The 54487-nt window shown below is 44.9% G+C and carries 71 protein-coding genes, 2 rRNA genes and 2 other annotated features (2 of these 75 running past the window's edge); of the genes, 72 read left to right on the top strand and 1 reads right to left on the bottom strand.

The genetic code is table 11. From position 1 onward, the window contains the following. From MKX80_RS00570 to rpsI, 70 genes are all read left to right on the top strand, one after another. A 23S ribosomal RNA gene (locus tag MKX80_RS00570) occupies window positions 1-260 on the top strand (it extends 2670 nt beyond the left edge of the window). A gap of 133 nt (window positions 261-393) precedes the next feature. Continuing rightward, window positions 394-509, top strand: a 5S ribosomal RNA gene (gene rrf / locus MKX80_RS00575). A 175-nt stretch (window positions 510-684) separates the two neighbouring features. Further along, a complete protein-coding gene (locus tag MKX80_RS00580) occupies window positions 685-1149 on the top strand; it encodes a CtsR family transcriptional regulator (RefSeq protein WP_003178269.1) in 465 nt (154 codons plus the stop codon). Between the two features lie 14 nt (window positions 1150-1163). After that, window positions 1164-1718 (top strand): UvrB/UvrC motif-containing protein, encoded by a 555-nt coding sequence (locus MKX80_RS00585; RefSeq protein ID WP_003178271.1) that lies wholly within the window; start codon window positions 1164-1166, stop codon window positions 1716-1718. Beyond that, the gene (locus MKX80_RS00590) at window positions 1718-2809 is read left to right on the top strand and encodes a protein arginine kinase (protein WP_003178273.1); all 1092 of its coding nucleotides are present in this window, start codon (window positions 1718-1720) and stop codon (window positions 2807-2809) included. Before MKX80_RS00585 ends, MKX80_RS00590 begins: the two co-directional genes overlap by 1 nt. Next, window positions 2806-5238: an ATP-dependent protease ATP-binding subunit ClpC gene (gene clpC, locus MKX80_RS00595; protein ID WP_075752568.1), complete on the top strand. Its 2433-nt coding sequence runs from the start codon at window positions 2806-2808 to the stop codon at window positions 5236-5238. The genes MKX80_RS00590 and clpC overlap by 4 nt, the downstream gene beginning before the upstream one ends. Window positions 5239-5317: 79 nt before the next feature. Then, window positions 5318-6697, top strand: a complete 1380-nt coding sequence (gene radA, locus MKX80_RS00600; RefSeq protein ID WP_268342871.1) for a DNA repair protein RadA — start codon at window positions 5318-5320, stop codon at window positions 6695-6697. Between the two features lie 3 nt (window positions 6698-6700). Then, entirely contained in the window at window positions 6701-7777 is a 1077-nt protein-coding gene (gene disA / locus MKX80_RS00605; protein WP_182069556.1) for a DNA integrity scanning diadenylate cyclase DisA, read from the top strand. A gap of 130 nt (window positions 7778-7907) precedes the next feature. Continuing rightward, window positions 7908-8996, top strand: a complete 1089-nt coding sequence (locus MKX80_RS00610) for a PIN/TRAM domain-containing protein (protein ID WP_154999859.1) — start codon at window positions 7908-7910, stop codon at window positions 8994-8996. A 16-nt stretch (window positions 8997-9012) separates the two neighbouring features. Then, window positions 9013-9708, top strand: coding sequence for a 2-C-methyl-D-erythritol 4-phosphate cytidylyltransferase (gene ispD / locus MKX80_RS00615; RefSeq protein ID WP_182069554.1), 696 nt, complete (start codon window positions 9013-9015; stop codon window positions 9706-9708). Next, window positions 9701-10177, top strand: coding sequence for a 2-C-methyl-D-erythritol 2,4-cyclodiphosphate synthase (ispF, locus tag MKX80_RS00620; protein ID WP_152849939.1), 477 nt, complete (start codon window positions 9701-9703; stop codon window positions 10175-10177). The genes ispD and ispF overlap by 8 nt, the downstream gene beginning before the upstream one ends. An 81-nt stretch (window positions 10178-10258) precedes the next feature. Next, on the top strand, window positions 10259-11716 hold the full coding sequence (gltX, locus tag MKX80_RS00625) for a glutamate--tRNA ligase (RefSeq protein WP_154999856.1): 1458 nt from the start codon (window positions 10259-10261) through the stop codon (window positions 11714-11716). Next, window positions 11717-11947 (top strand) — a binding site (T-box leader). It begins immediately after the preceding gene. Between the two features lie 70 nt (window positions 11948-12017). Next, window positions 12018-12668: a serine O-acetyltransferase gene (gene cysE / locus MKX80_RS00630; protein WP_020449844.1), complete on the top strand. Its 651-nt coding sequence runs from the start codon at window positions 12018-12020 to the stop codon at window positions 12666-12668. Further along, complete coding sequence (gene cysS, locus MKX80_RS00635) at window positions 12665-14068, top strand: cysteine--tRNA ligase (protein WP_268310896.1); 1404 nt, start codon at window positions 12665-12667, stop codon at window positions 14066-14068. The genes cysE and cysS overlap by 4 nt, the downstream gene beginning before the upstream one ends. Window positions 14069-14070: 2 nt before the next feature. Further along, on the top strand, window positions 14071-14487 hold the full coding sequence (locus MKX80_RS00640; protein WP_003178284.1) for a Mini-ribonuclease 3: 417 nt from the start codon (window positions 14071-14073) through the stop codon (window positions 14485-14487). Next, window positions 14484-15233 carry a 23S rRNA (guanosine(2251)-2'-O)-methyltransferase RlmB gene (rlmB, locus tag MKX80_RS00645; protein ID WP_268310898.1) on the top strand — a complete coding sequence of 250 codons (750 nt, stop codon included), beginning with the start codon at window positions 14484-14486 and terminating at the stop codon, window positions 15231-15233. The genes MKX80_RS00640 and rlmB overlap by 4 nt, the downstream gene beginning before the upstream one ends. Window positions 15234-15238: 5 nt before the next feature. After that, complete coding sequence (rae1, locus tag MKX80_RS00650; RefSeq protein ID WP_020449848.1) at window positions 15239-15751, top strand: ribosome-dependent mRNA decay endonuclease Rae1/YacP; 513 nt, start codon at window positions 15239-15241, stop codon at window positions 15749-15751. A 63-nt stretch (window positions 15752-15814) separates the two neighbouring features. Next, complete coding sequence (gene sigH / locus MKX80_RS00655) at window positions 15815-16486, top strand: RNA polymerase sporulation sigma factor SigH (RefSeq protein WP_003178288.1); 672 nt, start codon at window positions 15815-15817, stop codon at window positions 16484-16486. An 82-nt stretch (window positions 16487-16568) separates the two neighbouring features. Continuing rightward, a complete protein-coding gene (gene rpmG / locus MKX80_RS00660; RefSeq protein WP_003178289.1) occupies window positions 16569-16718 on the top strand; it encodes a 50S ribosomal protein L33 in 150 nt (49 codons plus the stop codon). 35 nt (window positions 16719-16753) lie between these two features. Continuing rightward, complete coding sequence (gene secE, locus MKX80_RS00665; protein WP_003178291.1) at window positions 16754-16933, top strand: preprotein translocase subunit SecE; 180 nt, start codon at window positions 16754-16756, stop codon at window positions 16931-16933. Between the two features lie 177 nt (window positions 16934-17110). Then, entirely contained in the window at window positions 17111-17644 is a 534-nt protein-coding gene (gene nusG / locus MKX80_RS00670; protein WP_003178298.1) for a transcription termination/antitermination protein NusG, read from the top strand. 169 nt (window positions 17645-17813) lie between these two features. Next, window positions 17814-18239, top strand: a complete 426-nt coding sequence (rplK, locus tag MKX80_RS00675) for a 50S ribosomal protein L11 (RefSeq protein ID WP_003178300.1) — start codon at window positions 17814-17816, stop codon at window positions 18237-18239. A 100-nt stretch (window positions 18240-18339) separates the two neighbouring features. Beyond that, the gene (rplA, locus tag MKX80_RS00680) at window positions 18340-19038 is read left to right on the top strand and encodes a 50S ribosomal protein L1 (RefSeq protein ID WP_043925496.1); all 699 of its coding nucleotides are present in this window, start codon (window positions 18340-18342) and stop codon (window positions 19036-19038) included. Between the two features lie 50 nt (window positions 19039-19088). Further along, window positions 19089-19230, top strand: a sequence feature (ribosomal protein L10 leader region). 69 nt (window positions 19231-19299) lie between these two features. Next, window positions 19300-19800 (top strand): 50S ribosomal protein L10, encoded by a 501-nt coding sequence (gene rplJ / locus MKX80_RS00685; RefSeq protein WP_003178304.1) that lies wholly within the window; start codon window positions 19300-19302, stop codon window positions 19798-19800. Window positions 19801-19844: 44 nt separating this feature from the next. Further along, on the top strand, window positions 19845-20216 hold the full coding sequence (gene rplL, locus MKX80_RS00690) for a 50S ribosomal protein L7/L12 (protein ID WP_003178305.1): 372 nt from the start codon (window positions 19845-19847) through the stop codon (window positions 20214-20216). A gap of 139 nt (window positions 20217-20355) precedes the next feature. Next, entirely contained in the window at window positions 20356-20961 is a 606-nt protein-coding gene (locus MKX80_RS00695; protein ID WP_154999853.1) for a class I SAM-dependent methyltransferase, read from the top strand. 250 nt (window positions 20962-21211) lie between these two features. Then, complete coding sequence (gene rpoB, locus MKX80_RS00700; RefSeq protein ID WP_216931277.1) at window positions 21212-24793, top strand: DNA-directed RNA polymerase subunit beta; 3582 nt, start codon at window positions 21212-21214, stop codon at window positions 24791-24793. Window positions 24794-24852: 59 nt separating this feature from the next. After that, window positions 24853-28452 carry a DNA-directed RNA polymerase subunit beta' gene (gene rpoC / locus MKX80_RS00705; protein ID WP_182069548.1) on the top strand — a complete coding sequence of 1200 codons (3600 nt, stop codon included), beginning with the start codon at window positions 24853-24855 and terminating at the stop codon, window positions 28450-28452. 120 nt (window positions 28453-28572) lie between these two features. Beyond that, window positions 28573-28821 (top strand): 50S ribosomal protein L7ae-like protein, encoded by a 249-nt coding sequence (locus MKX80_RS00710; protein ID WP_011197481.1) that lies wholly within the window; start codon window positions 28573-28575, stop codon window positions 28819-28821. A 104-nt stretch (window positions 28822-28925) separates the two neighbouring features. Further along, a complete protein-coding gene (gene rpsL, locus MKX80_RS00715; protein WP_003178315.1) occupies window positions 28926-29342 on the top strand; it encodes a 30S ribosomal protein S12 in 417 nt (138 codons plus the stop codon). A gap of 165 nt (window positions 29343-29507) precedes the next feature. Further along, a complete protein-coding gene (rpsG, locus tag MKX80_RS00720) occupies window positions 29508-29978 on the top strand; it encodes a 30S ribosomal protein S7 (protein ID WP_003178317.1) in 471 nt (156 codons plus the stop codon). A gap of 49 nt (window positions 29979-30027) precedes the next feature. Beyond that, complete coding sequence (gene fusA / locus MKX80_RS00725) at window positions 30028-32106, top strand: elongation factor G (protein WP_154995473.1); 2079 nt, start codon at window positions 30028-30030, stop codon at window positions 32104-32106. 119 nt (window positions 32107-32225) lie between these two features. Beyond that, complete coding sequence (tuf, locus tag MKX80_RS00730; RefSeq protein WP_003178321.1) at window positions 32226-33416, top strand: elongation factor Tu; 1191 nt, start codon at window positions 32226-32228, stop codon at window positions 33414-33416. A 321-nt stretch (window positions 33417-33737) separates the two neighbouring features. Next, window positions 33738-34046: a 30S ribosomal protein S10 gene (gene rpsJ, locus MKX80_RS00735; protein WP_003156464.1), complete on the top strand. Its 309-nt coding sequence runs from the start codon at window positions 33738-33740 to the stop codon at window positions 34044-34046. A gap of 38 nt (window positions 34047-34084) precedes the next feature. Further along, a complete protein-coding gene (gene rplC / locus MKX80_RS00740) occupies window positions 34085-34714 on the top strand; it encodes a 50S ribosomal protein L3 (RefSeq protein ID WP_075752548.1) in 630 nt (209 codons plus the stop codon). A 27-nt stretch (window positions 34715-34741) separates the two neighbouring features. Next, window positions 34742-35365 carry a 50S ribosomal protein L4 gene (gene rplD, locus MKX80_RS00745; protein ID WP_003178327.1) on the top strand — a complete coding sequence of 208 codons (624 nt, stop codon included), beginning with the start codon at window positions 34742-34744 and terminating at the stop codon, window positions 35363-35365. After that, a complete protein-coding gene (rplW, locus tag MKX80_RS00750; RefSeq protein WP_003178328.1) occupies window positions 35365-35652 on the top strand; it encodes a 50S ribosomal protein L23 in 288 nt (95 codons plus the stop codon). Before rplD ends, rplW begins: the two co-directional genes overlap by 1 nt. A gap of 31 nt (window positions 35653-35683) precedes the next feature. After that, complete coding sequence (gene rplB, locus MKX80_RS00755; RefSeq protein WP_154999533.1) at window positions 35684-36517, top strand: 50S ribosomal protein L2; 834 nt, start codon at window positions 35684-35686, stop codon at window positions 36515-36517. A gap of 57 nt (window positions 36518-36574) precedes the next feature. Then, the gene (gene rpsS, locus MKX80_RS00760) at window positions 36575-36853 is read left to right on the top strand and encodes a 30S ribosomal protein S19 (protein ID WP_003178334.1); all 279 of its coding nucleotides are present in this window, start codon (window positions 36575-36577) and stop codon (window positions 36851-36853) included. Window positions 36854-36870: 17 nt separating this feature from the next. Beyond that, on the top strand, window positions 36871-37215 hold the full coding sequence (gene rplV, locus MKX80_RS00765; RefSeq protein ID WP_020449862.1) for a 50S ribosomal protein L22: 345 nt from the start codon (window positions 36871-36873) through the stop codon (window positions 37213-37215). Between the two features lie 3 nt (window positions 37216-37218). Next, window positions 37219-37875 (top strand): 30S ribosomal protein S3, encoded by a 657-nt coding sequence (gene rpsC / locus MKX80_RS00770; RefSeq protein ID WP_003178339.1) that lies wholly within the window; start codon window positions 37219-37221, stop codon window positions 37873-37875. A 1-nt stretch (window position 37876) separates the two neighbouring features. After that, window positions 37877-38311: a 50S ribosomal protein L16 gene (gene rplP / locus MKX80_RS00775; RefSeq protein ID WP_003178341.1), complete on the top strand. Its 435-nt coding sequence runs from the start codon at window positions 37877-37879 to the stop codon at window positions 38309-38311. Continuing rightward, window positions 38301-38501, top strand: a complete 201-nt coding sequence (gene rpmC / locus MKX80_RS00780; protein ID WP_003178343.1) for a 50S ribosomal protein L29 — start codon at window positions 38301-38303, stop codon at window positions 38499-38501. Before rplP ends, rpmC begins: the two co-directional genes overlap by 11 nt. 24 nt (window positions 38502-38525) lie before the next feature. Next, a complete protein-coding gene (gene rpsQ / locus MKX80_RS00785) occupies window positions 38526-38789 on the top strand; it encodes a 30S ribosomal protein S17 (protein WP_003178345.1) in 264 nt (87 codons plus the stop codon). A 40-nt stretch (window positions 38790-38829) separates the two neighbouring features. Beyond that, window positions 38830-39198 (top strand): 50S ribosomal protein L14, encoded by a 369-nt coding sequence (rplN, locus tag MKX80_RS00790; RefSeq protein WP_075752546.1) that lies wholly within the window; start codon window positions 38830-38832, stop codon window positions 39196-39198. Window positions 39199-39233: 35 nt separating this feature from the next. Further along, window positions 39234-39545 carry a 50S ribosomal protein L24 gene (gene rplX / locus MKX80_RS00795; RefSeq protein WP_154999532.1) on the top strand — a complete coding sequence of 104 codons (312 nt, stop codon included), beginning with the start codon at window positions 39234-39236 and terminating at the stop codon, window positions 39543-39545. A 25-nt stretch (window positions 39546-39570) separates the two neighbouring features. After that, window positions 39571-40110, top strand: a complete 540-nt coding sequence (gene rplE / locus MKX80_RS00800) for a 50S ribosomal protein L5 (protein WP_003178352.1) — start codon at window positions 39571-39573, stop codon at window positions 40108-40110. Between the two features lie 22 nt (window positions 40111-40132). After that, on the top strand, window positions 40133-40318 hold the full coding sequence (gene rpsN / locus MKX80_RS00805) for a 30S ribosomal protein S14 (protein ID WP_003178353.1): 186 nt from the start codon (window positions 40133-40135) through the stop codon (window positions 40316-40318). Between the two features lie 31 nt (window positions 40319-40349). Next, the gene (gene rpsH / locus MKX80_RS00810) at window positions 40350-40748 is read left to right on the top strand and encodes a 30S ribosomal protein S8 (RefSeq protein ID WP_003178355.1); all 399 of its coding nucleotides are present in this window, start codon (window positions 40350-40352) and stop codon (window positions 40746-40748) included. A gap of 29 nt (window positions 40749-40777) precedes the next feature. Next, a complete protein-coding gene (rplF, locus tag MKX80_RS00815; protein WP_003178356.1) occupies window positions 40778-41314 on the top strand; it encodes a 50S ribosomal protein L6 in 537 nt (178 codons plus the stop codon). A gap of 31 nt (window positions 41315-41345) precedes the next feature. Then, window positions 41346-41708 carry a 50S ribosomal protein L18 gene (gene rplR / locus MKX80_RS00820; RefSeq protein WP_154999531.1) on the top strand — a complete coding sequence of 121 codons (363 nt, stop codon included), beginning with the start codon at window positions 41346-41348 and terminating at the stop codon, window positions 41706-41708. Window positions 41709-41732: 24 nt separating this feature from the next. Continuing rightward, window positions 41733-42233 (top strand): 30S ribosomal protein S5, encoded by a 501-nt coding sequence (rpsE, locus tag MKX80_RS00825; RefSeq protein ID WP_025805814.1) that lies wholly within the window; start codon window positions 41733-41735, stop codon window positions 42231-42233. A gap of 13 nt (window positions 42234-42246) precedes the next feature. After that, window positions 42247-42426, top strand: coding sequence for a 50S ribosomal protein L30 (gene rpmD, locus MKX80_RS00830; protein ID WP_003178363.1), 180 nt, complete (start codon window positions 42247-42249; stop codon window positions 42424-42426). A gap of 30 nt (window positions 42427-42456) precedes the next feature. After that, window positions 42457-42897, top strand: coding sequence for a 50S ribosomal protein L15 (gene rplO, locus MKX80_RS00835; protein ID WP_003178364.1), 441 nt, complete (start codon window positions 42457-42459; stop codon window positions 42895-42897). Between the two features lies 1 nt (window position 42898). Next, window positions 42899-44194, top strand: coding sequence for a preprotein translocase subunit SecY (secY, locus tag MKX80_RS00840; RefSeq protein ID WP_154999530.1), 1296 nt, complete (start codon window positions 42899-42901; stop codon window positions 44192-44194). A gap of 53 nt (window positions 44195-44247) precedes the next feature. Continuing rightward, entirely contained in the window at window positions 44248-44901 is a 654-nt protein-coding gene (locus MKX80_RS00845) for an adenylate kinase (RefSeq protein ID WP_043925514.1), read from the top strand. Next, window positions 44898-45644 carry a type I methionyl aminopeptidase gene (gene map, locus MKX80_RS00850; RefSeq protein ID WP_003178373.1) on the top strand — a complete coding sequence of 249 codons (747 nt, stop codon included), beginning with the start codon at window positions 44898-44900 and terminating at the stop codon, window positions 45642-45644. The genes MKX80_RS00845 and map overlap by 4 nt, the downstream gene beginning before the upstream one ends. A 10-nt stretch (window positions 45645-45654) precedes the next feature. Continuing rightward, window positions 45655-45984 (top strand): KOW domain-containing RNA-binding protein, encoded by a 330-nt coding sequence (locus tag MKX80_RS00855; RefSeq protein WP_003178375.1) that lies wholly within the window; start codon window positions 45655-45657, stop codon window positions 45982-45984. Next, on the top strand, window positions 45962-46180 hold the full coding sequence (gene infA / locus MKX80_RS00860) for a translation initiation factor IF-1 (RefSeq protein ID WP_003178377.1): 219 nt from the start codon (window positions 45962-45964) through the stop codon (window positions 46178-46180). Before MKX80_RS00855 ends, infA begins: the two co-directional genes overlap by 23 nt. Before the next feature lie 33 nt (window positions 46181-46213). Beyond that, window positions 46214-46327 carry a 50S ribosomal protein L36 gene (gene rpmJ, locus MKX80_RS00865; RefSeq protein WP_003156543.1) on the top strand — a complete coding sequence of 38 codons (114 nt, stop codon included), beginning with the start codon at window positions 46214-46216 and terminating at the stop codon, window positions 46325-46327. 22 nt (window positions 46328-46349) lie between these two features. After that, window positions 46350-46715: a 30S ribosomal protein S13 gene (gene rpsM, locus MKX80_RS00870; RefSeq protein WP_003178378.1), complete on the top strand. Its 366-nt coding sequence runs from the start codon at window positions 46350-46352 to the stop codon at window positions 46713-46715. 20 nt (window positions 46716-46735) lie between these two features. After that, window positions 46736-47131 (top strand): 30S ribosomal protein S11, encoded by a 396-nt coding sequence (gene rpsK / locus MKX80_RS00875; RefSeq protein ID WP_020449874.1) that lies wholly within the window; start codon window positions 46736-46738, stop codon window positions 47129-47131. 174 nt (window positions 47132-47305) lie between these two features. Beyond that, entirely contained in the window at window positions 47306-48250 is a 945-nt protein-coding gene (locus MKX80_RS00880; protein WP_043925518.1) for a DNA-directed RNA polymerase subunit alpha, read from the top strand. 77 nt (window positions 48251-48327) lie between these two features. Next, on the top strand, window positions 48328-48690 hold the full coding sequence (gene rplQ / locus MKX80_RS00885) for a 50S ribosomal protein L17 (RefSeq protein WP_003178384.1): 363 nt from the start codon (window positions 48328-48330) through the stop codon (window positions 48688-48690). Between the two features lie 139 nt (window positions 48691-48829). Further along, on the top strand, window positions 48830-49675 hold the full coding sequence (locus tag MKX80_RS00890) for an energy-coupling factor ABC transporter ATP-binding protein (protein ID WP_182069544.1): 846 nt from the start codon (window positions 48830-48832) through the stop codon (window positions 49673-49675). Next, complete coding sequence (locus tag MKX80_RS00895; RefSeq protein WP_154999528.1) at window positions 49651-50520, top strand: energy-coupling factor ABC transporter ATP-binding protein; 870 nt, start codon at window positions 49651-49653, stop codon at window positions 50518-50520. Before MKX80_RS00890 ends, MKX80_RS00895 begins: the two co-directional genes overlap by 25 nt. Beyond that, window positions 50517-51314 (top strand): energy-coupling factor transporter transmembrane protein EcfT, encoded by a 798-nt coding sequence (locus MKX80_RS00900; protein WP_268343062.1) that lies wholly within the window; start codon window positions 50517-50519, stop codon window positions 51312-51314. Before MKX80_RS00895 ends, MKX80_RS00900 begins: the two co-directional genes overlap by 4 nt. A gap of 10 nt (window positions 51315-51324) precedes the next feature. Further along, entirely contained in the window at window positions 51325-52068 is a 744-nt protein-coding gene (gene truA, locus MKX80_RS00905; protein WP_154999527.1) for a tRNA pseudouridine(38-40) synthase TruA, read from the top strand. A gap of 160 nt (window positions 52069-52228) precedes the next feature. After that, window positions 52229-52666 (top strand): 50S ribosomal protein L13, encoded by a 438-nt coding sequence (gene rplM, locus MKX80_RS00910; protein ID WP_020449881.1) that lies wholly within the window; start codon window positions 52229-52231, stop codon window positions 52664-52666. 20 nt (window positions 52667-52686) lie between these two features. Continuing rightward, a complete protein-coding gene (rpsI, locus tag MKX80_RS00915; protein ID WP_154999526.1) occupies window positions 52687-53079 on the top strand; it encodes a 30S ribosomal protein S9 in 393 nt (130 codons plus the stop codon). A gap of 51 nt (window positions 53080-53130) precedes the next feature. On the opposite strand, the gene MKX80_RS00920 is transcribed toward rpsI, so the two are convergent. Next, the gene (locus MKX80_RS00920) at window positions 53131-53589 is read right to left on the bottom strand and encodes a DinB family protein (protein ID WP_154999525.1); all 459 of its coding nucleotides are present in this window, start codon (window positions 53587-53589) and stop codon (window positions 53131-53133) included. Between the two features lie 110 nt (window positions 53590-53699). Between MKX80_RS00920 and MKX80_RS00925 the strand changes: the two genes are divergently transcribed. After that, window positions 53700-54143, top strand: coding sequence for a YbaK family protein (locus tag MKX80_RS00925; RefSeq protein ID WP_182069540.1), 444 nt, complete (start codon window positions 53700-53702; stop codon window positions 54141-54143). 92 nt (window positions 54144-54235) lie between these two features. Beyond that, window positions 54236-54487: the 5' portion of an N-acetylmuramoyl-L-alanine amidase CwlD gene (gene cwlD / locus MKX80_RS00930; protein WP_154999523.1), read on the top strand. The gene runs 462 nt beyond the window's last position; only the first 252 of its 714 coding nucleotides appear in the window; the start codon lies at window positions 54236-54238; the stop codon falls past the right edge of the window.

A 54487-nucleotide genomic window follows, 5' to 3' on the forward strand; every position in this document is an offset into this window, starting at 1 on the left:
GAGGAGCTGTCCTTAGTACGAGAGGACCGGGATGGACGCACCGCTGGTGTACCAGTTGTTCTGCCAAGGGCATCGCTGGGTAGCTATGTGCGGACGGGATAAGTGCTGAAAGCATCTAAGCATGAAGCCCCCCTCAAGATGAGATTTCCCATTCCGCAAGGAAGTAAGATCCCTGAAAGATGATCAGGTTGATAGGTCTGAGGTGGAAGTGTGGCGACACATGGAGCTGACAGATACTAATCGATCGAGGACTTAACCTAAATATTTGTGAATTGTCTGACCGTTATCTAGTTTTGAGAGAACACCTCTCAGAAAGCCAAAGGCAAGGAAACTCGGCTAAAGGCCCTCACATCCTGTGAGGAACGCCCAGTACCTTCGTCCTGAAGGCATTAGTTTGGTGGCGATAGCGAAGAGGTCACACCCGTTCCCATGCCGAACACGGAAGTTAAGCTCTTCAGCGCCGATGGTAGTTGGGGGCTTCCCCCTGTGAGAGTAGGACGCCGCCAAGCGCTTAGAAAGACCAGCTTATATAAGCTGGTCTTTTTTCTTTTTGCATAAGGTTTTATGACAGCCAAAAGTGGAAATAATAAAGGACGAAGAGCAATTAGTTGAAAAAAAAACGAAAACCACTTATAGTAAAGTTAAAGTCAAATATAGTCAAAGTCAAGTGAAGGAGGGGGCTGAGTGGGGAAAAATATTTCTGACATAATCGAACAGTATTTGAAACAAATATTAGAACAGAACGGGAAAGAAATATTAGAGATTAAACGGAGCGAAATAGCCGACAAATTTCAGTGTGTTCCTTCTCAGATCAATTATGTGATCAATACGCGTTTTACGAGCGAACGCGGATACATCGTCGAAAGCAAAAGAGGCGGCGGCGGGTATATCCGAATTATTAAAATTAAAATGAACGATAAAATTGATTTGATTAACAACATTATGAATCAAATCTATACAAGACTCTCTCAAGCTGCTTCGGACGATATCATTTTAAGGCTGTTGGAAAATGGCGTCATTACAGAAAGCGAAGCAAAATTGATGGTGAGTGTCATGGATCGTTCTGTTTTATATATTGATTTGCCTGAACGAGACGAATTAAGAGCAAGAATGATGAAAGCCATGCTTACGTCACTTAAATTTAAGTAAAGCGGGTGAGAAGCGTGATATGTCAAGAGTGTAAAGAAAGACCGGCAACTTTTCACTTTACGAAAGTCATTAATGGTGAAAAAAAAGAAATGCACATCTGTGAACAATGTGCGAAAGAGAACAGTGAGTCATATTCTATGAATGAAAGTGGCGGATTTTCCATCCATAATTTATTATCCGGACTGCTGAATTTTGACTCGTCCTTTACAAACAGCAGTGAGGCCCAGCTTTTTCAACAGCCGGACCAAGTTCTGCGATGCAAAAAATGCAACATGACGTTCCCGGAATTTCGAAAAACAGGCCGGTTTGGATGTTCGGAATGTTATAAAACCTTCCATTCCTATATCACTCCGGTTTTAAGAAAAGTTCACAGCGGGAACACGGTCCACGCCGGTAAAATACCAAAGCGGATCGGCGGTAACCTGCATGTAAGAAGACAAATTGAAGCATTGAAAAAAGAGCTGAAAGAATTAATTCAGCAGGAGGAATTTGAAAAAGCAGCCAACATCAGAGACCAGATCAGGTCGCTTGAACAAAACCTGAATGCAAACAAGGAGGAGGAGGACTGATGTCACTGCAGCATTTTATTCAGAATGCTTTAAGCAATTGGATGCGGCAGGAAGGCCCTGAAAGTGACATCGTGCTGAGCAGCCGGATCCGTCTTGCGCGTAATTTGGATAAAGTTCGTTTTCCAACGCTTTTTTCAAACGAAGAGGCTTCAGCGATTATAGCATTGTTTGAAGAACAATTCACAGGCTATGAAGTGCCCGGTATCGGGAAATTTGAGCTTGTGAAAATGGATCAGGTGCAGCCTTTGGAAAAAAGGGTTCTTGTAGAAAAACATTTGATCAGTCCGCATTTGACGGAAGCTTCCTTTGGCGCATGCCTTCTTTCTGAAAATGAAGAAGTGAGTATTATGCTGAATGAGGAAGATCATATTCGCATTCAATGTCTGTTCCCGGGATTTCAGCTGTCAGAAGCATTGAAAGCAGCAAATCAGGTGGACGATTGGATTGAAGACCGGATCGACTATGCTTTTTCAGAACAAAGAGGCTACTTGACCAGCTGCCCTACAAATGTCGGAACCGGGCTTAGAGCTTCTGTCATGATGCATCTTCCTGCTTTAGTGTTAACTAGGCAAATAAACAGAATTATTCCGGCAATTAACCAATTGGGGCTTGTTGTTAGAGGAATTTACGGTGAAGGCAGCGAAGCATTAGGGAATATCTTTCAAATTTCCAACCAAATTACCCTTGGTAAATCGGAACACGACATTGTCGAAGATCTGAACAGCGTCGTAGCTCAGCTGATTGAACAAGAACGTTCAGCAAGAAAGGCGCTTTATCAGACTTCACAAATCGAGCTTGAAGACCGCGTCTACAGATCTTACGGCGTACTGTCCAATTGCCGGATGATCGAGTCGAAAGAAACAGCAAGATGTCTTTCAGACGTTCGTCTTGGAATTGACCTGGGGATAATAAAAGGTCTTTCCAGCAATATACTTAATGAGCTGATGATCCTGACACAGCCTGGATTTCTCCAGCAATATTCAGGAGGAGCCCTAAGGCCAAACGAGAGGGACATCAGGCGGGCTGCTCTTATCAGGGAGCGCCTGAAACTAGAAAACAACGGCAATAGACAGGAGGATGAAACAATATGATGTTTGGAAGATTCACAGAAAGAGCACAAAAAGTATTGGCGCTTGCTCAAGAAGAAGCTCTGCGTCTGGGCCATAATAACATTGGAACAGAACATATTCTCCTCGGCCTTGTCCGCGAGGGAGAAGGAATTGCTGCAAAAGCGCTGCAGGCATTAGGACTCAGCCCTGACAAGATTCAAAAAGAAGTAGAAAGCCTCATCGGCCGCGGGCAAGAGATGTCACAATCAATCCATTACACACCGAGAGCCAAAAAAGTGACCGAACTGGCGATGGATGAAGCAAGAAAACTTGGCCACTCCTACGTTGGAACAGAACACATCCTCCTCGGCTTAATCCGTGAAGGGGAAGGTGTTGCGGCAAGGGTGCTGAATAATTTAGGCGTCAGCTTAAACAAAGCGAGACAGCAAGTATTGCAGCTGTTGGGGAGCAATGAGAGCGGTGGCGCTGCTTCAGGCGCCAACAGCAATGCCAATACACCAACCTTAGACAGTCTTGCCCGGGATCTCACGGCGATTGCAAAAGAAGACAGCCTTGATCCCGTGATCGGCAGAAGCAAAGAAATTCAGCGCGTAATTGAAGTGCTGAGCCGCAGAACGAAAAACAACCCTGTATTAATTGGAGAGCCCGGTGTCGGTAAAACGGCGATTGCCGAAGGTCTGGCCCAGCAGATCATCAATAATGAAGTACCGGAGATTTTACGCGACAAGCGCGTGATGACGCTTGATATGGGAACGGTTGTTGCCGGTACGAAATACCGCGGTGAATTTGAAGACCGCCTGAAAAAAGTGATGGACGAAATTCGTCAAGCGGGAAATATCATCCTCTTCATTGATGAGCTGCATACTCTCATCGGAGCCGGAGGAGCGGAAGGGGCCATCGATGCCTCCAATATCCTTAAACCGTCGCTGGCGCGCGGAGAGCTGCAATGCATCGGAGCAACAACCCTTGATGAATACCGCAAATACATTGAAAAAGATGCTGCACTCGAACGGCGTTTTCAGCCGATTCAGGTTGACCAGCCGTCTCCTGAAGAAAGCATTCAAATATTGAGAGGGCTCAGAGACCGCTATGAAGCCCACCACCGCGTATCGATTACAGATGAAGCGATCGAAGCGGCAGTGAAGCTGTCAGACCGCTACATTTCGGATCGTTTTCTACCTGACAAGGCGATCGACTTAATCGATGAAGCCGGTTCAAAAGTTCGCCTGCGTTCATTCACAACGCCTCCTAACTTAAAAGAGCTTGAACAAAAGCTTGATGAAGTAAGGAAAGAAAAAGATGCCGCTGTCCAAAGCCAGGAATTCGAAAAAGCAGCATCTTTACGAGATACGGAGCAGCGCCTGCGTGAACAGGTCGAAGAAACCAAGAAAACATGGAAAGAAAAGCAGGGTCAAGAAAATTCCGAAGTGACCGTCGACGATATTGCAATGGTTGTATCAAGCTGGACCGGAGTGCCGGTTTCTAAAATTGCGCAGACTGAAACAGACAAATTGCTGAACATGGAGAGCATTCTTCATTCCCGTGTTATCGGCCAGGATGAAGCCGTCGTTGCGGTGGCAAAAGCAGTCAGACGCGCGCGTGCCGGCTTAAAAGATCCAAAACGTCCTATCGGTTCGTTTATTTTCCTCGGCCCTACCGGCGTAGGAAAAACAGAGCTTGCCCGTGCACTTGCCGAGTCCATTTTCGGCGATGAAGAAGCAATGATTCGCATCGATATGTCCGAGTACATGGAAAAACATTCAACATCAAGACTCGTCGGTTCCCCTCCGGGATATGTCGGTTATGATGAAGGCGGACAGCTCACTGAAAAAGTGAGAAGAAAACCGTATTCCGTCGTCTTGCTTGACGAAATCGAGAAAGCTCACCCTGATGTCTTCAATATTTTGCTGCAAGTGCTTGAAGACGGCCGCCTGACTGATTCAAAAGGGCGCACGGTCGACTTTAGAAATACGATTTTGATCATGACATCAAACGTCGGTGCGAGCGAACTGAGAAGAAATAAATACGTCGGGTTTAATGTGCAGGATGAAACCCAGAATTATAAAGATATGAAAGACAAAGTCATGGGTGAATTAAAACGCGCCTTCAGACCTGAATTTATCAACCGGATTGATGAAATTATCGTCTTCCACTCTTTGGAGAAAAAACATTTGAAAGATATTGTATCCCTCATGTCAGAACAATTGACCAAGCGTCTGAAAGAACAGGATCTTTCAATTGAGTTGACTGAAGCGGCTAAAGAAAAAATTGCCGATGAAGGCGTGGATCTCGAATACGGGGCGCGTCCTCTCAGAAGAGCAATCCAAAAACACGTGGAAGACCGGCTGTCTGAAGAGCTCCTGAAAGGCCATATTGAAAAAGGCCAGCATATTGTTTTGGATGTAGAAGACGGAGAATTTGTCGTAAAAACCGAAGCTAAAACGAACTAATATAGAGACAAAAGAAAGAGGCATACGATGTTCATCAGTATGCCTCACTTTCTTATAAAGGGAGCGTTTTGAAAAATCAATGGCTAAAACAAAGACTAAATTCATTTGTCACTCATGCGGCTACGAATCTGCCAAGTGGATGGGGAAGTGCCCCGGATGCGGCACATGGAATACCATGGTGGAAGAAACGATAAAAAAACCCGCCGCCAACAGAAGAACCGCTTTTTCACATTCCGTTCAAACCGTGCAAAAGCCTTCACCTCTCACTTCAATCGAAACAACAGAAGAGCCGCGAATTAAAACGAAACTGGGCGAATTCAACCGCGTCTTGGGAAACGGTATTGTCAAAGGTTCACTCGTTTTAATCGGAGGCGATCCCGGCATCGGAAAATCAACTTTGCTGCTTCAAGTATCTGCTCAGCTCGCTGATTCAAAAGAAAATGTCCTGTACATCTCAGGTGAAGAATCGGTCAAGCAGACAAAGCTGAGAGCAGACCGTCTAGGCATCAACAGTCCCACTCTCCACGTTTTATCTGAAACCGATATGGAGTATATTACGTCTTCTATAGAAGAGATGAATCCATCATTCGTGGTGGTTGATTCGATTCAAACTGTTTACCAAAGTGATATCACATCCGCTCCGGGCAGCGTGTCCCAGGTCAGGGAATCCACCGCTGAGCTGATGAGAATTGCAAAAACGAAAGGGATTCCGATATTTATCGTCGGGCATGTCACAAAAGAAGGTTCGATTGCCGGACCGAGACTTCTGGAACATATGGTCGACACCGTTCTTTACTTTGAAGGTGAGCGCCATCATACATTTCGGATTTTAAGAGCAGTCAAAAACAGGTTTGGATCAACGAATGAAATGGGAATCTTTGAAATGAGGGAAGAGGGCCTGACAGAGGTGTTGAATCCGTCGGAAATCTTTCTCGAAGAGCGCTCGGCGGGAGCAGCCGGATCGAGTGTCGTGGCCTCAATGGAAGGCACGAGGCCGGTCTTAGTAGAGATTCAGGCGCTGATTTCCCCCACGAGTTTTGGAAATCCGCGCAGGATGGCAACCGGAATTGACCATAACCGCGTCTCATTGCTGATGGCGGTTTTAGAAAAAAGGGTTGGGTTGCTCCTGCAAAATCAAGACGCCTATTTGAAAGTCGCCGGCGGCGTCAAGCTGGACGAGCCGGCGATTGATCTCGCCGTTGCGGTGAGCATCGCCTCAAGCTTCAGAGACACCCCGCCTCAACCGACGGATTGTTTTATCGGAGAAGTCGGCTTGACAGGGGAGGTCCGCAGAGTATCAAGGATAGAACAGAGAGTGCAGGAAGCGGCGAAGCTTGGTTTTAAAAGAATGATTATTCCTTCTGCAAATGTGGAAGGATGGACAAAGCCGAAAGGAATTGAAGTCGTCGGCGTTGAAAATGTAGCTGAGGCCCTTCGAGCTTCATTAGGAGGATCGTAATATATGGAAAAAGACAAAAAAGGAGCGAAACAGGATCTTTCAGAAATATTGCAGTTTGTCGCCCCTGGCACGCCTCTTCGCGAAGGAATCGAAAACGTCCTTCGGGCCAAAACAGGAGGATTAATCGTGGTCGGCTTCAACGATAAAGTGAAAGAAGTGGTTGACGGAGGATTCCACATCAATTCTTCTTTCTCTCCGGCTCACCTGTACGAGCTGGCTAAAATGGACGGGGCGATTATTCTCAGCGATTCAGGGCAAAAAATTCTTTATGCCAATACGCAGCTCATGCCTGAGGCGACCATTCCCTCCTCTGAGACGGGTATGAGGCACAGAACAGCCGAGCGTGTGGCAAAGCAGACCGGCTGTCTGATCATTGCGATTTCTGAAAGGCGGAATGTGATTACGCTCTATCAGGAAAATATGAAATATATACTCAAAGATATCGGCTTTATCTTAACAAAAGCCAATCAGGCGATTCAGACGCTCGAAAAATACAAACTTATTTTGGACCATGCGATTTCTAATTTGAATGCGCTGGAGTTTGAAGAGCTTGTTACATTTGGGGATGTCATCTCCGTTCTGCATCGATATGAAATGGTGCTCAGAATCAAAAATGAAATTAATATGTATATTACAGAGCTTGGAACAGAAGGCCATCTCATCAGGCTCCAGGTTAGCGAACTGATCACCGATATGGAGCAGGAAGCGGCGCTCTTCGTTAAAGATTATGTGAGAGAAAAAATCAAAGACCCGTTTGTTCTGCTGAAACAGCTTCAGGATATGTCGAGTTTCGAATTGCTGGATGACGCGATTCTCCTTAAGCTTTTAGGTTATTCAGCAACTACGAACATGGAAGAATACGTTTTTCCGAGAGGTTACAGGCTTCTTCACAAAATCCCCCGTCTCCCGATGCCGATTGTCGAAAATGTTGTCGAAGCATTCGGCCATTTAAAGCTCATTATCGAAGCGGATGTAAAAGATTTGGATGAAGTGGAAGGAATTGGGGCTGTTCGTGCCCAAAAGATAAAGAAAGGGTTAAAGAGACTTCAGGAGAAACATTATACTGACAGGCAGCTGTGAGAAAATTTTCTAGAAGTGATTAAAATTTGCAATTTATGGGTATATTATTCTTGCTTTTTGTTTTCCCTTTTTCAGGTTGAAACAGCTGCATTCATAAAAATTAAAACGATTATTTAAAGGAGGTGAAGGTATGTTAAAACGAATAGTTCAAGCGTTCTTTGCGATTTTGGGAGGCGTTATCGGTATATTTCTCATACCGGAATTGTTTGTACTGTTAAATGCACAGGACATACCTTTAGTAACAAACCCGTATGCGTCCGCTTGTTTAGGAGCTATCATCTTTTTTCTTCTGGGCATCTGGTGTGCGGATCATGTCATCAACTGGGTGAAACAGATTGAGGATTCCTTGATCAAAGCACCTGTCTCAGATTTATTGTTCGGCTCTTTGGGATTAATCTTCGGACTTATGCTCGCTTATCTTATCGTCAACGTCATTCCGTTAAAAGACATCCCTTATCAGTTGATCAGCACGGTTATTCCGATTGTGTTGGCCGCATTTCTCGGTTATCTCGGATTCCGTGTAGGTTTCAAGAAAAAGGATGAAATGCTGACACTTTTCACATCAAGAAAGAAAAAAGGTTCTGCTGAGGAAGAGCGTCCGGAAGAAGACAAAAAGCTGAAAATTTTAGACACAAGTGTTATTATAGATGGGAGAATTGCTGATATTTGTCAGACCGGATTTCTTGAAGGCGTCATTGTGATTCCTCAGTTTGTGCTTGAGGAGCTGCAGCATATCGCTGACTCTTCAGACGTCCTTAAACGAAACAGAGGGCGGAGAGGACTGGATATTTTAAACCGGATCCAGAAAGAGCTCGATATCAAAGTTGAAATTTATGAAGGCGATTTTGAAGAAATTCAAGAGGTCGACAGCAAGCTTGTCAAACTGGCGAAATTGACCTCAGGCGTTGTCGTCACAAACGATTTCAATTTGAACAAAGTATGCGAGCTCCAAAAGGTTGCCGTATTGAATATCAACGACCTTGCCAACGCCGTCAAACCTGTCGTGCTTCCGGGAGAAGAAATGAAGGTGCAGGTCATCAAAGACGGAAAAGAACATAATCAAGGCGTGGCTTATCTGGACGACGGCACGATGATTGTCGTGGAAGAAGGGCGAAATTATATCGGCAAACATATCGACGTGCTCGTGACCAGCGTGCTGCAGACAGCGGCAGGCAGAATGATATTCGCCAAGCCGAAACTGCTGGAAAAGGCGCTTTAAAAAAGGGAGAAATAAAATGAATTATGAAGTCGTCATTCCTGCCGCCGGACAAGGTAAACGAATGAATGCCGGGAAAAACAAACTGTTTATCGAGGCGAAAGGAATACCTGTGATTATTCATACATTAAAGGTGTTTGAAAACCATGATGCCTGCAAAAGGATCATTCTTGTCATCAATGAACAGGAATTCGGTGAATTCAGCACCCTTTTGAAAACCTATCATTTTACGACTCCGATCGAGATGGTGCCGGGCGGAAGAGAACGCCAGCAAAGCGTATTTGCGGGTATTAAAGCGGCCGGCAAAGAGGAAACGGTCCTCGTTCACGATGGAGCAAGACCCTTTATTAAACGGGAATATATCGAACAGCTTGTCGAGAAAGCGAAGAAAACAGGGGCAGCCATCGTTGCCGTTCCTGTTAAAGATACGATCAAACGCGTTCAAGACGGTGAGGTAGCCGGAACGATTGAACGTTCAAGCTTGTGGGCCGCTCAAACCCCACAAGCTTTTCGTCTTTCTATTCTGATGAATGCTCACCTTGAGGCTGAAGCAAAAGGTTTCCTCGGTACGGACGACGCCAGTCTGGTCGAGGAAGCCGGAGGGACAGTTGCAATCATTCAAGGGGATTATCAAAACATCAAACTGACGACCCCGGATGACTTGCTTGTCGCAGAAGCGATATTAGAAGCGGAAAAGAGGAATGAACATGTTTAGAATAGGCCAAGGATTTGACGTCCATCAACTAGTGGAAGGCAGGCCGCTCATTATCGGGGGAATTACGATTCCTTACGAAAAAGGCCTTCTCGGACATTCAGATGCCGATGTGCTTTTGCACACGATTGCGGATGCATGTCTCGGTGCCGTCGGCGAGGGCGATATCGGAAAACACTTTCCGGATACCGACCCTGAATTCAAAGATGCCGACTCCTTCAAACTCCTTCGTCACGTCTGGATGATTGTGAAGGAAAAAGGCTATACGCTCGGGAACCTGGATTGTACAATCATCGCTCAAAAACCTAAAATGGCGCCGTATATCGAAGACATGAGAGCCAGAATTGCCGAAGGGCTTGAGGCGGAAATTTCCCAAATTAACGTTAAAGCAACTACAACCGAAAAGCTCGGATTTACGGGAAGAGCCGAAGGAATCGCCGCCCAGGCTTCCGTTCTGCTCCAAAAGGCATAATTCATTTTGAAGACAGGTTCATTTGATGATAGAATAGGAAATAAATTTGAACTCTGCTAGAGACGAAAGGAAGTTAGACAGATGGGAAACGAAGTTCGGGTTCGTTATGCGCCAAGCCCAACAGGCCATTTACATATCGGAAATGCCAGAACCGCTCTTTTTAATTATTTGTTTGCCCGGAGCCAAGGCGGAAAATTCATCATCCGCATTGAAGATACGGACCGAAAGCGCAACATTGAAGGCGGAGAGCAAAGCCAGCTTAACTATTTAAAATGGCTGGGCATCGACTGGGATGAAAGCGTGGATGTCGGCGGAGAATACGGACCATACCGCCAATCCGAAAGAAACGACATTTACAAAACATATTACGAGGAGCTTCTTGAAAAAGGGCTTGCCTACAAATGTTACTGCACGGAAGAAGAGCTTGAGAAAGAGCGTGAGGAACAGGCTGCCCGCGGAGAAATGCCGCGCTACTCCGGCAAGTGCCGCAATTTAACAAAAGAAGAGCAGGAAAAGCTCGAAGCTGAAGGAAGACAGCCGAGCATCCGCTTTAAAGTGCCTCAAGGAGAAGTCATCAGCTTCAATGACATTGTCAAAGGAGAAATTTCTTTTGAAACAGACGGCATCGGCGACTTCGTTATCGTAAAGAAAGACGGAACGCCTACTTACAACTTTGCGGTGGCGGTCGATGATTATTTAATGAAAATGACGCATGTCCTGCGCGGCGAAGACCACATTTCCAATACGCCGAAGCAGATCATGATTTACAACGCCCTTGGCTGGGATATCCCGGCATTTGGACATATGACATTAATCGTCAATGAAAACCGCAAAAAACTGAGCAAACGTGATGAGTCCATCATTCAGTTTATCGAACAGTACGAAGAGCTCGGCTATTTGCCGGAAGCATTGTTTAACTTCATCACTCTTCTCGGCTGGTCTCCGGTCGGAGAAGAAGAGCTGTTTACAAAAGAACAGTTTATTGAGATATTTGATGTAAACCGTTTGTCAAAATCACCAGCGGTGTTTGATACGCATAAACTGAAATGGGTCAACAACCAGTATGTGAAAAAACTTGATCTTGATCAGGTGATCGAATTGACCGTGCCGCATTTGCAAAAAGCGGGCAAGGTTTCGGAAGAGCTTTCAGGCAGTGAACAGGAATGGGTTCGCAAGCTGATTTCCCTATATCAGGAACAGTTGAGCTATGGTGCTGAAATCGTCGAGTTAACAGAGTTGTTCTTTAAAGACGATATCCAGTATAATCGTGAAGCAAGAACAGTTTTAGAAGAAGAGCAGGTTCCGGAAGTGCTTCGCGTATTTGCCGAAAAACTTGAGCAGCTTGACTCGTTTACGGCAGATGAGATCAAGGCATCCATCAAAGCCGTTCAAAAAGAAACAGGACATAAAGGGAAAAAGCTGTTTATGCCGATCCGCGTAGCGACGACAGGCCAGACCCACGGTCCTGAACTGCCTCAGTCCATTGAATTATTGGGGAAAGACACCGTTTTAAAACGGCTGAATAACATTATTCAATAAGATAAATCGTTGACAGGGATAAGTATAAAGCCAGGGCCTTTAAAGAGAGAGTCTTCATCGGCTGGAAAAGACTTAAGCGCCGGGCTTTAGAAATGCACCTCTTGAGACCTTTGAAGAACGTTTTTAAACAAGTATTCAAAGGCGGTATCCGCCGTTATGGATGAGAGTTGAGAAAACAGCTGTGCTGTTTTCTAAACAGAGTGGAACCGCGCGTCAAAAAGCGTCTCTGTCATTAGACAGAGGCGTTTTTTTATATGGTCTGACAATAGAGACAAAGGAAGCGGGGAACGGGGGGAATCATGTGTTCTTTAAAATGCTGAAAGAAGATGTAGACGTCGTATTTGACCAAGATCCAGCTGCGAGAAGCTACATTGAAGTCATCTTAACTTATTCAGGTTTACATGCTATATGGGCGCATCGAATTGCACATGCTTTATATAAAAGAAAAAGGTTTTTCATCGCCAGAACGATCTCTCAAATCGCCCGCTTCTTTACGGGAATCGAAATTCACCCGGGTGCCAAGATCGGCAGGAGATTTTTCATTGATCACGGCATGGGGGTTGTGATCGGCGAAACCTGTGAGATCGGAAACAATGTTACGGTTTTTCAGGGCGTGACGCTTGGGGGAACAGGAAAAGAAAAAGGCAAAAGGCATCCGACAATCGAGGACCATGCCCTGATCTCAACAGGGGCAAAAGTGCTAGGATCCATTACAATCGGAAGAGGGGCGAAAATCGGCGCCGGCTCCGTCGTCCTGCACGATGTGCCTGAATGCTCCACCGTTGTCGGCATCCCGGGCCGCGTCGTCGTACAAAACGGAAAGAAAATCAGACGCGACTTGAACCACCAGGATTTGCCGGATCCGGTTGCTGACCGCTTCAGAGAATTAGAAAACGAAATCAGGCAGCTGAAACAAGAGCTCCGGAGAAAAGAAAGGGAAGATGAGCTGTGACACTAACACTGTATAATACTCTCACACGAAAAAAAGAGCCGTTTGTGCCTCTTGAAGAAGGCAAGGTCAAAATGTATGTGTGCGGTCCGACCGTATATAACTATATCCACATTGGAAACGCAAGGCCGGCAATCGTGTTTGACACGGTTAGAAAGTATTTAGAGTATAAAGGCTATGACGTCCAATATGTCTCCAATTTTACAGATGTTGATGATAAATTAATTAAAGCGGCAAATGAGCTTGGAGAGGAAGTGCCGGTCATCGCCGACCGCTTTATTAAGGCATACTTCGAAGATGTCGGTTCACTGGGCTGCACAAAAGCTGACTGCCATCCGCGAGTCACTGAAAACATGGATGAGATCATCGATTTTATTCAGACACTGGTCGATAAGGGCTATGCCTATGAGGCGGACGGAGATGTTTATTATAAAACAAGATCGTTTGAAGGCTATGGAAAGCTGTCGCACCAATCGGTCGATGAACTGAGATCAGGCGCCCGGATTCAAGTGGGCGAAAAGAAAGAAGATGCGCTCGATTTCACATTATGGAAAGCGGCTAAAGATAACGAAATCTCATGGGATAGCCCTTGGGGAAAAGGCCGTCCCGGCTGGCATATCGAGTGCTCTGCGATGGCGAAAAAATATTTGGGCGATTCGATCGACATTCACGCCGGCGGTCAGGATTTGGCCTTCCCGCATCATGAAAACGAAATTGCCCAATCGGAAGCATTGACAGGGAAGCCTTTCGCGAAATATTGGCTTCATAACGGCTACATTAATATCGATAATGAGAAAATGTCAAAATCGCTCGGCAACTTTGTGCTCGTGCATGACATTATTAAAGAGCATGATCCCCAAGTGCTGCGGTTTTTCATGCTGTCTGTTCATTACAGACATCCGATCAACTATTCGGTCGAACTTCTAGAGAACACAAAAAACGCTTTTGGGCGTCTAAAAACAGCTTATAGCAATTTGCAGCATCGCCTGAAAAGCAGTACAAATTTAACAGAGGGCGATTCAGAATGGCTTGAAAAAATCGAAGAGCAGCGAAAAGCCTTCGAAACGGCAATGGATGATGATTTCAATACAGCGAATGCAATTTCCGTCCTGTTTGATCTGGCCAAACACGCCAACTACTATCTGCAGGAAAAGAATACTGCAGAACACGTCATTCAGGCGATTCTACAGCTGTTTGACGAAATCTGTTCAGTGCTCGGCTTCTCCCTGAGGGAACAGGAACTTTTGGATAAGGACATCGAAGAACTGATCGAGAAGCGGAATGAAGCCCGCAGAAACCGTGACTTTGCAACATCTGACCAGATTCGCGACCAGCTGAAAAGCATGAATATTATCCTGGAGGACACTCCACAGGGTACGCGCTGGAAAAGAGGAGAATCATAAACATGAATTTGGAAACCATTAAAGACGCCAAACAGCTGAATGGTTTGGCGCTTGCTTACATGGGTGATGCCGTGTTGGAGGTATACGTCAGGCATCACCTCTTAAAGCAAGGCATGACAAGGCCCAACGATCTGCACAGGCAGTCGAGGCGCTATGTCTCCGCCAAGTCGCAGGCAAGCATGCTGTTTGCGCTGGAGGAGCAGGAATTTTTCACCGAAGAAGAACAGGCTGTGCTGAGAAGAGGACGGAATGCCAAATCCGGAACGGTACCGAAAAATACGGATGTCCAAACATATCGTTACAGTACGGCTTTTGAGGCGGTCATCGGGTATCTTTTTCTTGAGAACAGGGAAGATAGGCTTAATGAACTCATCAAAGCAGCGCTGGAAAAACGGGATGGCAGGGAGGAAGTCAAATGAGTCAGCAGCATGATTACGTCATAGGAAAAAACGCGGTCATCGAAACATTAAAGTCCGGCCGGGAATTGTATAAGCTGTGGATGGCGGAAAACACAGTGAAGGGACAGGCTCAGCAAGTCGTCGAGCTCGCCGCCAAAAAAGGCATCACGATTCATTATGTCCCAAGAAAAAAACTCGATCAAATGGTTTCCGGACAGCATCAAGGCGTCGTCGCCCAGGTCGCGGCTTACGAGTATGCCGAGCTGGGTGATCTTTTTCAAAAGGCCGAAGACAGAAATGAACAGCCGTTTATCCTCGTATTAGACGAAATTGAGGATCCGCACAATCTGGGCTCTATTATGCGCACGGCAGACGCGGTCGGGGCGCATGGCATCATCATTCCGAAAAGGCGCGCGGTCGGCCTTACGACGACTGTCGCCAAAGCCTCGACAGGAGCCATCGAACATATTCCGGTCGTCAAAGTGACCAACCTGTCGCGGACCCTGGAAGAAATGAAGGAACGGGGCATTTGGGTAGTCGGTACCGATGCGTCTGGACAACAGGACTACAGGTCGCTGGACGGAAATATGCCGCTTGCGCTTGTCATCGGCAGCGAAGGAAAAGGCATGGGAAGGCTTGTTAAAGAGAAATGTGATTTTCTCATTCGCCTGCCGATGGCGGGAAAAGTCACGTCCCTGAATGCTTCAGTTGCAGCCGGCCTGCTGATGTATGAAGTGTACCGGAAACGAAGCCCTCTGGGAGAATAGACGGAATGGACATCCTGTTGGTCGACGGTTATAACATGATTGGGGCATGGCCTCAGCTGAAAGATTTAAAAGAAAACAGTTTTGAAGAAGCAAGGGACCTGTTGATTCAGAAGATGGCGGAATATCAATCGTATACTGGATTTCGGGTAATCGTTGTCTTTGATGCGCATCTCGTTAAAGGAATCGAGAAAAAGAAGGTCAATCATCGCGTAGAAGTGATATTTACAAGGGAAAATGAAACGGCTGATGAACGGATCGAGAAACTGGTGTCAGACTTGAATAATATTCAGACGCAACTCCATGTTGCCACATCCGATTACACAGAGCAGTGGGCGATTTTTGGCCAAGGGGCCTTGCGCAAATCGGCCAGGGAGCTGCTCAGGGAAGTCGAAGCGATCGAAAGGCAAATCGAAAAAAGGGTGAAACAAATCACCTCAGAACGTCCTGCAGGGAAAATTCCATTGTCAGAAGATGTCTTGAAAATCTTCGAAAAATGGCGGCGTGGCGACTTGGATTAGGTTGACGCTTTTTTGTCCATTACTGTATAATATTTCTATCTACGTGCGGTCGGGGGGATCGGAGTGAACTTACAAAACAACCAGGGAAAATTCAGCAAAGAACAGTTCAGCAAAGAACGTTTTTGCCAGTTGGAAGACGAGCAGGTCATTGAAATGGTTCATGTCGGAGACAGTGATGCGTTAGATTACTTGATTACAAAGTATCGTAATTTTGTAAGGGCAAAAGCAAGATCCTACTTCTTAATCGGGGCTGATCGGGAAGATATCGTTCAGGAAGGCATGATTGGACTCTACAAATCTATCCGTGATTTTAGAGAGGACAAGCTGACTTCATTCAAAGCTTTTGCAGAATTATGCATTACCCGCCAAATTATTACCGCTATCAAAACAGCTACTCGCCAGAAACATATTCCGCTCAATTCTTATGTGTCGCTGGACAAGCCCATTTATGACGAGGAATCAGACCGGACGCTTCTCGACGTGATTTCAGGAGCCAAGGTTATGAATCCTGAAGAGCTGATCATCAATCAGGAAGAATTCGATGATATCGAGCTGAAAATGGGAGAATTGCTTAGTGATTTAGAAAGAAAAGTTCTTGCGCTCTATCTCGACGGAAGATCCTATCAGGAAATATCCGAAGAACTAAACCGCCATGTAAAATCGATCGATAATGCGCTCCAGCGTGTCAAAAGGAAGCTTGAAAAGTACCTGGAGCTCCGCGAAATCAGCTTGTAGCCGATGCTTATGGCATATTGACAGTCATTTTATGACTGTGATATGTTACTTAGGAAATGAACGTCCAGAAAAAGGTGTAAACATGAAGAAAAAAGTAACGTTAGCCTGCAAAAATTGCGGAAATCGTAATTATACGACAATGAAAAGCTCCGCAGCTTTGGCTGAACGGCTCGAAGTAAAGAAATACTGCAATAACTGCAATTCACATACAGTACATCTGGAAACAAAATAGGTGTTTTTGTTTTTAGGTTGTGGAGGTTTCTTACCATGGGTATTATCAAATTTTTAAAGAATGTCGGAAAAGAAATGAAAAAGGTCACCTGGCCTAAAGGAAAAGAACTAACGCGCTATACGATCACTGTTATCACCACCGTTATCTTTTTCGCCATCTTTTTTGCACTCATCGATTCGGGTATTACGCAATTAATTCGTTTAATAGTTGAATAATGATCAGCATAACGTGTTATAATAGATCTAAATATGACTTGCCAAAAAACCCGTTTAACGGGTTTTTTCATTGTTTCAAAATATGAGGCTCGTATAAAAGAAAGCGTCAGTTTCCCGGTACGGCCAATAAACTTTTAAGGTGTGGGGAGGGAAGGACTGAAAGGGTCCTGAATGAGAATGGAAAAGAAATGGTATGTGGTTCATACGTACTCCGGCTATGAAAATAAAGTAAAAGCGAATTTGGAAAAGAGGGTAGAATCGATGGGGATGCAAGATAAGATATTCCGCGTCGTTGTACCTGAAGAGGAAGAGACCGATATTAAAAATGGCAAGAAAAAAGTCGTTAAAAAGAAAGTGTTTCCTGGGTATGTACTTGTCGAACTTGTCATGACGGATGATTCCTGGTATGTTGTTCGAAATACGCCTGGTGTGACCGGGTTTGTCGGTTCTGCCGGATCAGGTTCAAAGCCGACTGCGCTGCTTCCGGGCGAAGCGGAAAAAATCCTGAAGCGGATGGGGCTTGAAGAAAGAAAAACAGAAATCGACTTTGAATTAAAAGAAACCGTCAAGGTTATCGACGGCCCGTTTGCTGATTTCACAGGGACGATCGAAGAGATCGACCATGACAAAAATAAAGTCAAAGTATTTGTTAATATGTTCGGAAGAGAGACCCCGGTTGAGCTCGAATTTACTCAAGTTGACAAATTGTAATGGAAAAGCGCTTGAAATCACTATATAAAAGTGATAATATACAAAGGTGCGTCTTGGCAAAAAGGCCAAGGCAGCTAGCTTGATATTTTCATCATTCATATAAAGAATGAGACCTTGAGTGGGAGGGTTCACCCTATTACCACATCACGGACTTAAGGAGGTGTGTCTCGTGGCTAAAAAAGTAGTTAAAGTTGTAAAATTGCAAATTCCTGCTGGAAAAGCGAATCCAGCTCCGCCAGTTGGTCCTGCGTTAGGTCAAGCCGGTGTTAACATCATGGGATTCTGTAAGGAGTTTAACGCTCGTACATCTGACCAAGCTGGTCTGATCATTCCTGTAGAAATTTCGGTTTACGAAGACCGTTCATTTACATTTATCACAAAAACTCCGCCTGCTGCTGTATTGCTTAAAAAAGCGGCTGGCATTGAGTCAGGTTCTGGTGAGCCTAACCGTAATAAAGTCGCAACTGTTAAACGCGATAAAGTACGTGAAATCGCCGAAACAAAAATGCCTGACTTAAATGCGGCAGATGTTGAAGCGGCTATGCGTATGGTTGAAGGAACTGCCCGCAGTATGGGTATTGTGATCGAAGACTAATTTTTGTCTCTTTGCTGGGTTGCGAGTTTGGATAGACAAGTTCGCAACCCTTATTCGTGGGAGGTTATTCCGCTAAAACCACTAAGGAGGAAATTTTAAAATGGCTAAAAAAGGTAAAAAATACGTCGAAGCTGCCAAGCTTGTAGAGCGTACAAAAGCTTACGACGTAAACGAAGCGATTGAGCTTGTGAAAAAAACAAACACAGCTAAATTTGATGCTACTGTTGAAGCAGCATTCCGTTTAGGTGTTGACCCTCGTAAAAACGACCAGCAAATCCGTGGTGCAGTTGTACTTCCAAACGGAACAGGCAAAACTCAGCGCGTTCTTGTTTTCGCTAAAGGTGAAAAAGCGAAAGAAGCAGAAGCTGCTGGTGCAGACTACGTAGGCGATGCAGATTACATCAACAAAATTCAGCAAGGCTGGTTTGATTTTGATGTGATCGTTGCGACTCCTGACATGATGGGTGAAGTCGGTAAAATCGGACGCGTGCTTGGACCAAAAGGTCTTATGCCAAACCCTAAAACAGGAACGGTTACATTTGAAGTTGAAAAAGCAGTCAACGAAATCAAAGCGGGTAAAGTTGAATACCGCGTTGATAAAGCAGGAAACATTCACGTTCCAATCGGAAAAGTGTCATTCGAAGAAGGCAAGCTTGTAGAAAACTTCGCGACAATGTACGACACAATTTTGAAAGCGAAACCTGCTGCTGCTAAAGGTGTATACGTGAAAAACGTTTCTGTTACATCTACAATGGGACCTGGAATCAAAGTGGACCCTTCAACTTTCAACGTAAAATAATATTGACTTTTGATAAGACGTTCTGATATAATTCAAAACGTTGTAAAAATAAAATATGTCCATTTATACCGTAGACAGTAGGTGCCGGTAAGGCTTAATTTCCTACCGAGGTGTATATATATCACAGCTCTAGCGTTACGTATGCTTGTATATACAGCCTCCATGTCGAATGGAGGCTTTTTATATGGAACATGTCGTTAAAGAACGTGATCACCGAACGGTATAAGTGTTACACAGATGAATCTTACAGGAGGTGTAACCATGAGCAGCGCAATTGAAACAAAAAAAGTTGTTGTTGAAGAAATTACTTCTAAACTGAAAGAAAGTAAATCAACGATCATCGTTGACTATCGCGGCCTTAACGTAGCTGAAGTAACAGAACTTCGTAAACAGCTTCGCGAAGCTAACGTTGAGTTCAAAGTGTACAAAAACACGATGACTCGCCGTGCGGTTGAACAAGCTGAACTTGATGGTTTGAACGATTTCTTAACAGGACCGAATGCGATTGCATTCAGCACTGAAGATGTTGTCGCTCCAGCTAAAGTTCTTAACGAGTTTGCTAAAAAGCACGAAGCTCTTGAAATCAAAGCTGGCGTAATCGAAGGCAAAGTGTCTACAGTAGAAGAAGTGAAAGCTCTTGCTGAACTTCCATCTCGCGAAGGCTTGCTTTCTATGTTGCTTAGCGTACTTCAAGCTCCAGTTCGCAACCTTGCTCTTGCAACTAAAGCTGTTGCAGAACAAAAGGAAGAACAAGGCGCTTAATATTGTCAGTATCTAAAAAATAAAACAAAATGGAGGAATTACAAATGGCTTTAAATATCGAAGAAATCATTGCTTCCGTTAAAGAAGCAACTGTACTTGAATTGAACGACTTAGTAAAAGCAATCGAAGAAGAATTTGGCGTAACTGCTGCTGCTCCTGTAGCTGTAGCTGGCGGAGCTGCTGCTGGCGGTGCTGCTGAAGAAAAAACTGAATTTGATCTTGTTCTTGCTGGTGCAGGAGATCAAAAAATCAAAGTTATCAAAGTGGTTCGTGAAATCACTGGTCTTGGCTTGAAAGAAGCTAAAGAACTTGTTGACAACACTCCAAAACCTCTTAAAGAAGGTATTGCGAAAGAAGAAGCTGAAGAGCTTAAAGCTAAACTTGAAGAAGTTGGCGCTTCTGTAGAAGTTAAGTAATCTTCACCTAATCTTTAGGGGAAAGCTCGCTTTTAAAAGCGAGCTTTTTCTTTGCTAATTAATTGTAGTCCCTTCCGCATAAGATAAGCCATCTTGTTTCAAGATATCTGGAGAGTTCACCAACTGAGGAGGTTCTGTGATGACTGACCATTATTATTCGGAAAAACCTTCAGCAAAAAGCAGCAGATCAACGTGGGCATTTCACTTGAGAAACCGGACGTTTACTTTTATCAGCGACAGCGGAGTTTTTTCAAAAAGAGAAGTGGACTTTGGCTCAAGGCTGCTGATTGAAGCTTTCCGGGAACCGGATGCAGAAGGTGATTTTTTGGATGTAGGCTGCGGCTATGGCCCGATTGGTCTTTCGCTTGCTGCGGATTTCGAAGATCGAATGGTTCACATGATCGATGTTAATGAAAGAGCTGTCGAACTTTCGAAGGAAAACGCGTTAAATAATCAGATCGACAACATAAAGATCTATCAGAGTGATCTGTTTGCCAACGTCGAACCTGCAAAAAAATTCGCTTCTATTATTACTAATCCCCCCATACGCGCCGGGAAAAAAACTGTGCACGCCATCTTTGAAAAAAGCGCTGAACATTTGCGGCCTTCAGGAGAGCTGTGGGTCGTCATTCAGAAAAAACAAGGCGGGCCTTCTGCCATTGAAAAATTAAAAGAACTTTTTGCGGACGTTGAAGTCGTTCAAAAAAAGAAAGGGTACTATATCATCAAAGCAAAAAAAGTTTGACTCGGATTTTCAGCTATGTTAATATTATAAAATGCCAATGTATATATTTTGCTGCTGTTTTTAAGAAACGCCTAGGTTTGTATAAAATATACATTATTGGGAACACTAATAAAATCGGTATTTTGTTTTTGGATGTGGTTTTCTAAATTAGAAACCCTTTTTTCTTTTGTCTTGTAAAAGTATTTCTTACATATTTGCGGAAGAAATGCTTGTTACACATATATTACGCATGATTTGAGGGGTGAATCAGTTGACAGGTCAACTAGTTCAGTATGGACGACACCGCCAGCGCAGAAGCTATGCACGCATTAGCGAAGTGTTAGAATTACCAAATCTCATTGAAATTCAAACCTCTTCTTATCAGTGGTTTCTTGATGAGGGTCTTAGAGAGATGTTTCAAGACATATCGCCAATTGAGGATTTCACTGGTAACCTCTCTCTGGAATTTATCGACTACAGCTTGGGCGAGCCTAAGTATCCGGTAGAAGAATCAAAAGAGCGCGATGTGACCTACTCAGCTCCGCTGCGGGTTAAAGTTCGCTTAATCAACAAAGAGACCGGCGAAGTAAAGGATCAGGATGTCTTCATGGGTGATTTCCCTATTATGACAGACACTGGAACCTTTATTATCAACGGTGCGGAACGGGTCATTGTATCTCAGCTCGTTCGTTCTCCAAGTGTATATTTTAGTGGTAAAGTAGACAAAAACGGTAAGAAAGGTTTTACCGCGACTGTCATTCCAAACCGTGGCGCATGGTTAGAATACGAGACTGATGCGAAAGATGTTGTTTATGTACGCATCGATCGCACACGTAAGTTGCCGGTTACGGTTCTTTTGCGTGCTCTTGGCTTCGGATCTGACCAAGAGATCATTGATCTCATCGGTGAAAACGAGTATTTGCGCAATACGCTTGATAAAGATAATACGGAAAACACCGATAAAGCGCTTCTTGAAATCTACGAGCGTCTTCGTCCAGGAGAGCCGCCTACAGTAGAAAACGCAAAAAGCCTGCTTGATTCAAGGTTCTTTGATCCGAAAAGATATGACCTTGCAAGTGTAGGACGTTATAAAATTAATAAAAAGCTTCACATCAAAAACCGACTGTTTAATCAGCGGCTTGCTGAAACGCTGGTCGATCCTGAAACAGGCGAAATCCTTGCCGAAAAAGGCGCGATTTTAGACAGAAGAACGCTTGACAAAGTTCTGCCGTACCTTGAAAACGGAATCGGTTTTAAAAAGCTGTATCCGAACGGCGGAGTTGTCGAAGATGAAGTGACACTTCAGTCTATCAAAATCTATGCCCCGACAGATCAAGAAGGGGAGCAGACAATCAATGTGATTGGAAATGCTTATATTGAAGAAGGCGTTAAAAATATTACACCTTCTGATATTATCTCTTCCATCAGCTATTTCTTTAACCTCCTTCACGGAGTGGGCGATACCGATGATATCGACCATTTAGGAAACCGCCGTCTCCGTTCAGTGGGAGAGCTTCTGCAAAACCAATTCCGTATCGGTTTAAGCAGAATGGAGCGTGTTGTTCGTGAAAGAATGTCTATTCAAGATACAAACACGATCACGCCGCAGCAGCTGATCAATATTCGCCCTGTCATCGCATCAATCAAAGAGTTTTTCGGAAGCTCTCAGCTTTCTCAGTTTATGGATCAGACGAATCCGCTTGCTGAGCTGACGCATAAGCGCCGTCTGTCAGCGCTCGGACCGGGCGGTTTGACCCGTGAGCGCGCAGGAATGGAAGTCCGTGACGTTCACTATTCCCACTACGGCCGGATGTGTCCGATTGAAACCCCTGAGGGTCCAAACATCGGCTTGATCAACTCGCTTTCTTCATTCGCGAAAGTGAACCGTTTCGGCTTCATCGAAACGCCGTATCGCCGCGTTGATCCTGAGACTGGAAAAGTAACGCCGAGAATCGATTACTTGACAGCTGATGAAGAAGACAACTATGTCGTTGCCCAGGCAAACGCACGCCTGAATGATGACGGATCTTTTGTGGACGACAGCATCGTCGCCCGTTTCAGAGGGGAGAACACCGTTGTTCCGAAAGACCGCGTCGACTATATGGACGTTTCGCCTAAACAGGTTGTCTCTGCCGCGACTGCATGTATTCCTTTCTTGGAAAACGATGACTCAAACCGCGCCCTTATGGGAGCGAACATGCAACGTCAGGCTGTACCACTTATGCAGCCTGAATCGCCGATCGTCGGAACCGGAATGGAATATGTGTCTGCGAAAGACTCCGGTGCCGCTGTTATTTGCCGCCACCCTGGTATCGTTGAACGGGTGGAAGCGAAAAACATCTGGGTGCGCCGCTATGAAGAAGTCGACGGCCAGAAAGTCAAAGGGAACCTTGATAAATACAGCCTGCTGAAGTTTGTTCGTTCCAACCAGGGAACTTGCTACAACCAGCGTCCGATCGTAAGTGTCGGTGATGAGGTTGTAAAAGGTGAAATTTTAGCTGACGGTCCGTCCATGGAAAAAGGTGAGCTTGCCCTTGGACGCAACGTCATGGTCGGCTTTATGACATGGGATGGCTACAACTACGAGGATGCCATCATCATGAGCGAACGCCTTGTAAAAGACGACGTATACACGTCTATTCATATTGAAGAATACGAATCAGAAGCCCGGGATACTAAGCTCGGACCTGAAGAAATCACACGCGATATTCCAAACGTCGGTGAGGACGCTCTTCGCAATCTCGATGAACGCGGAATTATCCGTGTCGGTGCTGAAGTAAAAGACGGAGATCTTCTTGTTGGTAAAGTAACGCCTAAAGGTGTTACTGAGCTTACAGCTGAAGAACGCCTGCTTCACGCCATCTTCGGGGAAAAAGCGCGTGAAGTCCGCGATACGTCGCTGCGTGTACCTCACGGAGGCGGCGGTATCATCCTTGATGTAAAAGTGTTCAACCGCGAAGACGGAGACGAACTGCCTCCGGGCGTTAACCAGCTCGTCCGCGTCTACATCGTTCAGAAGCGTAAAATTTCTGAAGGGGATAAAATGGCCGGACGCCACGGTAACAAAGGTGTTATTTCGAAAATCCTTCCGGAGGAAGATATGCCGTATCTGCCTGACGGAACGCCGATTGACATCATGTTAAACCCGCTGGGCGTACCATCGCGTATGAACATCGGGCAGGTGTTGGAGCTTCACCTTGGTATGGCTGCACGCCGCCTCGGTCTCCATGTCGCGTCACCGGTATTTGACGGTGCCCGTGAAGAAGATGTGTGGGAAACGCTTGAAGAAGCCGGCATGTCAAGGGACGCAAAAACCGTCCTTTACGACGGCCGAACTGGAGAGCCGTTTGACAACCGTGTTTCTGTCGGTATCATGTACATGATCAAACTGGCTCACATGGTTGACGACAAATTGCACGCACGTTCAACTGGTCCTTACTCACTCGTTACTCAGCAGCCTCTCGGAGGTAAAGCGCAGTTCGGTGGACAGCGTTTTGGAGAGATGGAAGTTTGGGCGCTTGAAGCTTACGGTGCAGCATATACGCTTCAAGAAATCCTGACTGTTAAATCGGATGATGTCGTAGGCCGTGTGAAAACATACGAAGCCATCGTAAAAGGCGACAATGTTCCAGAACCTGGTGTTCCGGAATCGTTCAAAGTATTGATCAAAGAGCTTCAAAGCTTAGGTATGGACGTCAAAATTCTATCAAGCGACGAAGAAGAAATCGAAATGAGAGACTTGGAAGACGACGAAGACGCGAAACAAAACGAAGGCCTTTCTCTGCCGAATGATGAAGAGTCCGAAGAGTTCGTTTCTGTTGACGCAGAACGCGATGTCGTCACAAAAGAATAAATGAATTATATACGCAAGTGACAGGGTATAACCCGAAGATAAAAAGGGAGGTAGGCCCCTTGCTGGATGTGAACAATTTTGAGTATATGAACATCGGTCTCGCTTCACCTGACAAAATCCGTTCATGGTCTTACGGAGAAGTGAAAAAGCCTGAAACAATCAACTATCGTACTTTGAAACCTGAAAAAGATGGTCTCTTCTGCGAGCGCATTTTCGGTCCTCAAAAGGACTGGGAATGCCACTGCGGAAAGTACAAGCGGGTTCGTTATAAAGGCGTAGTCTGTGACCGTTGTGGAGTTGAAGTAACCCGGGCTAAAGTCCGTCGTGAGAGAATGGGGCATATCGAGCTGGCAGCCCCGGTTTCTCACATCTGGTATTTTAAAGGAATCCCGAGCCGTATGGGTCTTGTGTTGGATATGTCTCCGCGCGCATTGGAAGAAGTCATTTACTTTGCTTCTTACGTCGTAACAGATCCGGCCAATACACCGCTTGAGAAAAAACAGCTTCTTTCTGAAAAAGAGTACCGGGCGTACCTTGATAAATACGGAAATAAGTTCCAAGCATCAATGGGTGCTGAAGCGATTCATAAGCTCCTTCAGGATATCGACCTCGATAAAGAAGTGGATATGCTGAAAGAAGAGCTTAAAACGTCACAAGGACAGCGCCGCACACGTGCGATCAAACGTCTGGAAGTATTGGAAGCCTTCCGCAACTCCGGAAATAAGCCGTCATGGATGATCCTGGACGTTCTTCCAGTCATTCCGCCTGAGCTGCGACCTATGGTACAGCTTGACGGTGGACGTTTTGCAACTTCCGACCTGAACGATTTGTACCGCCGTGTCATCAACCGTAACAATCGTTTAAAACGTCTCTTGGATCTTGGAGCGCCAAGCATTATCGTTCAAAACGAAAAGCGCATGCTTCAAGAAGCCGTGGACGCTTTGATCGATAACGGACGCAGAGGCCGTCCTGTTACAGGTCCGGGAAACAGACCGTTAAAATCCCTTTCTCACATGCTGAAAGGTAAACAAGGCCGTTTCCGTCAAAACCTTCTCGGTAAACGTGTAGACTACTCAGGCCGTTCGGTTATTGTCGTAGGTCCGAACCTGAAAATGTATCAATGCGGTCTTCCGAAGGAAATGGCGCTGGAACTATTCAAGCCATTCGTCATGAAAGAGCTTGTTGAAAAAGGTCTTGCCCACAACATTAAGAGTGCGAAGCGTAAAATTGAGCGCGTTCAGCCGGAAGTCTGGGATGTCCTTGAATCAGTTATCAAAGAACACCCTGTGCTTCTTAACCGTGCACCTACGCTTCACAGATTGGGTATTCAGGCGTTTGAGCCAACGCTTGTTGAAGGTCGTGCCATCCGTCTTCATCCGCTTGTATGTACGGCATACAACGCTGACTTTGACGGAGACCAAATGGCGGTTCACGTTCCTTTATCAGCAGAGGCGCAAGCTGAGGCGCGCATTCTTATGCTCGCTGCGCAAAACATCCTGAACCCTAAAGACGGAAAACCGGTTGTTACGCCGTCTCAGGATATGGTACTTGGAAACTACTATCTGACGCTGGAACGCGCTGGTGCAGTCGGCGAAGGTATGGTTTTCAAAGATACGGATGAAGCGCTTCTTGCTTATCAAAACGGATATGTTCATTTGCATACGAGAGTAGCCGTTGCGGTTAACTCCTTGAAAAATGAAACATTTACAGAAGAACAGCGTTCCAAGCTGCTCATTACAACTGTCGGAAAACTGATCTTCAACGAAATTCTTCCGCCGTCGTTCCCGTACATGAACGAACCGACGAAGAGCAACATTGAAGAAAAAACGCCTGACCGTTTCTTCTTGGATTACGGTGCAGATGTTAAAGAGGCCATTAAGAACCAGGAAATCAACCAGCCGTTCAAAAAAGGCATTTTGGGTAAAATCATTGCGGAGATCTTCAAAAGATTCCATATTACAGAAACATCAAAAATGCTTGACCGCATGAAAAACCTCGGCTTTAAATATTCTACAAAAGCCGGAATTACGGTCGGTGTTTCCGATATCGTCGTATTGGACGACAAACAGGAAATCCTTGAAGAAGCGCAAGGAAAAGTCGATAACGTGATGAAGCAGTTCAGACGCGGTCTGATAACTGAAGAAGAGCGTTATGAACGGGTCATTTCCATCTGGAGTGCAGCTAAAGATACGATCCAAGGCAAGCTGATGAAATCCTTGGATGAAATCAACCCGATCTACATGATGAGTGATTCCGGAGCCCGGGGTAACGCATCAAACTTTACGCAGCTTGCGGGTATGCGCGGTCTGATGGCCAACCCGGCTGGACGGATCATCGAACTTCCGATCAAGTCAAGTTTCCGCGAAGGTTTAACGGTACTCGAGTACTTTATTTCTACTCACGGTGCGCGTAAAGGTCTTGCGGATACGGCCCTGAAGACAGCCGACTCAGGTTACCTGACACGCCGTCTCGTAGACGTAGCCCAAGACGTCATCATTCGTGAGACTGACTGCGGTACGGACCGAGGCATTCTTGCCAAAGCCATCACGGAAGGCACAGAAGTGATCGAGCGTCTTGAAGAGCGTCTTGTCGGCCGATTCGCGAGAAAACCTGTTAAACATCCGGAAACAGGTGAAATGCTCGTGAATGAAAACGAGCTGATCGACGAAGATAAAGCGCTCGAAATTGTCGAAGCAGGCATTGAAGAAGTGTGGATCCGCTCCGCATTTACATGTAATACGTCACATGGTGTATGTAAACGATGCTACGGCCGCAACCTGGCAACAGGAACCGATGTCGAAGTCGGGGAAGCAGTCGGAATCATCGCTGCCCAGTCCATTGGTGAGCCGGGTACACAGTTAACGATGCGTACCTTCCATACGGGCGGGGTTGCCGGAGACGATATTACACAAGGTTTGCCGCGTATCCAGGAATTGTTTGAAGCGCGAAACCCTAAAGGTCAAGCAACAATCTCTGAAATTGACGGTGTCGTGGCCGAAATTAATGAAGTCCGCGATAAACAGCAGGAAATCGTCGTTCAGGGCGAAGTTGAAAGCCGTTCATATACGGCGCCTTACAATGCACGCTTGAAAGTCACTGAAGGAGAGAAAATTTCCCGTGGTCAAGTACTGACAGAAGGTTCGGTCGATCCGAAAGAACTTCTGAAAGTTACTGACATCACCACGGTTCAAGAATACCTCCTTCATGAAGTGCAGAAGGTTTATCGTATGCAAGGGGTTGAAATCGGAGATAAGCACGTCGAGGTTATGGTTCGCCAGATGCTTCGCAAAGTGCGTGTCATCGATGCCGGCGACACGGAAGTGCTGCCAGGCACGCTGCTCGATATTCACCAGTTTACAGAAGCAAACAAAAAAGTTCTGCTTGAAGGCAAACGCCCTGCAACAGGCCGTCCGGTGCTTCTTGGTATCACCAAAGCATCGCTTGAAACGGATTCCTTCCTGTCTGCCGCGTCATTCCAGGAAACAACACGTGTCCTGACAGATGCAGCGATCAAAGGAAAACGTGATGAGCTTCTCGGTCTGAAAGAGAATGTTATCATCGGTAAGCTTGTTCCTGCTGGAACGGGTATGCTGAACTACCGTAAAGTGAAGCCGGTATTGCAAGTCCAATCATCTGATGAAATGGTTCCGGCTGAATAGATAAAAAAATCCTAAAGAAGGATGTCACTAAAAATTGTCATCATATGTTGACATCCTTCTTTCAGGATGATAATATAACCAAGGTGCTCAATTTAAACCTGTTACTTTGGAGGATATATGATGTCTTATGATAAAGTATCACAGGCTCAATCTATTATTATCGGTACGAAGCAGACAGTCAAAGCACTGAAGCGCAATTCTGTTAAGGAAGTCGTCGTAGCAAAAGACGCTGATCCTTGTCTGACGTCTGGTGTTATTAACCTGGCAAATGAACAAGGGGTTCCCGTCTCAATGGCAGAGTCCATGAAAAAGCTCGGCAAAGCCTGCGGAATTGAAGTCGGAGCTGCAGCTGTTGCCATTATTCAATAACGTACTCGTTGTTTTTGCTTTTATGCAAAGGCATTGTTTTTTGCTTTTAAATGAACCACCTGGGTATGTGGGTTATAAAACATGATGAAGGGAGGAAATACAAAATGCCTACAATTAATCAGCTAGTCCGCAAAGGACGCGTAAGCAAAGTTGAAACATCTAAGTCTCCAGCACTTAACAAAGGATACAACAGCTTCAAGAAAGAGCACACTAACGTATCTTCACCACAAAAACGCGGAGTATGTACCCGTGTTGGTACAATGACACCGAAGAAGCCGAACTCAGCGCTTCGTAAATATGCCCGTGTTCGCTTAACTAACGGAATCGAGGTTACGGCCTACATTCCTGGTATCGGACACAACCTGCAAGAGCACAGTGTCGTATTGATCCGCGGTGGACGTGTAAAAGACTTACCGGGGGTACGCTACCACATCGTGCGTGGCGCACTTGATACTGCCGGAGTTGAAAACCGTGCACAAGGCCGTTCTAAATACGGTACAAAACGTCCTAAGAAAAAATAATTCCGTTTAAATACAAATAATAGGGTTTTTAAAAGCAAGGAGTTCTGGCAATGCTGTTAAGGGCATCAGGCTTTTCGCGCCAAGCGTCAGTTTGATCCCGGCAGCTGAACCGTGAAATCCCTCTGCTTACTGTAAACCCGTAACAAGAGAAGGGAGGATAATCAGATGCCACGTAAAGGTCCTGTAGCAAAAAGAGACGTTTTACCTGATCCGCTTTACAACTCTAAACTGGTTACTCGTTTGATCAACAAAATGATGATCGACGGTAAAAAAGGTAAAGCTCAAACAATCCTATACAAGTCATTCGATATTATTAAAGAACGTACCGGCAACGATGCAATGGAGGTTTTCGAACAAGCATTGAAGAACATCATGCCTGTGCTTGAAGTTAAAGCACGCCGCGTAGGTGGTGCGAACTACCAAGTACCTGTAGAGGTTCGTCCTGAACGCCGTACGACTCTTGGACTTCGCTGGTTAGTAAACTACGCTCGTCTTCGCGGAGAAAAAACGATGGAAGAGCGTTTAGCTAACGAAATCCTTGATGCAGCTAACAACACTGGTGCTGCTGTTAAGAAACGTGAAGATACTCATAAGATGGCTGAAGCAAACAAAGCGTTCGCTCACTATCGCTGGTAATCTCACACGACAAAATATTATTCCCTAAGAAGGAAGGAGAAAAGACCCAATGGCAAGAGAGTTCTCCTTAGAAAAAACTCGTAATATCGGAATCATGGCTCACATCGATGCCGGTAAAACGACAACAACTGAACGTATCTTGTTCTACACAGGCCGTATCCATAAAATTGGTGAAACTCATGAAGGGGCTTCCCAAATGGACTGGATGGAGCAGGAACAAGAACGCGGTATCACAATCACATCTGCTGCAACAACTGCACAGTGGAAAGGCTACCGCGTAAACATCATCGACACACCAGGACACGTAGACTTCACAGTTGAGGTTGAACGTTCCCTGCGCGTACTTGATGGTGCCGTTGCCGTTCTTGACGCACAATCAGGCGTTGAGCCGCAAACTGAAACAGTTTGGCGTCAGGCAACAACTTACGGAGTACCTCGTATCGTATTTGTCAACAAGATGGACAAAACGGGTGCGGACTTCCTTTACTCTGTAGGAACTCTTAGAGACCGTCTTGAGGCGAACGCTCACGCGATCCAATTACCGATTGGCGCCGAAGACAATTTCGAAGGGATCATTGACCTTGTAGAAAACGTTGCGTACTACTATGAAGATGATCTCGGAACACGCTCTGATGCGCGTGAAATCCCTGCTGAGTACAAAGACAAAGCTGAAGAGCTTCGCGCTAGCTTGATTGAAGCTGTCGCTGAGCTTGATGAAGAGCTTATGATGAAGTACTTGGAAGGCGAAGAAATTACAGTTGACGAGCTGAAAGCGGCAATCCGCAAAGGAACTTGTAACGTTGAGTTCTATCCGGTTCTTTGTGGTTCAGCTTTCAAAAACAAAGGTGTTCAATTAGTGCTTGACGCAGTTCTTGACTACCTGCCAGCTCCAACTGACGTACCAGCAATCAAAGGTACTCTGCCTGATTCTGAAGAAGAGGTTACTCGTGAGTCTTCTGACGACGCACCTTTCTCAGCACTTGCATTTAAAGTTATGACTGACCCTTACGTTGGTAAATTGACATTCTTCCGTGTGTACTCAGGAACACTTGATTCCGGTTCATACGTAAGAAACTCAACAAAAGGCAAACGTGAGCGCGTCGGCCGTATTTTGCAAATGCACGCCAACAGCCGTGAAGAAATTTCTACTGTGTACGCAGGGGATATCGCTGCTGCTGTAGGTTTGAAAGACACGACTACAGGGGACACGCTTTGCGACGAGAAAAACCTTGTTATTCTGGAATCAATGGAATTCCCTGAGCCTGTTATCCACGTTGCAATCGAGCCTAAATCTAAGGCTGACCAAGACAAAATGTCTACTGCACTGGCTAAATTGGCTGAAGAGGATCCAACATTCCGTGCGCATACTGACGTTGAAACAGGTCAAACGATCATCGGCGGTATGGGTGAGCTTCACCTTGATATCATCGTTGACCGTATGAAACGCGAATTTAAAGTTGAAGCCAACGTTGGTGCACCTCAAGTTGCGTATCGTGAAACATTCCGTGCGAGCGCGCAAGTTGAAGGTAAATTCGTACGTCAGTCTGGTGGACGCGGACAGTTCGGACACGTTTGGATCGAATTCTCTCCAAACGAAGAAGGAAAAGGCTTTGAGTTCGAAAACGCAATTGTCGGTGGTGTCGTTCCTCGTGAATACATTCCGGCTGTTCAAGCAGGGCTTGAAGATTCACTTCAAAACGGTGTAATCGCAGGTTACCCTGTAATCGACATCAAAGCGAAACTGTTTGACGGTTCTTATCACGATGTCGACTCTAACGAAATGGCGTTTAAAATCGCTGCTTCAATGGCGCTTAAAAACGCGGCAAGCAAGTGTAACCCGGTTATTCTTGAGCCGATCTCCAAAGTTGAAGTCGTTATCCCAGAAGAATACATGGGAGACATCATGGGTGACATTACATCACGTCGCGGTCGCGTAGAAGGTATGGAAGGACGCGGAAACGCTCAAGTCGTTCGCGCGATGGTTCCACTTTCTGAAATGTTCGGTTACGCTACGGCTCTCCGTTCAAACACACAAGGACGCGGTACGTTCACAATGGTCTTCGACCACTACGAAGAAGTGCCTAAGAGCATCGCTGATGAGATCATCAAAAAAAATCAAGGTGAATAATTGATTTTGCCTCTTCATTAAAGTATAAATACTATTGTAAGATGAGAAAGTGAAACATTGCTTTCACTTTCTATCACTCTATATAACAAAAACTAACCTTTTTAAGGAGGATTTTCAGAATGGCTAAAGAAAAATTCGACCGTTCCAAATCACATGCCAACATTGGTACAATTGGACACGTTGACCATGGTAAAACTACATTAACAGCTGCTATCACTACTGTGCTTCATAAGAAATCTGGTAAAGGTACTGCTATGGCATACGACCAAATCGACGGTGCTCCAGAAGAGCGTGAGCGCGGTATTACAATCTCTACTGCACACGTTGAGTACGAAACTGACAACCGTCACTATGCACACGTTGACTGCCCAGGACACGCTGACTATGTTAAAAACATGATCACTGGTGCTGCGCAAATGGACGGCGCGATCCTTGTTGTTTCTGCTGCTGACGGCCCAATGCCACAAACTCGTGAGCACATCCTTCTTTCTCGTAACGTAGGTGTGCCTTACATCGTAGTATTCTTGAACAAATGCGACATGGTAGACGACGAAGAGCTTCTTGAGCTAGTTGAAATGGAAGTTCGCGATCTTCTTTCTGAGTATGAGTTCCCTGGTGACGATGTACCAGTTATCAAAGGTTCTGCTCTTAAAGCTCTTGAAGGAGATGCTCAGTACGAAGAAAAAATCTTTGAACTGATGGCTGCTGTTGACGAGTACATCCCAACTCCAGAGCGTGAAACTGACAAACCATTCATGATGCCTGTTGAGGACGTATTCTCAATCACAGGTCGTGGAACAGTTGCTACTGGACGCGTAGAGCGCGGACAAGTTAAAGTCGGTGACGAAGTTGAAATCATCGGTCTTCAAGAAGAAAACAAGAAAACAACTGTTACAGGTGTTGAAATGTTCCGTAAGCTTCTTGACTATGCAGAAGCTGGAGACAACATCGGTGCACTTCTTCGCGGTGTATCTCGTGAAGAAATCCAACGCGGTCAAGTACTTGCTCAACCAGGTACAATCACTCCGCACAAAAAATTCAAAGCTGAAGTTTACGTTCTTTCTAAAGAAGAGGGTGGACGTCACACTCCATTCTTCTCTAACTACCGTCCTCAGTTCTACTTCCGTACAACTGACGTAACTGGTATCATTCAGCTTCCAGAAGGCGTAGAAATGGTTATGCCTGGAGACAACATCGAAATGACTGTTGAATTGATTTCAACAATCGCGATCGAAGACGGAACTCGCTTCTCTATCCGTGAAGGCGGACGTACAGTTGGTTCTGGCGTTGTTTCTTCTATCATCGAATAATACTTATAAAATAAAAAAACGAGATCCAGCCGGGTCTCGTTTTTTATTTACGCCGTTATTGAAATGGGATTTATTTTCCGCCTGTAAGTCCTTGATTAACACTGCTTGAATCTGTATAATAAAAAAAGTGTGCAAAAGCCGGTAATATTCAATATTACCTTGCAACTTGCCTATAAATTTTGTATAATAGTGCATGTTGGTCTTTGACTGCGATGAAGTGAGAGGTTGCTGACACACCCGGCCGCTTTGCCATGGCAAGGTGATTCAGGTTTTTCTCACGGAGAATTGTCTAATGTAAGTAGGCGAAAAGGAGGGAAAATAATGGCAAAACAAAAAATTCGTATTCGTTTAAAAGCGTATGATCATAGAATCCTTGATCAATCTGCTGAGAAGATTGTTGAAACGGCTAAACGTTCCGGAGCCAGTGTTTCTGGTCCGATTCCGTTGCCAACTGAGAAATCAGTTTACACAATCCTTCGTGCGGTGCACAAATACAAAGATTCTCGTGAGCAATTCGAAATGCGTACACATAAACGTTTAATCGACATTGTGAACCCAACACCACAAACTGTCGATGCTTTAATGCGATTAGATTTACCATCTGGTGTCGATATCGAAATTAAACTTTAATCTAAAATATAGAATGATTTTTATAGGAGGTGTGACGAATGACCAAAGGAATCTTAGGAAGAAAAATTGGTATGACGCAAGTTTTCGCAGAAAACGGTGATCTTATTCCGGTAACTGTTATCGAAGCTGCTCCTAACGTTGTACTTCAGAAGAAAACTTCTGAAAACGACGGCTATGAAGCGATTCAGATCGGTTTTGACGACAAGCGTGAGAAGCTTGCCAACAAACCAGAAAAAGGACACGTTGCAAAAGCGGAAACTGCTCCTAAGCGCTTCGTTAAGGAATTACGCGGAGTGGATATGGATGCGTATGAAGTTGGTCAGGAAGTCAAAGTTGATATTTTCTCTAACGGAGAAGTCGTAGATGTAACAGGTACATCGAAAGGTAAAGGTTTCCAAGGTGCTATCAAACGCCACGGACAATCTCGCGGACCTATGTCTCACGGTTCACGCTACCATCGCCGTCCTGGTTCAATGGGACCGGTAGATCCTAACCGTGTATTCAAAGGAAAACTGTTGCCTGGACGTATGGGCGGAGAGCAAATCACTGTTCAAAACCTTGAAATCGTAAAAGTGGATGCAGAGCGCAACCTTCTTTTAGTTAAAGGTAACGTTCCTGGTGCAAAAAAATCACTAGTCACTGTTAAAAGTGCTGTTAAATCTAAATAATTCTCTTAGGAAAGGAGGAAATTGATCATGCCAAAAGTAGCTTTATATAACCAAAACGGTTCTACTGCTGGTGATATCGAATTAAACGACTCTGTATTTGGAATTGAGCCAAATGAGAGCGTAGTATTCGACGCTATTCTTATGCAAAGAGCTTCCTTACGTCAAGGAACTCATAAAGTAAAAAATCGTTCGGAAGTACGTGGCGGAGGTCGCAAACCTTGGCGTCAAAAAGGTACCGGCCGTGCTCGTCAAGGATCTATCCGTTCACCGCAATGGCGCGGAGGTGGTATCGTATTCGGTCCTACACCACGCAGCTATGCATATAAATTACCGAAAAAAGTTCGCCGCTTGGCTATCAAATCAGCATTGTCTTCTAAAGTGAATGACAACAACTTGATCGTTCTTGAAGATCTTAATCTTGATGCGGTTAAAACAAAAGAAATGGCAGCTATCCTTAAAGGTCTGTCTATCGAGAAGAAAGCTTTAATCGTAACTGCGGATGCAAACGAGACAGTTGAACTATCTGCTCGCAACCTTCCTGGAGTTACTGTTGTTGAAGCTAACGGAATCAACGTCCTCGATGTTGTCGGTCACGAGAAGCTTGTGATGACGAAAGCAGCGGTTGAAAAAGTAGAGGAGGTGCTTGCATAATGAAAGATCCTCGTGATGTTCTAAAGCGCCCCGTCATTACTGAACGTTCTGCTGATTTAATGACTGAAAAAAAATACACGTTTGAAGTAGACGTAAAAGCTAACAAAACTGAAGTAAAAGACGCTGTTGAACAAATCTTTGGAGTGAAAGTTGAAAAAGTCAACATCATGAACTACAAAGGGAAATTCAAACGTGTCGGCCGCTACTCTGGTATGACAAACAAACGCAGAAAAGCGATTGTTAAGCTTACTGAAGACAGCAAAGAAATCGAAATTTTTGAAGCTTAATCACTTGTAAAAAGAAGGAGGGAAATTCAAAATGGCGATTAAAAAGTACAAACCGACCTCTAACGGACGTCGCGGCATGACTTCTTCTGATTTCGCGGAAATCACGACAGATCAGCCGGAAAAATCCTTGCTTTCACCGCTTCACAAAAAAGGCGGACGCAACAACCAAGGTAAATTAACTGTACGTCATCAAGGCGGCGGTCATAAACGCCAATACCGTATTATCGACTTCAAACGCGATAAAGATGGTATACCTGGACGCGTTGCTACAGTTGAGTACGATCCAAACCGTTCAGCTAACATTGCTCTAATTAACTATGTAGACGGAGAAAAACGCTACATCTTGGCTCCTAAGGGCCTTCAAGTAGGTACTGAAATTATGTCAGGTCCAGAAGCTGACATTAAAGTAGGTAACGCACTTCCACTGATCAACATCCCTGTTGGTACAGTTGTGCACAACATTGAATTAAAACCTGGAAAAGGCGGACAGCTTGTACGTTCAGCTGGTACATCTGCCCAAGTTCTTGGTAAAGAAGGAAAATACGTTCTTGTACGTCTGAACTCCGGTGAAGTTCGCATGATTCTTTCAGCTTGCCGCGCAACAATCGGTCAAGTGGGTAACGAACAGCATGAACTGATCAACATCGGTAAAGCAGGACGTTCACGCTGGAAAGGCATCCGTCCTACAGTTCGTGGTTCTGTTATGAACCCTAACGATCACCCGCACGGTGGTGGTGAAGGACGCGCTCCAATCGGACGTAAATCACCTATGTCTCCATGGGGTAAACCAACTCTTGGATTCAAAACTCGTAAGAAAAAGAACAAATCAGATAAATTCATCGTACGTCGTCGTAAAAATAAATAACGGGGTTGTCTACGGTTCATATCGGACCGTAGTGCAATCACGAAGGGAGGTTCCAAAATGGCTCGCAGCTTAAAAAAAGGACCATTTGTCGATGATCATCTAATGACAAAAATCGAGAAATTAAATGAAGCGGATAAGAAACAAGTTGTGAAAACTTGGTCTCGCCGTTCTACTATTTTCCCGCAATTTATCGGTCACACAATCGCAGTCTATGATGGACGCAAACATGTGCCTGTTTACATCTCTGAAGATATGGTAGGTCACAAGTTGGGTGAATTCGCACCGACTCGTACTTACAAAGGTCATGCTAGTGATGACAAAAAAACAAGACGCTAATGAGAGGAGGCTTTTAAATGCAACAAGCTAAAGCTGTCGCAAGAACAGTCCGTATTGCTCCTCGTAAGGCACGTCTAGTAATGGACCTGATTCGAGGCAAGCAAGTAGGTGAAGCAGTATCGATCTTAAACCTTACGCCAAAAGCTGCTTCCCCGATTATTGAAAAAGTTTTAAAATCTGCTATCGCTAACGCTGAGCACAACTACGAAATGGATGCAAACAACCTGGTAGTTACTCAAGCTTACGTAAACGAAGGCCCTACGTTGAAAAGATTCCGTCCGCGCGCTATGGGACGTGCAAGCCAAATCAACAAACGTACGAGCCACATTACTATCGTTGTATCAGAAAAGAAGGAGGGATAACTCGTGGGTCAAAAGGTAAATCCAGTCGGTCTTCGTATTGGGGTTATACGTGATTGGGAATCTAAGTGGTACGCTGGCAAAGATTACGCTGACTTCCTTCACGAAGATCTAAAAATCCGTGAATTTATTAATCAACGCCTGTCTGACGCTTCTGTTTCTAAAGTAGAAATCGAGCGTGCGGCAAACCGTGTAAATATTACGATCCACACAGCTAAGCCTGGTATGGTTATCGGTAAAGGCGGTTCTGAAGTCGAAGCGCTTCGCAAAGCCCTTAACAGCCTTACTGGCAAGCGTGTACACATTAACATTCTTGAAATCAAAAGAGCTGATCTTGATGCTCAGCTAGTTGCTGATAACATTGCTCGTCAATTGGAAAACCGTATCTCTTTCCGTCGTGCGCAAAAGCAACAAATCCAACGCACAATGCGCGCTGGTGCACAAGGAATTAAAACAATGGTTTCCGGTCGTCTTGGCGGCGCTGACATCGCTCGTTCTGAATACTACAGTGAAGGAACTGTTCCATTGCACACACTTCGTGCAGACATCGACTATGCTACATCTGAAGCTGACACAACTTACGGTAAGCTTGGTGTAAAAGTCTGGATCTATCGTGGAGAGGTTCTTCCTACTAAGAAGAAAACTGAGGAAGGAGGAAAATAATATGTTAATGCCAAAACGCGTTAAATATCGCAGAGAGCATCGCGGAAAAATGCGCGGCCGTGCGAAAGGCGGCACTGAAGTGCATTTCGGTGAATATGGTATCCAAGCTCAAGAATCTTCTTGGATCACAAACCGCCAAATCGAAGCTGCACGTATTGCGATGACTCGTTACATGAAACGTGGCGGTAAAGTTTGGATCAAAATTTTCCCTTCTAAGCCTTATACAGCTAAGCCTCTAGAGGTTCGGATGGGTTCCGGTAAAGGTGCTCCTGAAGGATGGGTAGCTGTTGTAAAACCGGGCAAAGTTTTATTTGAAATTTCTGGTGTGTCTGAGGAAGTCGCTCGCGAAGCTCTTCGTCTTGCATCTCACAAATTGCCAATTAAAACGAAGTTCGTAAAACGTGAAGAAATTGGTGGTGAATCAAATGAAAGCTAATGAAATTCGTGACCTTACCACTGCTGAAATTGAACAAAAAGTAAAGTCTCTTAAAGAAGAACTTTTCAATCTTCGCTTTCAATTAGCGACAGGACAACTTGAAAACACTGCTCGCATTCGTGAAGTGCGCAAGTCAATCGCGCGCATGAAAACTGTGATTCGGGAAAGAGAAATTGCTGCCAACAAATAATTCCGGAGGGAGGTTCTCTAAAACATGAGCGAACGCAATCAGCGCAAAGTCTACCAAGGACGTGTTGTTTCTGACAAAATGGATAAAACCATTACTGTCGTTGTAGAAACTTACAAAAAACATTCACTCTACGGTAAACGCGTAAAGTACTCTAAAAAATTCAAAGCACATGATGAAAATAACCAAGCTAAAATCGGAGACATCGTAAAGATTATGGAAACTCGTCCATTATCTGCGACTAAACGTTTTCGTCTAGTTGAAGTTGTCGAAGAAGCTGTTATTATCTAATAAAGTTCGGAAACCTTTTTCCGAAGGGAGGTAACAAATAATGATTCAACAAGAGACTCGTTTAAAAGTAGCTGATAACTCTGGCGCCCGTGAAGTATTAACAATCAAGGTGCTTGGTGGTTCTGGACGCAAAACAGCTAACATTGGTGATGTCATTGTTTGCACGGTTAAACAAGCAACACCAGGAGGCGTTGTCAAAAAAGGTGATGTCGTGAGAGCTGTAATCGTACGTTCTAAGAGCGGTGCACGCAGAAATGACGGATCCTACATCAAATTCGATGAGAATGCATGTGTTATCATCCGTGACGACAAAAGCCCGCGCGGAACTCGTATCTTCGGACCTGTAGCACGTGAACTTCGTGATAACAACTTCATGAAAATTGTTTCTCTAGCTCCAGAAGTACTTTAATGATATCAATGCCGGACTAAGGAGGTGCGATCAGGATGCATGTTAAAAAAGGCGATAAAGTAATGGTTATCTCTGGTAAAGATAAAGGGAAACAAGGTGTGATCCTTGCAGCTTTCCCTAAAAAAGACCGCGTAATCGTTGAGGGTGTCAACATGGTGAAGAAGCACGCAAAGCCGACTCAAGCAAACCCTCAAGGCGGAATTTTAAATCAAGAGGCGCCAATTCATGTGTCAAACGTAATGCCGCTCGATCCTAAAACAGGTGAAGTGACTCGCGTAGGATACAAAGTAGAAAATGGCAAAAAAGTTCGTGTTGCAAAAAAATCTGGGCAAGTTCTAGATAACTAGTAATAAAGGAAGGGAGGTCTATCTCATGAACCGCCTTAAAGAAAAGTACAATAAAGAAATTACACCTGCATTAATGAAAAAGTTCGAATACAAATCTGTGATGCAAGTGCCTAAAATCGAAAAAATCGTAATCAACATGGGTGTTGGTGACGCTGTTCAAAACGCTAAAGCTATCGATAGCGCTGTTGAAGAACTAACGTTTATCGCTGGTCAGAAACCTGTCGTTACTCGTGCGAAGAAATCTATTGCTGGATTCCGTCTTCGTGAAGGAATGCCAATCGGTGCGAAAGTAACTCTTCGCGGAGAGCGCATGTACGATTTCCTTGATAAACTAATTTCTGTTTCTTTACCGCGTGTACGTGACTTCCGCGGAATTTCAAAAAAATCTTTTGATGGTCGCGGAAACTACACACTAGGAATCAAAGAACAGCTGATCTTCCCTGAAATTGACTATGATAAGGTAACTAAAGTTCGCGGTATGGACATCGTTATTGTAACGACTGCCAACACTGATGAAGAAGCTCGTGAACTGTTAACTCAATTAGGTATGCCATTCCAGAAATAATCAATGAAAGGGAGGCGAAATCGTGGCTAAAAAGTCAATGATTGCGAAACAAAAACGCACACCGAAGTTTAAAGTACAAGAGTACACTCGCTGCGAACGCTGCGGCCGTCCGCACTCTGTTATTCGTAAATTTAAACTTTGCCGTATTTGTTTCCGTGAACTTGCATATAAAGGACAAATTCCTGGCGTTAAAAAAGCCAGCTGGTAATCCCCGTTTATGGGAAGGAGGTTATTAAATAATGGTTATGACAGATCCGATTGCAGATATGCTGACTCGTATTCGTAATGCAAACATGGTGCGTCATGAGAAGCTTGAAATTCCTGCTTCTAAGTTGAAAAGAGAAATCGCTGAAATCTTGAAAAGAGAAGGTTTCATCCGTGACGTAGAATTCATTGAAGATAACAAACAAGGCATCATCCGTGTTTTCTTGAAATACGGACAAAACAACGAGCGTGTCATCACTGGCCTTAAAAGAATCAGCAAACCAGGTCTGCGCGTTTACGCTAAGTCAAACGAAGTGCCTCGCGTACTTAACGGACTTGGAATCGCAATTCTTTCTACATCACAAGGTGTGTTAACGGATAAAGAAGCCCGCGCTAAACAGGCTGGCGGAGAAGTATTAGCATACGTTTGGTAAGAAGTTTAACATGAATGGAGGTGTTTGGTATGTCTCGTGTAGGTAAGAAGCTACTTGAGATTCCTTCAGGCGTTACAGTTACTCTGAACGACAACACTGTAACCGTGAAAGGACCAAAAGGAGAATTAACTCGTACGTTTCATCCTGATATGAAGATTAAAATTGAGGACAATGTACTTACTGTAGAACGTCCTTCTGATAATAAAGAACACCGTGCGCTGCATGGCACAACTCGCAGCATCATCGGAAACATGGTTGAAGGTGTATCTAAAGGTTTTGAAAGAGGTTTGGAATTAGTCGGTGTCGGTTACCGTGCTTCTAAATCCGGAAACAAACTTGTTTTGAACGTTGGATACTCTCACCCTGTAGAAATCGTTCCTGAAAACGGAATTGAAATCGAAGTTCCATCTCAAACAAAAGTAGTTGTAAAAGGTACAGATAAAGAACGTGTTGGAGCTACTGCTGCAAACATTCGCGCTGTACGTTCTCCAGAGCCTTACAAAGGCAAAGGGATCCGCTATGAAGGAGAAATGGTTCGTCGTAAAGAAGGTAAATCTGCTAAGTAAAACCGCTTAATGTGAGAAAGGAGTGACCCAGATGATTACGAAAACAAGCAAGAATGCTGCACGTCTTAAAAGACACGCTCGTGTTCGTGCGAAGCTTTCAGGAACCCCTGAGAGACCTCGTCTAAATGTTTTCCGTTCAAATAAACATATTTACGCACAAGTGATCGATGACGTGAACGGTGTTACACTTGTGAGTGCATCTACTCTTGATAAAGACCTTAACGCTGAAAATGGCAGCGATACGTCTGCGGCTGCAAAAGTTGGAGAGCTTGTTGCAAAACGCGCTTCTGAAAAAGGTATCACAAATGTCGTGTTCGACCGTGGCGGTTACCTTTATCATGGACGTGTAAAAGCATTGGCTGATGCTGCACGCGAAGCTGGATTAGAATTTTAATAAAAGAAGGAGGGACATATGAATATGCGTCGTATTGACCCAAGCAAATTAGAGTTAGAAGAACGCTTAGTTACCGTTAACCGTGTAGCGAAAGTTGTTAAAGGTGGTCGTCGTTTCCGTTTCGCAGCTCTAGTCGTTGTCGGTGACAAAAACGGTCACGTTGGTTTCGGAACTGGTAAAGCACAAGAAGTTCCGGAAGCGATTCGCAAAGCTGTTGAAGATGCGAAAAAGAATTTGATCGAAGTACCAATGGTTGGAACTACAATTCCACACGAAATCATCGGACGTTTCGGTGCAGGAAACATCTTGTTAAAACCTGCTTCTGAAGGTACGGGAGTCATCGCTGGAGGCCCAGTACGTGCGGTACTTGAGCTTGCAGGTGTATCTGATATCCTTTCTAAGTCTTTAGGTTCTAACACACCGATCAACATGATCCGTGCAACAGTCCAAGGTTTAAGCGAGCTGAAACGCGCTGAGGACGTTGCGAAGCTTCGTGGAAAATCTGTAGAAGAACTGTTAGGATAAGGAGGGAACATTAATGGCTAAATTAGAAATTACCCTCAAACGCAGTGTAATCGGACGCCCGGAAGATCAGCGCATTACTGTAAGAACGCTCGGTTTAAAGAAAACAAACCAAACTGTCGTTCATGAAGACAACGCTGCAATCCGCGGTATGATTAACAAAGTATCTCATTTAGTTTCTGTTAAAGAACTTTAAAAATAAACGATAGGCTAAGGAGGTGTCCAAATGAAACTTCATGAATTAAAGCCCGCAGAAGGTTCACGTAAAACGCGCAACCGCGTAGGTCGTGGTATTGGTTCTGGTAACGGTAAAACAGCTGGTAAAGGTCATAAAGGTCAAAACGCTCGTTCTGGCGGCGGTGTACGTCCTGGATTCGAGGGTGGACAAATGCCTTTGTTCCAACGTCTTCCTAAACGCGGTTTCACAAACATCAACCGCAAGGAATTCGCTGTGGTCAACCTAGACAAACTCAACAGCTTTGCAGAAGGGACGGAAGTTACTCCTGAACTTCTTTTAGAAACAGGTGTAATCAGCAAGTTGAAATCTGGAGTGAAAATTCTTGGCGACGGTAAATTAGAAAAGAAATTAACTGTTAAAGCCAATAAATTCTCCGCTTCTGCTAAACAAGCAATTGAGGCTGCTGGCGGTACAGCTGAGGTGATCTAACTTGTTTAAGACAATCTCCAATTTTATGCGTGTGAAGGATATTCGGAATAAGATTATCTTCACTCTTTTAATGCTTATCGTCTTTCGTCTCGGTTCGTTCATTCCTGTGCCGCACGTAAACACAGAAGTTTTAAAGGCACAGGATCAAATGAGCGTATTTGGGATTCTAAACACATTTGGCGGCGGTGCATTGTTCAACTTCTCCATTCTTGCGATGGGAATCATGCCTTACATCACAGCTTCAATCATCATCCAGCTCCTGCAGATGGATGTTGTGCCGAAGTTTACGGAATGGTCTAAGCAAGGGGAAGTTGGTCGCCGAAAACTAGCTCAGTTCACAAGGTACTTCACAATTGTTCTTGGATTTATCCAGGCTTTAGGTATGTCTTACGGGTTTAACAACATGGCCGGCGGCGCGTTGATTACAAACCCGGGAGTCGGTACTTATTTGCTTATTGCGATTGTACTAACTGCTGGAACTGCTTTTTTAATGTGGCTGGGAGAACAAATTACGTCTCATGGAGTTGGTAACGGAATATCCATTATCATCTTCGCCGGTATCGTTGCCGGCATTCCGACGACGATTAATCAGATCTACGCTCAGCAGTTTGTAGATGCTGGAGATCAGTTATTCTTGCAAATCATAAAGGTTGTCGTTATATTGGTTGCGATTTTGGCAATTGTCGTTGGCGTTATTTTCATCCAACAGGCAGTTAGAAAAATTTCAATTCAATATGCGAAAGGTTCAGGCCGTTCACCGGTTCCTGGCGGCCAGTCTACACACTTGCCGCTGAAGGTTAACCCGGCGGGAGTTATTCCGGTTATCTTTGCAGTAGCATTTATCACCACTCCGCGGACCGTGGCAACATTCTTTGGTACCAATGACGTCACGAATTGGATTCAAAAAACGTTTGATTACACGCATCCGGTCGGAATGGGAGTTTATGCGGCATTGATTATCGCCTTTACCTATTTCTATGCATTTGTGCAGGTAAACCCTGAGCAAATGGCCGATAATCTTAAAAAACAAGGTGGCTATATTCCGGGAGTTCGTCCAGGAAAAATGACTCAAGATAGAATTACGAGCATTTTGTATCGACTTACATTTGTAGGCTCCATATTCTTGGCCGTGATTGCCATTCTTCCTGTCTTGTTCGTTAATATTGCTGGGCTGCCTTCATCTGCACAAATTGGCGGAACAAGTTTGCTGATTGTCATCGGGGTTGCACTTGAAACAATGAAGCAGCTTGAAAGCCAGCTGGTAAAACGAAACTATCGTGGATTTATGAAGCACTAGAGGAAATGGGGCGCGCCCATTCCCTCTAAAATAGAGAGGACGGGGAATCCGAAATGAACTTAGTCTTAATGGGACTGCCTGGAGCCGGTAAAGGGACACAGGCTGAACGGATTGTTGAAGATTTTGGGATACCTCATATCTCAACAGGAGACATGTTCCGCGCTGCGATGAAAGAAGAAACGGATCTGGGACTTGAAGCCAAATCATACATTGATAAAGGCGAGCTTGTTCCGGATGAAGTGACAATTGGTATTGTCAGGGAGAGACTTGGCAAGAATGATTGTGACGGAGGTTTTCTTCTGGACGGATTTCCGAGAACAGTCGCTCAAGCTGAAGCACTTGAGGAAATTCTTAAAGGACTTGGCAAGTCGATTGACCATGTCATCAACATTCAAGTCGATAAAGATGCATTGATGGAACGTCTGACAGGACGCAGAATCTGCAAAAACTGCGGTGCAACTTATCATTTAGTCTTTAATCCGCCTGCAAAAGAAAATGTATGCGACAAGTGTGGAGGAGAGCTTTATCAGCGTGAAGACGATAATGAAGCTACCGTATCCACGCGGTTAGAGGTCAACATGAAGCAAACTCAGCCTTTACTCGATTTCTACGAGGATAAAGGATATCTCGTAAACATTGACGGGCAGAAGCACATCAATGAAGTTTACGCTGATATAAAGGAGCTGCTCGGAGGCCAGGACAAATGATTATTTGTAAAACTCCCCGAGAAATCGAAATCATGCGGGAAGCTGGACGGATTGTCGCTTTAACTCATCAGGAGCTAAAAAAGCACATTAAACCCGGCATCTCGACAAAAGAACTGGATCAAATTGCCGAACGTTTTATTACAAAGCAAGGTGCAATCCCATCTTTTAAAGGGTATAATGGTTTTCGCGGGAGCATTTGCGTTTCGGTCAATGAAGAACTCGTGCACGGTATTCCGGGAAAACGGGTCCTTCGCGACGGAGACATCATCAGCATCGATATCGGTGCGAAGCTGAACGGTTATCATGGTGACTCTGCATGGACTTATCCAGTGGGTACGATTAGCGATGATGATCAAAAGCTGCTGGATGTGACAGAGGAGTCTTTATATAGAGGCTTGAAGGAAGCAAAACCGGGAGAACGTTTGTCGAATATTTCCCACGCAATACAAACGTATGTCGAAAGCGAACAATTTTCAGTCGTCAGGGAATATGTAGGACACGGGGTAGGGCAGGATCTGCATGAGGATCCGCAAATTCCGCACTACGGTCCGCCGAACAAAGGCCCGCGTTTAAAGCCTGGCATGGTCTTGGCCATTGAGCCGATGGTCAATGCAGGCACACGCTATGTCAAAACATTGGCTGACAACTGGACGGTTGTAACTGTGGACGGGAAGAAGTGTGCTCATTTTGAACACACGATTGCCATTACGGATGCCGGTTTTGAGATACTGACAAAAGCCTAGGTGAAATGAGATGTATCGGAAAACACCTGAAATTGGACAGTTCGTACGCATGACAAGAGGCCGCGAAATGAACCAATACGCAGTTGTTATTGATATAGTCGATCATCATCATGTGCTGGTAGCAGACGGAGAAAAGCGTAAATTTCATTCTCCTAAGAAAAAGAATATCAATCATTTAACCTTTTATGATTGCGTATCTCCGGAAGTTCAGAACAGTATAAACGAAACAGGGCGTGTGACAAACGGAAAATTGAGATTTTCTCTTTTGAAATTTGTCAGAGAGCAAGTTACTGATTTGAAGAAGGGAGAACACTTGAATGGCGAAAGACGATGTAATTGAAGTGGAAGGTACTGTAGTCGAAACGTTGCCAAACGCAATGTTCAAAGTTGAACTTGAGAATGGCCACACAGTTTTGGCTCATGTATCTGGTAAAATCCGCATGCACTTCATTCGCATTTTACCTGGAGACAAAGTTACGGTAGAATTATCTCCATATGACTTAACTCGTGGTAGAATTACGTACCGTTACAAATAAAGCACTCCGGAAATTGAAGGAGGTTGGAAACACATGAAAGTGAGACCATCAGTTAAACCGATCTGTGAAAAATGTAAGGTCATTCGCAGAAAAGGAAAAGTAATGGTGATCTGTGAAAATCCAAAGCATAAACAAAAACAAGGATAATTTTTAAGGAGGTGCGAGAGAGATGGCTCGTATTGCTGGTGTAGATATCCCACGTGATAAGCGTGTTGTTATTTCATTAACATACATCTTTGGAATCGGTCGTACAACGGCTCAGCAAATCTTAAAAGAAGCTGGAGTTTCTGAAGATACTCGCGTTCGTGATTTGACTGAAGAAGAACTTGGTAAAATCCGTGACGTGATCGACAAATTGAAAGTTGAAGGTGACCTTCGCCGTGAAGTGTCTCTAAACATCAAACGTCTGATCGAAATCGGAAGCTACCGCGGAATTCGTCATCGTCGCGGATTGCCTGTTCGCGGTCAAAATACTAAAAATAACGCGCGTACTCGTAAAGGTCCGCGTCGTACTGTAGCTAACAAGAAAAAATAAGCAAGGGAGGTAATTAAACAATGGCTGCTGCTCGTAAAACAAACACGCGTAAACGCCGCGTGAAAAAGAATATTGAATCTGGAATTGCTCATATCCGTTCAACTTTCAACAACACGATTGTTACTATCACAGATGTTCATGGCAATGCTCTTTCTTGGTCAAGTGCCGGATCTCTAGGATTTAAAGGTTCTAAAAAATCCACTCCATTCGCTGCACAAATGGCTGCTGAAACAGCTGCTAAAGGTTCTATCGAACATGGACTTAAAACTCTTGAAGTTACTGTAAAAGGACCAGGTTCCGGCCGTGAAGCTGCAATTCGTGCACTTCAAGCTGCTGGACTAGAAGTTACAGCGATCAGAGACGTAACGCCTGTTCCTCATAACGGATGCCGTCCGCCAAAACGTCGCCGCGTGTAATTTGTTTGTATAGATTTTGTGTCCCTGTCAATAATGGGTTATGATACAGTTAATTTATAAAACGAATGCACACTCGTTGCCTGAGCACATACGGGACTAAACAATGGGGAATTTCGGATAGAATCAGAGAAATTCTTTCCGGGGTTTCGACGTTTTGAAGGAGGGTTTTATGAAATGATCGAGATTGAAAAACCAAAAATCGAAACGGTTGAAATCAGCGACGATGCCAAGTATGGTAAATTTGTCGTAGAGCCACTTGAGCGTGGATATGGTACAACTTTGGGTAACTCCTTACGTCGTATCCTTTTATCCTCACTCCCTGGTGCCGCTGTAACATCGATCCAAATAGATGGTGTACTGCATGAATTCTCGACGATCGAAGGCGTTGTTGAAGATGTTACAACGATTATCTTAAACATTAAAAAACTTGCACTGAAAATCTACTCTGAAGAAGAGAAGACGCTTGAGATTGATGTTCAGGGTGAAGGAGTTGTAACAGCTGCTGATATTACCCACGACAGTGATGTTGAGATTTTGAATCCTGATCTTCACATTGCGACTCTTGGCCAAAATGCGAGTTTTCGAGTTCGCTTAACCGCTCAAAGAGGTCGCGGGTATACACCAGCTGACTCGAATAAAAGAGACGATCAGCCGATTGGCGTCATCCCGATTGATTCCATCTTTACACCTGTTTCTCGTGTATCTTATCAAGTTGAGAATACTCGTGTGGGTCAGATTACAAACTATGACAAACTTACGCTTGACGTATGGACAGATGGAAGCACTGGACCAAAAGAAGCAATTGCGCTTGGTTCAAAGATTTTGACTGAACACCTTAATATTTTTGTCGGTTTGACCGACGAAGCTCAGCATGCTGAAATTATGGTTGAAAAAGAAGAGGATCAAAAAGAAAAAGTTCTTGAAATGACTATTGAAGAGCTCGATCTTTCTGTCCGTTCTTACAACTGCTTGAAGCGTGCGGGAATCAATACAGTTCAAGAACTTGCGAACAAAACCGAAGAAGATATGATGAAAGTTCGCAACCTGGGTCGCAAGTCGCTTGAAGAAGTAAAAGCGAAACTTGAAGAACTTGGACTTGGCCTTCGTAAAGACGATTGACTAGTTTCCATGTGAACTAGGATTTTCGTGTGTTTTTTATTTCAGATAGAGTATTTCAATAAAGGAGGGGACACCACATGTCATACAGAAAACTAGGACGCACTAGTGCACAGCGTAAAGCAATGCTGCGTGATCTTACAACAGACTTGATCATCAACGAGAGAATTGAAACAACAGAAGCTCGCGCGAAAGAACTTCGCTCTGTTGTAGAAAAAATGATTACACTTGGCAAGCGCGGAGATTTACACGCACGCCGCCAAGCAGCTGCATACATCCGCAATGAGGTTGCAGATGCAGAGAAAAACCAAGATGCACTTCAAAAACTTTTCTCTGACGTAGCACCTCGTTATGAAGAGCGCCAAGGCGGATACACACGTATTATGAAGCTTGGTCCTCGCCGTGGTGACGGAGCACCAATGGCTATCATCGAATTGGTTTAATCACATATTTTGTGTGTCTAAAGAAGGGCGGGACAGTTTTTAACTGGATCTATGCCCTTTTTTTAGATACCGGGGAATTTTCTATGATAAAAGAATAGTCAGAAAAGCAGAGCTAGAGGAGAGGAGGCCGGACGGGCAAATGAATCAAGAGCGATTAATCGCTGCAGAGGATATCACGTTTCGCTACCAGAAGGATGCAGACAGGCCTGCACTTGATCACGTATCTTTCCATGTGTCGAAAGGAGAATGGCTTGCGATCGTCGGTCACAACGGCTCAGGGAAGTCGACGCTCGCCCGTGCTTTAAACGGACTGATCCTGCCTGACGAAGGATCGATTGAAGTCGGCGGTATCAAGCTGACAGAAGAGACGGTCTGGGATGTCCGAAAAAAAGTCGGCATGGTGTTTCAAAATCCGGATAACCAATTTGTCGGGACAACCGTCCGCGATGATGTGGCTTTTGGTTTAGAAAACAACGGAGTTCCAAGAGAGGACATGGTGGAAAGGGTGGATTGGGCCGTTCAACAGGTGAACATGCAAGAATTTCTCGATCAAGAGCCGCACCATCTCTCGGGAGGACAAAAGCAGCGTGTTGCGATTGCGGGAGTACTTGCCGCCCGGCCTGACATCATGATTCTCGATGAAGCGACTTCCATGCTCGACCCGATGGGGCGGGAAGAAGTGCTAGATACGGTCAGAAGGCTGAAAGAACAAGGAATGGTTACGGTCATTTCGATTACACATGACTTAAACGAAGCTGCTAAGGCCGACCGGATCATCGTCATGAACGGCGGAAGAAAATTTGCCGAAGGCCCTCCGCAGGAAGTCTTTCGTCTGAATCAAGACCTCATTAAAATCGGGCTTGATTTGCCTTTTTCTTTTCAGCTCAGCCAAATGCTGAAGGAAAGCGGTCTGGCTCTGAAAGGCGATCATCTGACACAAGAAGGATTGGTGAATGAGCTATGGACATTGAAATCAAAGATGTAGAGCACCGATACCAGATGAAAACGCCTTTTGAACGCCTGGCGATCTATGATGTCAACGTCGTGATTAAAGAGGGAAGCTATGTCGCTGTGATCGGTCATACAGGATCGGGAAAATCGACATTGCTTCAGCACCTGAACGGGCTTTTAAAACCGACAAAAGGACAGATACGCCTCGGCGAGGATGTTCTTGAAGCAGGCAAAAAGAATAAACACCTAAAAGCCTTGCGGAAAAAGGTCGGGATTGTCTTTCAGTTTCCCGAACATCAGCTGTTTGAAGAAACAATTTTAAAGGACATCGCATTCGGCCCGATCAACTTCGGCATGAGCCGGGAGAAGGCGGAAGAAAAAGCGAGGGAAATGCTGAAGCTTGTAGGTTTGGATGAGGAGCTGTCCGACCGGTCCCCGTTTGAACTAAGCGGCGGGCAAATGCGCCGCGTGGCCATTGCGGGAGTGCTGGCGATGGAGCCTGAAGTCCTCGTCCTCGATGAACCGACGGCAGGGCTTGACCCAAGAGGCCGCAAAGAGATCATGGACATGTTCTACCGCCTCCATAAGCAGAGGAAGCTGACGACGATTCTCGTCACCCACAGTATGGAAGATGCGGCAGCGTATGCAGATGAACTGATTGTGATGCATAAAGGCACGGTTAAAGCAAAAGGGACGCCGCGGGAGCTTTTTTCAAAGAAAGACGATATCGCCGCTTTAGGGCTTGATTTGCCGGAAACGATTAAATTCCAAAGACGCCTTGAAGAGACGCTGGGCATTACGTTCAAAGCGCCGATCTTGACGGTTGAAGAAGCAGCCTCCGAAATTAAAGCTCTTTTTCAGGAGGAAAGTGCTTTATGATGGACAATATCATTATCGGCAAATATGTACCCGGGACATCGATCATTCACCGGCTCGATCCGCGTACAAAGCTGTTAACCATTTTCCTTTTTGTCTTTATCGTTTTTTTCGCGAATAATACGGTAACATATGCATTGCTCGGCCTGTTTACGGTTGCCGCCGCAGCTTTGTCGGGCGTTCCGGTGCGATTCCTTTTAAAAGGAATGAAGCCGGTGTTCTGGATTGTGCTGTTTACGTTTCTGCTTCATATTTTTATGACAAGGGAAGGACCGGTTCTCGCCGATCTCGGCCTGTTTAAAATTTATGAACAGGGACTTGTTCAAGGGATTTTTATATCGCTGCGCTTTGTTTACCTCATCATGATCACAACGATTTTAACATTGACGACGACTCCAATCGAAGTGACCGATGGTTTGGAGCATTTGCTCGGTCCGTTTAAAAAACTGAAGCTTCCTGTTCATGAACTCGCTCTCATGATGTCCATCTCCCTCAGATTTATACCGACTCTGATCGAAGAGACGGATAAAATCATGAAAGCGCAAATGGCAAGAGGCGTCGATTTTACGAACGGCCCGCTTAAAGAGCGTGTCAAAGCGATCGTTCCTCTTCTTGTCCCGCTGTTTGTCAGTGCCTTTAAAAGAGCCGAAGAGCTTGCAACCGCGATGGAGGCACGAGGATACAGGGGAGGGGAAGGCCGTACAAAATACAGGCAGCTGACGTGGAAATGGAAGGATACTTCCGTGCTCCTCATTTTAGCTGTTCTTGGCGTTTTGCTAATTTTATTGCGGACTTAGGTGATAGACGATGAGAATGAAGTGCACGATTTCATATGACGGACACCTTTTTTACGGCTACCAAGTGCAGCCTGGGCAAAGAACGGTTCAGGATGAGCTTGAGAAAGCGCTGCAAACGCTCCATAAGGCGAAGGAGCGTATTCCTGTCGTTTCATCCGGGCGCACCGACAGCGGCGTTCACGCAGTCGGACAGACGATTCATTTTGACAGTCCGCTATCAATTCCTGAGGCGAAATGGCCGTATGCTTTGAATGCCCTGCTCCCTGATGATATATCGGTCCACAAGGCGGAAGCTGTCGATGATCAATTTCATGCGAGGTTTTCTGCGAAAAGAAAAGAATACCGGTATTTGATTTACAGGGGCAGACATCCGGACGTTTTTAAGCGCTACTATGCATACCATGTTCCGTATGACCTTGATATGGAGAAAGTCAAAGAAGCCTCCCGCTATCTAGTCGGAACCCATGACTTCACAAGCTTTTGTGCGACCAAAACCGAAGTAAAGGACAAAGTCAGAACGGTCCATGAACTGGAATGGTCTGACACAGGGGACGGACTGCAGATGAGAATTGTGGGAAGCGGATTTTTGTATAACATGGTTAGAATCATCGTCGGCACGCTTCTTGATGTAGGAACCGGCAAATTTTCCCCTGGTGACATTGAAAAGATGATTCTTGCCAGAAGCCGCGATGCCGCAGGGCGTACTGCACCGGCGCACGGCTTGTATTTATGGCGTGTTATCTATGACAACTAAACCAGGTGTAACATTTTCTTGACAGAGAGTACAGAAAGTTATAAGATATCATATGGTATGTATTTCAACCCCACGATAAGCCCCGGAAACTTATTGTGTTTTGAAATAGAACGTAATTGAAGTTTATTGAAAATGGCAGATCATTTAGGAGGGAAATTTAATGCGTACAACACCTATGGCTAACGCAAGTAATATTGAACGCAAGTGGTTAGTTGTTGATGCTGCTGGCAAGACGCTAGGACGTCTTTCTACAGAAGTTGCATCTATCCTTCGCGGAAAACATAAACCAACTTACACACCACACGTTGACACTGGAGATCATGTGATCATCATCAACGCTGAAAAAATCGAGTTAACTGGTAAAAAGTTAACAGACAAAATCTACTACCGTCACACTCAACATCCAGGCGGTTTAAAATCAAGAACTGCTCTTGAAATGCGTACAAACTACCCTGAGAAAATGCTTGAACTTGCGATCAAAGGCATGCTTCCAAAAGGTTCTCTAGGTCGTCAAATGTTCAAAAAATTGAACGTATACCGTGGTTCTGAGCATCCACACGAAGCACAAAAACCTGAAGTTTACGAACTTCGCGGTTAATTAAAAAGGAGGTTACCAATTTGGCACAGGTTCAATATTACGGTACTGGCCGTCGTAAAAGCTCTGTAGCGCGTGTGCGTTTAGTTCCAGGAGAAGGCCGTATCATCGTTAATAATCGTGAAATCAGCGAACACATCCCATCTGCAGCTCTAATCGAGGATATCAAGCAACCATTAACTTTGACTGAAACAGCTGGCACTTATGATGTTTTAGTAAACGTACATGGAGGCGGCTTATCAGGTCAAGCAGGAGCAATCCGTCACGGTATCGCCCGCGCTTTGCTTGAAGCAGATCCGGAATACCGTTCAACTCTAAAACGTGCCGGTCTACTGACTCGTGACGCACGTATGAAAGAGCGTAAAAAATATGGACTTAAAGGCGCACGCCGTGCACCTCAGTTCTCAAAACGTTAATTTCTGGCGTTTCAAAAACTCTCAAACCATTTGGTTTGGGAGTTTTTTTGGTTATACTTTCCTTCCTACATATGAAGCGGATACTGGAGCAGAGCCCGATTCCCTCGCCCAGACGGAGATTTGGCCGATATGGTGGATCTCGTGTGCGATTAAATGCCTTAAAATATCGCCTTGCGTGTAGGTTTCAACTGACCAAGCCGCTTTAACCGGCAGATGTTCGAAGGCGCTGGAATAATTGAAAACCACACTTTCAATTTCGGAGCGGTGCACGTCCGAAAACTGGGCGATCTGCTGAATTGTCTGGTAATGAGAGTAATCAGGTTGAAGATCCGGTTTTTCTAAAATGGCGTAAATCCAGCTTACTTCCACATCTACAATGTGAAACAGATTTTCCATAATGCTTCCCATTCCGCCTGAACGCTTCTTGACCAGCTCCTCTTCTGGCTGGCTGAGGCACCACTTAAACCACGCATCCCGAACTTCCCAATTATATAGAAATAATCCTTTCACTCAGCTCACCTCTCCTAATATTTTCGGCTTCTTCCTCCGTTTCCCTTCCTTAGAAAAGCATGATTTCCGGCTCCCGACTGCACAATACAAGGTAAAAAGGAGGCGGTTCTATGGGGACGGTCGTATCTTTTAACAATGAAAGACAAAAGAAGCAAATCAATTTGGAGAAAAAGCTTCTGCGTGAGCTGTCTTTGGAAAAAATGCTGATTTCTGCGGAGGAATGCTTTGCTCCTCTTTTTTACTTTTTTTCTAAGCACACGGATATCTTGTATGACGGCTGCATCGATTTTGCCATTGAAGCATATCTGCTGGGAGCCGAGTACGGGAAGTTCGGCTATCACGGAGAACCCGTTCAACGAGCGATGGTCCGCTCAGAAAAAGAAGAAAAACAGCTTCTGCACGAGCTTTATGAATATGCTGTCAGCTGGTCTGAAGCTTTTAATATTCAAGCGGCTCATGAACCGCTTTATTATGCCTGCGAATACTTTATCCAAAGCTGGTGGAAAGAAGGCTTCAGCCAGCGGGAAAGACGCTTTAAGCTTCGACTCAGATAAAATGAAGTTTTATGTAAAAGTGCGGCCAAGCTGAATCATATTTCCTTTCCTTGTCCCATATCTTGTAGTAAGGACGAGCGGGAGGGAAAGGGATGAAGAAAAAAATAAAATGGCTCGGGTTTTTACTCGGCTTTGTCGTTTTATTATGTTTATTTCAATATCAATTCCACAATGATAATTCTTGGCGGTCATGGAATCTTCCGCTGAGCGGCAAAATCATTTATATTGATCCTGGACACGGGGGCGCGGATGGAGGAGCATCAAGCGGTGAACTCCTTGAAAAAGACGTGGCGCTTGAAGTATCCCTAAGAATCAGGGACTATCTTCAGGAGCAGGGCGCCTTG

Origin of the sequence: Bacillus sp. FSL K6-0972, assembly GCF_037976035.1 — a bacterium.
GTDB lineage: Bacteria > Bacillota > Bacilli > Bacillales > Bacillaceae > Bacillus > Bacillus haynesii.

Excerpts from the sequence above, each read along its gene's own strand:
- MKX80_RS00590 (WP_003178273.1), top strand. The coding sequence starts at position 1,718 with ATGTCACTGCAGCATTTTATTCAGAATGCTTTAAGCAATTGGATGCGG.
- clpC (WP_075752568.1), top strand. The coding sequence starts at position 2,806 with ATGATGTTTGGAAGATTCACAGAAAGAGCACAAAAAGTATTGGCGCTT.
- radA (WP_268342871.1), top strand. The coding sequence starts at position 5,318 with ATGGCTAAAACAAAGACTAAATTCATTTGTCACTCATGCGGCTACGAA.
- disA (WP_182069556.1), top strand. The coding sequence starts at position 6,701 with ATGGAAAAAGACAAAAAAGGAGCGAAACAGGATCTTTCAGAAATATTG.
- MKX80_RS00610 (WP_154999859.1), top strand. The coding sequence starts at position 7,908 with ATGTTAAAACGAATAGTTCAAGCGTTCTTTGCGATTTTGGGAGGCGTT.
- ispD (WP_182069554.1), top strand. The coding sequence starts at position 9,013 with ATGAATTATGAAGTCGTCATTCCTGCCGCCGGACAAGGTAAACGAATG.
- ispF (WP_152849939.1), top strand. The coding sequence starts at position 9,701 with ATGTTTAGAATAGGCCAAGGATTTGACGTCCATCAACTAGTGGAAGGC.
- gltX (WP_154999856.1), top strand. The coding sequence starts at position 10,259 with ATGGGAAACGAAGTTCGGGTTCGTTATGCGCCAAGCCCAACAGGCCAT.
- MKX80_RS00640 (WP_003178284.1), top strand. The coding sequence starts at position 14,071 with ATGAATTTGGAAACCATTAAAGACGCCAAACAGCTGAATGGTTTGGCG.
- rlmB (WP_268310898.1), top strand. The coding sequence starts at position 14,484 with ATGAGTCAGCAGCATGATTACGTCATAGGAAAAAACGCGGTCATCGAA.
- rae1 (WP_020449848.1), top strand. The coding sequence starts at position 15,239 with ATGGACATCCTGTTGGTCGACGGTTATAACATGATTGGGGCATGGCCT.
- rpmG (WP_003178289.1), top strand. The coding sequence starts at position 16,569 with ATGAAGAAAAAAGTAACGTTAGCCTGCAAAAATTGCGGAAATCGTAAT.
- secE (WP_003178291.1), top strand. The coding sequence starts at position 16,754 with ATGGGTATTATCAAATTTTTAAAGAATGTCGGAAAAGAAATGAAAAAG.
- nusG (WP_003178298.1), top strand. The coding sequence starts at position 17,111 with ATGGAAAAGAAATGGTATGTGGTTCATACGTACTCCGGCTATGAAAAT.
- rplA (WP_043925496.1), top strand. The coding sequence starts at position 18,340 with ATGGCTAAAAAAGGTAAAAAATACGTCGAAGCTGCCAAGCTTGTAGAG.
- rplJ (WP_003178304.1), top strand. The coding sequence starts at position 19,300 with ATGAGCAGCGCAATTGAAACAAAAAAAGTTGTTGTTGAAGAAATTACT.
- rplL (WP_003178305.1), top strand. The coding sequence starts at position 19,845 with ATGGCTTTAAATATCGAAGAAATCATTGCTTCCGTTAAAGAAGCAACT.
- MKX80_RS00695 (WP_154999853.1), top strand. The coding sequence starts at position 20,356 with ATGACTGACCATTATTATTCGGAAAAACCTTCAGCAAAAAGCAGCAGA.
- MKX80_RS00710 (WP_011197481.1), top strand. The coding sequence starts at position 28,573 with ATGTCTTATGATAAAGTATCACAGGCTCAATCTATTATTATCGGTACG.
- rpsL (WP_003178315.1), top strand. The coding sequence starts at position 28,926 with ATGCCTACAATTAATCAGCTAGTCCGCAAAGGACGCGTAAGCAAAGTT.
- rpsG (WP_003178317.1), top strand. The coding sequence starts at position 29,508 with ATGCCACGTAAAGGTCCTGTAGCAAAAAGAGACGTTTTACCTGATCCG.
- fusA (WP_154995473.1), top strand. The coding sequence starts at position 30,028 with ATGGCAAGAGAGTTCTCCTTAGAAAAAACTCGTAATATCGGAATCATG.
- tuf (WP_003178321.1), top strand. The coding sequence starts at position 32,226 with ATGGCTAAAGAAAAATTCGACCGTTCCAAATCACATGCCAACATTGGT.
- rpsJ (WP_003156464.1), top strand. The coding sequence starts at position 33,738 with ATGGCAAAACAAAAAATTCGTATTCGTTTAAAAGCGTATGATCATAGA.
- rplC (WP_075752548.1), top strand. The coding sequence starts at position 34,085 with ATGACCAAAGGAATCTTAGGAAGAAAAATTGGTATGACGCAAGTTTTC.
- rplD (WP_003178327.1), top strand. The coding sequence starts at position 34,742 with ATGCCAAAAGTAGCTTTATATAACCAAAACGGTTCTACTGCTGGTGAT.
- rplW (WP_003178328.1), top strand. The coding sequence starts at position 35,365 with ATGAAAGATCCTCGTGATGTTCTAAAGCGCCCCGTCATTACTGAACGT.
- rplB (WP_154999533.1), top strand. The coding sequence starts at position 35,684 with ATGGCGATTAAAAAGTACAAACCGACCTCTAACGGACGTCGCGGCATG.
- rpsS (WP_003178334.1), top strand. The coding sequence starts at position 36,575 with ATGGCTCGCAGCTTAAAAAAAGGACCATTTGTCGATGATCATCTAATG.
- rplV (WP_020449862.1), top strand. The coding sequence starts at position 36,871 with ATGCAACAAGCTAAAGCTGTCGCAAGAACAGTCCGTATTGCTCCTCGT.
- rplP (WP_003178341.1), top strand. The coding sequence starts at position 37,877 with ATGTTAATGCCAAAACGCGTTAAATATCGCAGAGAGCATCGCGGAAAA.
- rpmC (WP_003178343.1), top strand. The coding sequence starts at position 38,301 with ATGAAAGCTAATGAAATTCGTGACCTTACCACTGCTGAAATTGAACAA.
- rpsQ (WP_003178345.1), top strand. The coding sequence starts at position 38,526 with ATGAGCGAACGCAATCAGCGCAAAGTCTACCAAGGACGTGTTGTTTCT.
- rplN (WP_075752546.1), top strand. The coding sequence starts at position 38,830 with ATGATTCAACAAGAGACTCGTTTAAAAGTAGCTGATAACTCTGGCGCC.
- rplX (WP_154999532.1), top strand. The coding sequence starts at position 39,234 with ATGCATGTTAAAAAAGGCGATAAAGTAATGGTTATCTCTGGTAAAGAT.
- rplE (WP_003178352.1), top strand. The coding sequence starts at position 39,571 with ATGAACCGCCTTAAAGAAAAGTACAATAAAGAAATTACACCTGCATTA.
- rpsH (WP_003178355.1), top strand. The coding sequence starts at position 40,350 with ATGGTTATGACAGATCCGATTGCAGATATGCTGACTCGTATTCGTAAT.
- rplF (WP_003178356.1), top strand. The coding sequence starts at position 40,778 with ATGTCTCGTGTAGGTAAGAAGCTACTTGAGATTCCTTCAGGCGTTACA.
- rplR (WP_154999531.1), top strand. The coding sequence starts at position 41,346 with ATGATTACGAAAACAAGCAAGAATGCTGCACGTCTTAAAAGACACGCT.
- rpsE (WP_025805814.1), top strand. The coding sequence starts at position 41,733 with ATGCGTCGTATTGACCCAAGCAAATTAGAGTTAGAAGAACGCTTAGTT.
- rpmD (WP_003178363.1), top strand. The coding sequence starts at position 42,247 with ATGGCTAAATTAGAAATTACCCTCAAACGCAGTGTAATCGGACGCCCG.
- rplO (WP_003178364.1), top strand. The coding sequence starts at position 42,457 with ATGAAACTTCATGAATTAAAGCCCGCAGAAGGTTCACGTAAAACGCGC.
- MKX80_RS00845 (WP_043925514.1), top strand. The coding sequence starts at position 44,248 with ATGAACTTAGTCTTAATGGGACTGCCTGGAGCCGGTAAAGGGACACAG.
- map (WP_003178373.1), top strand. The coding sequence starts at position 44,898 with ATGATTATTTGTAAAACTCCCCGAGAAATCGAAATCATGCGGGAAGCT.
- MKX80_RS00855 (WP_003178375.1), top strand. The coding sequence starts at position 45,655 with ATGTATCGGAAAACACCTGAAATTGGACAGTTCGTACGCATGACAAGA.
- infA (WP_003178377.1), top strand. The coding sequence starts at position 45,962 with ATGGCGAAAGACGATGTAATTGAAGTGGAAGGTACTGTAGTCGAAACG.
- rpmJ (WP_003156543.1), top strand. The coding sequence starts at position 46,214 with ATGAAAGTGAGACCATCAGTTAAACCGATCTGTGAAAAATGTAAGGTC.
- rpsM (WP_003178378.1), top strand. The coding sequence starts at position 46,350 with ATGGCTCGTATTGCTGGTGTAGATATCCCACGTGATAAGCGTGTTGTT.
- rpsK (WP_020449874.1), top strand. The coding sequence starts at position 46,736 with ATGGCTGCTGCTCGTAAAACAAACACGCGTAAACGCCGCGTGAAAAAG.
- MKX80_RS00880 (WP_043925518.1), top strand. The coding sequence starts at position 47,306 with ATGATCGAGATTGAAAAACCAAAAATCGAAACGGTTGAAATCAGCGAC.
- rplQ (WP_003178384.1), top strand. The coding sequence starts at position 48,328 with ATGTCATACAGAAAACTAGGACGCACTAGTGCACAGCGTAAAGCAATG.
- MKX80_RS00890 (WP_182069544.1), top strand. The coding sequence starts at position 48,830 with ATGAATCAAGAGCGATTAATCGCTGCAGAGGATATCACGTTTCGCTAC.
- MKX80_RS00895 (WP_154999528.1), top strand. The coding sequence starts at position 49,651 with ATGGACATTGAAATCAAAGATGTAGAGCACCGATACCAGATGAAAACG.
- MKX80_RS00900 (WP_268343062.1), top strand. The coding sequence starts at position 50,517 with ATGATGGACAATATCATTATCGGCAAATATGTACCCGGGACATCGATC.
- truA (WP_154999527.1), top strand. The coding sequence starts at position 51,325 with ATGAGAATGAAGTGCACGATTTCATATGACGGACACCTTTTTTACGGC.
- rplM (WP_020449881.1), top strand. The coding sequence starts at position 52,229 with ATGCGTACAACACCTATGGCTAACGCAAGTAATATTGAACGCAAGTGG.
- MKX80_RS00925 (WP_182069540.1), top strand. The coding sequence starts at position 53,700 with ATGGGGACGGTCGTATCTTTTAACAATGAAAGACAAAAGAAGCAAATC.